This window comes from Nocardia sp. NPDC051030 (assembly GCF_040683015.1).
Lineage (GTDB): Bacteria > Actinomycetota > Actinomycetes > Mycobacteriales > Mycobacteriaceae > Nocardia.
The window spans coordinates 569,875-627,545 of record NZ_JBFBCD010000005.1 but is presented as its reverse complement, the minus strand read 5'-3'; the positions used below and the strand labels follow the sequence as shown (position 1 = coordinate 627,545).

The following is a 57,671-nucleotide window of genomic DNA, read 5'->3' as shown; positions in this document are numbered from 1 at the left end:
GCGGACCGAACATGGCATTCGAGTCGTAGCCGCCCGCGTCGTGCATGGCGAAATTGACCATCTGCGGCATGCCGAGCGAGGTGAGGGTCAGGAAGCCGGAGTAGGAGGCGGCGTGCCGCACCCAGCCGGGGTTGCGGGCGGCCAGCATCATGGCGGCCGTGCCGCCCATCGAAAGTCCGGCCACGCCACGCACATTGGTGGCGCGCCACTGGCTTTCCAGCAGCGGCGGCAGTTCCTTGGTGAGGAAGGTTTCCCACTTGTAGTTGTGGCCGTTGAACGGTTGCTGCCAGTCGGTGTAGAAGCTGGACTGGCCGCCGATCGGCAGCACCACGGTGATGTTCTTGTCGGCGAAGAACCCGGCCGCGCCGGCATCCTTGGTCCAGCCGTTCTCCTCGTCGGTGGCGCGCAGACCGTCCAGCATGAACATGACCGGGAACTTGGCGTCGGTGCGGTTGTGCCAGTCGCGCGCGAGCAGCAACTGGACTTCGACGGGGCTGCCGGACGCGGGCGAGTTCACCCACAGCGACACCCGGCGATCGCTCAGCCACTGCACCTTTTGGACGGTCGCCGGGACGGGCGCGGCATCGGGTTCGGCCACCGCCGGGGCAATGCCCACGACAGTGCCCGCGACCAGTGGAAACACCACGGCCGCGGCGCACGCCGTCCAGCGCCGGCGAGCCCGCTTCGTCCCACTGACAACTCCAACCACACAAGTGTTGTACCCCCGAAAGGGTTCGTCGCCCGGTAGGACGCGCGGAAACCGGACCTACTTCAGCAAACGACCAGTTTCTCTACCGGCTACCGATTTCCTGCTACTGAACGCCCAGCGCAGCCAGGATGTCGGGCCGGGCGTTTTCCAGCTGGTCCTGCCAGTAGCCCCACGAATGCGTGCCCTTGGTCTGCAGGTTGTAGTGCGCGCCGATATCGAGGGAATTCAGGCGGGCCATGAAGGAGATGGTGTTCACCATCGACAGCGCCTCCAGGGCAACGGCATTGACGGTATTGAAGACATTGACCGCGGAGTCCACCTGGTCGTGCACGCCGAGCACGCCCCATGAGGACGAGACGTACATGGGCAGGCCGCGCAGCTGCGGCGCGAAGACGAACGGATCCATGCGTAGCCAGGCCGGGCTCCACGGCCAGGCCATGGAATCCACATTGAAGCGCCCGGCGTCGAGCATCGCGATGCGAATGGCCTCCCGCATGCCCGGCGCGGAGATGTTCAGATAGCCGGAGAAGGAGGAGGCGTGCTGGAACTGATCGCGGTGATAGGCGGCCAGGGCCAGTGCGGCGCTGCCGCCCATGGAGAGTCCGGCCACCGCGTTATTGGTGCGCGAGACGCCGTAGCCCTCGAGGAAGGCGGGCAGCTCCTCGGTCAGGAAGGTCTCCCAGCGATAGGTGAACTTCTGGCCATTGGTGCTCGATGGCGATCGCCAGTCGCTGTAGAAACTGGACTGGCCGCCGACCGGCATCACCAGGGTGACATTGTCCTGCGCGAACATTTGCAGCGCATTGGTTTCGAAGGTCCAGGCATTGAAGTCCTCGCGCGCCCGCAGGCCGTCGAGGAGATACAGCGCCGCGTCACCGCCGTGCGCGGCCCACTGCACCTGCACCTTGATCGGTCCCATGCTGGAGGGGACCATCAGCTCCTCGAACCCGCCCTCCGGGGTGGCTCGGTGCGCTATGCCGTGCCCGGGGACCGCCATGGCGGGAGCGGCCAATCCGGGCAAAGCGATCACGGCGGCCGTGGCCGCCAATAACTTTCGCCAGCGCAATGCGACTGGAAAGCGCGATTTCGATACCGAATTCGGGCATGACTCACCCTGTGCTGTCATGAGATTGAGCTCCTGAACCGCAAGGGAACGCTGTTAAACGTGACGGGCGTCACGGACCCGGAGCACTTTACCGCCGGTTGCGCCGCAACTGGCGGGTATCTCTTTCAGCTGGCGTGTATCTCGGCTTTTCCGTCGGCGAAAGTGATGTAGCCGTGCTGGAAATTCTGACGCGCTCCGCCCGGAATGGGTGTTTCGTCGCCTATCGGAAATCCCAGTCTCCCAGTCGGTCCCGACGCGCCCTCGTACGCGCCGCCGATCATGCCGCCCACCGCATGCGCGCCGCCCTCGGCCGACCACAGCACCCGGCCGCCCCGGAAATCCTGCGCCGCACCGCCCGCCACCGCGAATTCCCCGGTCAGACAGTCGCCCAGCCAGGATTTACCCAGTGCCACAGGCAGAATCGCCCCCGCCGCGGCACAATCCGGTTTGGCCGCCTCCACACCGAGCGCGGCCGCCGCCTGCGGCCAGGACTGCCGCATCTCGAAATCCCAGTACGGCCACGAATGCGTCCCGGACGGACGGTAATTCACCTGCACCGGAATGCTCAGCTTGTTCAGCTTGGCCACGAACTGCAAGGACGACAGCCGCGCCAGCACTTCCAAGGCCATGCCCGCCCAATTGGTGCTCACGCCCGGAATGCCGGACGGAATGTCATTGGCCCCGGCCAAACCGCTGCCGCTGGACACGTACAGGCTGATCCCCTTGAGCTTCTCGGCCAGCGCGTGCGGATCGTGCGACGCCCATTCCGCGTCGGTGGCCGAGCCCCACATGGCATCGGAGTCGTAGCCGCCCGCATCCTTCATGGCGTACTGAATCGCCTGCGGCATACCGAGAGTGGTGAGGGTCAGATTCCCGGAGAAGGAGGCCGCGTAGCGCACGAATCCGGGATTGCGGCCCGCCAGGCTCATGGCCGCGGTGCCGCCCATGGACAGGCCCGCCAGGCCGCGCACATTGGTGGTGCGCCAGTCACGATCCAGGAGCGGCGGTAATTCCTTGGTGAGGAATGTTTCCCACTTGTAGGTCTTGCCATTGTCCGGGCGCTTCCAGTCGGTATAGAAGCTCGCGGCCCCGCCGACCGGCAATACGACAGTGATGTTCTTGTCCGCGTAGAACGCCTCCGCCCCGGCGTCCTTGGTCCAGCCGCTCTGATCGTCGGTGGCGCGCAGGCCATCGAGCATGAACAGGGCTGGGAATTTGCTGTCCGGCTTGCCGTTCCAGTCCCTGGCCAGCAGCAGCTGCACCTGAATCTGGGTGCCCATCGAGGGTGAATCCACCCACAGGGCCACCCGTCTATCGGTCAGCCACACCACATTCCGGATCGCGGGCGTCGACTTCGGTGGCACGGCTACGGGATCGGCCTGCGCCGTCACCCCCGTCGCCAGCACCGTCGTACCCATCACAAGTACCGAAGTGGCCGCCGCGAACGCCGCGAATCCGCGGCGTCCCCGTCTCCCCCATCTACCAATCGCCACACGTGTCACAGTAGTTTTCTACCCCGCCGGGGCGAATCATGGGGAGCCACAAGAAAACCGGCCACCCCGTAGGGTGGCCGGTTCCTGGTTTTTCGATCGGGCGCGAGCCCGGTGTATCAGCCGTTCAGCGCGGCCAGGATGTACGGGCGAGCCTTGAAAAGCTCCTGCTCCCAGTTCTTCCAGTTGTGCACACCGGCACCCGGGTAGTCGTAGACCGCATTGATGCCCAGCGAGTTCAGGCGAGCCTGGAACAGGCGGGTGGTGACCATCGAGATCGCCTCGATGCCCATGGCATTCGCGGTATTGAAGACGCCGACCGCCGAGTTCGGGGCATCCGTGGGCAGACCGTTGGCCGCCGAGATGTACATCGGCAGGTTCTTCAGCTGCGGCGCGAAGACCGCGGGGTCCATGCGCAGCCAGGCCGGGCTCCACGGCGCGGCCATCGAGTCCACATTGAAGCGACCGGAGTCCAGCATCATGACCCGGATCGCCTCACGCATGCCGGGGGCATTCCAGTTCAGCGGGCCGGAGAAGGAAGAGGCGTGCTTGAACTGGTCGCGGTGGAAAGCAGCCAGGCGAAGCGCGGCCGGGCCGCTCATCGACAGGCCCACCACGGCGTTATTGGTGCGCGAAACACCGTAACCCGCAAGGAAATCGGGGAGTTCCTTGGTCAGGAAGGTTTCCCACTTGTAGGTGTACTTCTGACCATTGGTATTGCTGGCCGAGGTCCAGTCCGCATACCAGCTGGACTGACCGCCGACCGGCATCACCAGGGTGACATCGTCGTTCTCGAACTGCTGCTGTGCGTTCGTCTCGAACGACCAGGCGTTCTGATCATCGCGGGCCCGGAGGCCGTCGAGTAGGTAGATGGCCTTGTTGCTGCCGTTGCTGGCCCACTTCACCTGGACCTTGACCGGCCCCATTTCCGAGGGGACCATCAGCTCGTCATAGCCACCGGCGGGCGTGCGATGCACGGGCCCGGCCACGGGAACGGCCATTGCGATAGTAGGAGCCGCCACAGCCGCTGCGGTCGGGATGGCCAGTGCCGCGGCGCTCGCAGCCAGAAGTCGTGCGCCCCAGCCGCGGTGAGCCTGACGGCTCGCCTCCGGCACGACGGACCTGCCGAAACGCATGGATACTGCTCCTTCTCTACACCTAAAAGTTTTCAGTTGTCTCGCGTATGAGCGCATGGCGAAGCCACCGCACACATACCCGATCAGCACTCACAGCGAATCCCGACGCTTCGATGTGAGTACAGCGCCACCACGTTTGGTCACACTTGCTCGCTGGAGGGTATTCGACCGTCCGAGCGGTTGGCAAGGTCACGCTAATGAGTGACCGATTCCGACTATCAAGTTCCGGCCGTAATCGTGCGGTGACCTTATCGCGAATCGCTGGTGATGTCGCGACAACGGCGGGAAAATCCTTACGTTCAACCGATGTTGGCGCTCATGTCCGGCAGCATCTTGTAGACCTGATCCGCCCAGTAGCCCCAGCTGTGCACGCCTTCCGGGGTGTAGTCGAAGACCACATTGCTCGGGCCGAGCGAGTCCATCCGCGCTTGGAAGGCGCGAGTATTGGCTAACGCGATGGTCTCCAGCCCCGCCGCATTGGTGAGGTTGTAGGCATCGAGCGGAGTGCGCACCACATCCCGCTGTCCGGGAAGGCCGTTACCGCTGGACACCCACAGCCGGGTTCCGTTGGCGCGCAGTATCGGCGCGAATACGAAAGGATCGTTGCGCAGCCACAATTCGCTCCACGGCGGACCCCACATGCAGTCGATGTTGTAGCCGCCCGCATCCAGCAGCGCCGCACGCAACGCCTCCCGCATGCCCGGCGCGGAGATATTCAGATAACCGGAATATGATGCGGCATAACGGAACTGATCCGGGTGATACGCTGCCAGCACGAGTGCGGCGCTACCGCCCATCGACAAGCCGAACACGCCGTTCCCGCGCGGATTGAAACCCAGCCGGGCCGAGAGCGCATTGCGGAGGTCCCGGGTCAGAAAGGTCTCCCAGGCATAAGGCACGGTCTGCCCATTCGTATTGCTCGGCGTCATCCAGTCCGAATAGAAGCTGGACTGACCTCCCACCGGCATAACGACATTGATGTTCCAGGCCGTCAGCACCCGCTCGATATCGGTGTCGATCTCCCAGCCGGACAGATCATCGCGGGCGCGCAATCCATCGAGCGCGTACACCACGCGCTGCGTATTGCCGTCCTGCGCGCGGAAGATGCGCGACTTGATCGGGCCCATGCTCGAATCGACCCAGAAGTCGTGCCCGCCCGGATCGAAGGAAGCCGCCGCGGGTGGCGCTCCCCCGCCCATCGCCACTGCCCACGGCAGTGCCAGCGCGAGGGCCAGCCCCGCCGCCGAGCGGCGCAACACCGTGCGCCCATGCCGAACCGCCACCGACCCGACCAACCGCACAGACCGCATCGACTCGCCTTTCGTGATCACCGTTGACCACATACGAAACGCAGGAACTGCTGCCGCTCTGAACTTCTCTATAGGCCCGTATTCGGAGCCGACGACCGGTGAAACACCTCGGGATGCGCAATCGTAACTATCCGTAGCGCGGGAAGGCCCCCACCATAATCGGTGGAGGCCTTCCTTATCAGCGTATTTACCCGATATTGGCCGACATGTCCGGAATCATCCGATATGCCTCGTCTTGCCAGTTCGTCCAGGCGTGCAGGCCCGTCGGCGGGAAGTCGTAGACGACATTTCTCGCACCGAGCGAGTCCATTCGGAGTTGGAAGGCACGGGTATTCGCCAGTGCCAGGCCTTCGAGTGGCGCGCCTCGGATCAAGCGGTCCGCGGCCATGCCGAGCGGGATGTCGAGGTCCTGTTGCATCGGCGTACCGCTACCCGCCGCGATCCACAGCCGGGTGTTGTTCCCGATCAGGGTGGGGGCGAAGACGAACGGGTCCATGTGGAACCACTGCGGGCTCCAGGGTGGGGCCATCGAGTCCACGTTGTAGCCGCCCGCGTCGAGCATGGCGGTGCGGATGGCCTCCCGCATGGAGGGCGCGGAGATGTTCAGATAGCCCGAGAACGAGCCCGCGTAGCTGAACTGGTCCGGATGGTAGGCCGCCAGCACCAGCGCGGCGCTGCCGCCCATGGACAGGCCGAACACGCCATTGCGATTCGGGTTGAACCCCAACCGGTCTCGCAGCGCCCAGCGCAGCTGATTGGTCAGGAACGACTCCCAGTCGTACCGGTAGCTCTTGCCGGGGCCCGCACCGAACATCTCGGTCGCGCCCGAACCGGTCTGCGCCGACGATCCGCCACCCGGTATGCCGAAGAACGAACTGGGCGCGGCCCAGTCGGCGTAGAAGCTGGACTCGCCGCCGACCGGCATGACCACATTGATGTTCCAGCTGCTCAGGACGTTCCCGACATTGGTGTCGTTCTCCCAGCCATTGAGGAGCTCGGTGGCGCGCTGGCCATCCAGGGCATACACGACACGACTCGTGTTCCCATCGGCCGCGCGGAAGATCCGCGTCTTGATCGGACCCATGACCGGAGAGTCCACCCAGAAATCGAAGGCGCCCGGGTCGAAAGCCGCCGTGGCCGAGGGAGTTCCGGCCATGGTGACTCCGAGTGGTAGCAGCAATGCTGCCGCTATTCCCAGTACCGCCCGTTTGAAACCGCTACCCCGCATCGACCTAGCCCTCTCGTTGGAGCTGAAATCCCGATCCCGCAGTAATATTCTTCGATCCTGAAGGAGTATCGAACCACCTATTCGGCATCTTTGGGCGGATCCCGATAGCGAGTCTCGAATGCGGCCTCCCCGAAACGCACTGCGCCCCGTTCCGAATGGAACGGGGCGCAGGGTTCTTGCGAGTGCGGGTTAGCGCAACAAAGCAGCTATCCGATGTTGTTGGACAGGTCCGGGATCATCCGGTAGACCTCGGCCGCCCAGTTGTTCCAGTTGTGGACACCGGTGCCGGGGAAGTCATAGGTGACATTGCCCGCGCCGATGGCCGCCATGCGGACCTGGAAGGCGCGAGTGTTGGCCAGGGCCAGGGCCTCCAGCGGCATGCCCTGGATCACCGACATCACCGAGGTGACATCGCTCGCGGCGGGGATGGCGCTCGCGGCGGAGATCCACAGGCGAGTGTTGTTGTCCTTCAGGCGCGGCGCGAAGACGAAGGGGTCCATGCGCAGCCACTGCGGGCCCCACGGCGGAGCCATCGAGTCCACGTTGTAGCCGCCGGCGTCGATCATGGCGAGGCGGATGGCCTCACGCATGCCGGGCGCGGAGATGTTCAGATAGCCCGAGAACGCACCCGCGTAGCTGAACTGGTCCGGGTGGTAGGCGGCCAGCGTCAGTGCGGCAGAGCCGCCCATGGACAGGCCGAACACGCCATTGCGGTTCGGGTTGAAGCCGAGTCGCGCGCTGAGCGCATTGCGCAGGTCCTGGGTCAGGAAGGTCTCCCAGGTGTAGCGGTAGCTCTTGCCGGGGCCGCCGGAGAGCATCTGGAGGCCGCCCGAACCCGAGGAGGAGCCCGACGCCGAGCCCGAGGAGGACAGCGTGCCCGAGCCGGAGGCCGAACCGGAGCCGTCACCCGAGCCGAGAATGCTGCTCGCGGCGTTCCAGTCGGCGTAGAAGCTGGACTGGCCGCCGACCGGCATGACGACATTGATGTTCGCGGCGGTCAGCGCCCGCGCCACATCGGTGTCGTTCTCCCAGCCATTGAGGTCCTGGCGGGCACGCATGCCGTCCAGGGCGTACACGACGCGGGAGGTATTGCCGTCGGCCGCACGGAAGATGCGGGACTTGACCGGACCCATGGAGGCCGAGTCGACCCAGAAGTCGAAGGCGGACGGATCGAATGCCGCATTGGCGGAGCCTGCTCCCGCCACCGACACCAATGGCATCAGCATCGCCAGAGCGACACCCACCACGGATTTCTTGAGCCAACCGCCGCGGGAACTCTGACGTCTCTCGCCTCGCATATGCCTGTCCGGCCTTTCGTGTCATCGGCTTGTTCTGTCCACCGCAAGTTCGTGACCACGGCAGAGGTCTCGGGGAGCCTATCGTGCTGGCACCAACAGGGCGTTATCAGTTCGTGACAAAAGTGACGCGGGCCACGGTTTACCCGGAATGTGGCGCAGGACTGTGCCTCGTAAGGGCTCGAGAGACACAATCCGTCACGTCAGACTCATGCTTACGCGCTATAACTCCTGGACTTACATTGTTGTGATTCTCGGGGGCGCACTTTTCTCACCCGATATTCGCGGAGAGATCGGGCAGCATCTTGGTCAATTCGGCATTCCAATTGATCCAGTTGTGCACGCCCAGCGCCGGGAAGTCATAAGTGACATTACCGCCGCCCAGGCTGGCGTACCGGGACTGGAAGGACTTGGTGCCGACCAGCGCGACCGCCTCGATGCCCATAGCATTGACGGTGGAGGCATTGATGCCGTCGATCGAGGAGGGCAGGCCGCTACCCGCCGAGATGTACAGGCGGGTGTTGTTGGCCTTCAGCTTGGGCGCGAACTGGAAGGGGTCCAGGTGCGCCCACTTCGTATCCTTCGACGAGGCCATCGCCTCGATGTTGTAGCCGCCGCAGTCGATCATGGCGACCCGGATGGCATCGCGCATGCCGGGCACGGACAGGCTCAGCGCGCCGGAGAAGGAACCCGCGTAGATGAACTGGTCCGGATGGAAGGCCGCCAGCATGAGCGCGGAACCGCCACTCATGGACAGGCCGAACACGCCATTGCGAGTCACGCTGAAGCCCAGGCGATCTCGCAAGGCATTGCGCAGGTCCGTGGTCAGGAAGGTTTCCCATTTGTAGGTGGAGGACTTGCCGGGGCCGCCGGAAAGCACCTGTGTGCCACCGGAACCGGAGGTGCCCGCATTCGCGCCCGCGGAACTGCCGAGGAAGGTGCTGGGTGAGTTCCAGTCCGCGTACCAGCTGGATTGGCCGCCGACCGGCATGACCACATTGATGTTCGCGGCGGTCAGGGCGCGAGAGGCTTCGGTCTCGATCTCCCAGCCATTGAGGTCGTCGCGGGCGCGCTGGCCGTCCAGTGCATAGACCACTCGGTTTGTATTGCCGTCTGCCGCACGGAAAATGCGTGACTTGATCGGGCCCATAGCGGAGTCCACCCAGAAGTCGAACCCATCCGTATTGAGCGCCGCATTCGCCGGACCGGCGGCGATCGCCGACGCCCCGAACGGCAACATGGTCGCCAGCGCCAACCCCAGCACCGACTTCTTCAGCCAGCTCCGGGACCTCGAAAATCCCTGTCCCCGTGCATGTCCCGACCGAGCCCCACCGTTCACAGCCATGCCCCGCATATTCGTTCCGGCCTTTCGTCCGAGCGCCCGGGTCCCCTACCAGCCCCGTTCGTATTGCGACAACCGTTGCGGCACATGAATTGTGGGCCGCCACGAGCGTCCTCATGGAGCCTATCGCGGAACCGGCCCCTCGGCGTTACCTAATCGAGACGGAACTCGAGAAACGTTGCCCCAAAACGTGATAAAAGGTTCAAACCAAACTCTCGGGACTCTCAGGGGCTTCGCCCCCGAACCCCCTCGGGACTGTGGGGGCTTCGCCCCCACGCCCCCCATCAGGCAGAAGACCGCTGACGCGGAGTCTCAGGGGCTTCGCCCCCGAACCCCCATCAAAAACGAGACCCCGCGCCTGTCCGGGCGCGGGGTCTCGTTTTCGTCTCAGTTCACTTGGGTGGGGCTGTGGGGTCTGGCAGGCCGCAGCGCTCGAGCTCGTACTTGGGTACGCGGTCGATGCGGTATTTGGCGAAGTCCAGGGACTGCTGGACGTTGTGGCGCCAGCGGTCGAAGGTGAGGGGGGCTCGGGTGGAGGCCAGGAGGGATTGGGTCTCCGGGCACTTCAGGGCCGCGCGGGCCTGGGTCAGCCAGCGCTCGTCCATGAACCAGGGCACCCACGGGTGCTGGTCCACCATGCCCGCGTCCACGACGACCCAGTCGGGGTAGAGGTTCTTGTCGTGGCCGATGCGGCCGTCGGAGAGGCGTTCGGTATGCGCGGCAAGCGGATACGCGAGGCCCATCTGATCGACGACGCGGACGTCCAAGGACACGTTCATGCTGGTCATACCGAGGTTCAGGAAGAACACGGTGTGGCCCGCGCCGCCGTCGGGGATGGGTTCCGGCGGGGGTGCGATGTACCAGTTCATGTAGGACGGCGAGTTGATCAGCAGGCCGCCGTCGGGAGTGTTGGTGATATCGCGGACCATGGCGCGCATGCGCGGGTAGTCCAGGTAATCCTCGGCGCGGATCGGGTGATCGTGACCGGTATTGAGGACGTAGTAGATCCGCTCGTCCACGATGCCGGTCGAGCTGATCTTGGTGCCCGCCTTGATCGCGGTCGTATTGGCAGCGAACAGGGCCCAGCCCGCCGTACCGACGAACGCCGCCAGCACGACCACGAAAGCCCAGTCCCGGCCGTGCATTCCGGACGATTCACCCCGGAGGAGCCCCGCGGGAATCCGCACCGGCAGCACCGCCACCGGCAGCAGCAGGCAGAACAGCTGCGGCAGCAGCATGCGGCCGTGCATGAAGTCGCCGCCCACGCGAATCTCGTAGACGGTCAGCAGCAGGCCGCTGCCGACCATCAGCGCCACCACGGCGGACGGCGAGTGCAGCCAGACGCTGAAACGGTGAATCCGGCTGCGCAGACTGGTATCCGGAGCCTCGTCGGCCTCGCCGTCGAAGTCCACGCCATGGCGACCGTCGAGATCGGCGGTGCGGCGCGACCACATGGCGATCCCCGCCGCGAGCGCGAGCACCAGCAGCGGCAGCCACAACCAGTACGGCCCGACCAGATCCCACAGGTAGACGAACCCCTGCTTCCACTTGGCCCCACCGGCGTCCTTGGCGACCGCCGTATTCGGATAGGGCAGACCGTAGTAGCCCATCCGCCACACCTGATAGACGATCGGCACCAGGCCCGCCACCGCCACGATGGCGATGCGGAACTGCCATGCCCGGAAGCGGGTTTCGGGCACCGGCGCGAGGAAGAGCATGAGCAGCGCGAGCGCGCCGACGAGGGTCATCTCGGGCCGGACCAGCGGTGCCATTCCGGCGAAGAAGACCAGCCCGAAAAAGCCTGGCAGGCGCACCTTCTCGGTCTGCGACCAGCGAATCAGCCACCACCACAGCACCGCGAGCCAGAAGATGACCAGGCTGGATTCCAGGCCCGAGGTGGCGTAGTCGCGGGCCGGGGGCACCGCGATATAGACCAGCACACCGGCCGGCACCAGGAATCCGGAAGCCGTTCCGCCCCACAGTCGTGCCGTGCCGAGCATGGCGAACACGACGGCCAGCACGGACAGCGTGAGCGCGATGCCGAGCACCACGTATTCGAGCCGCGCCTGGGTCAGCCAGCTGAAGAACCAGACCAGGTAGGTCCATACGGTGCTCGTATTGGCTTCGACGCGTTCGCCCGCATTGAACACGGGACCATTGCCCGCCATCAGGTTTCGCACCGTGCGCAGGACGATGAGGCCGTCGTCGGCGATCCAGCGCCGCTGCCAGCCGCCGGCCGCGAACAGGGTCGCGGTCAGCAATATCCCACCGACGAAGATGATGCGAGATAGTCGCGAGCTGCGGGCGACCGAGTCGTCCGCACTCCGTCGAGCGCGACCGACCGGCAACTGTGCCGTCGGCGCGCCCTCCTCGCGCTCTTCTCCCACTTCCACGTCAGGTGAGATAGACAGCGACACCTACCGCTCCGATCCAGGCTATTGCGAGGAACTGCAGGACACGATCCCCGAGTGCGATCTCCTCGGGTTCACCGGCTTCACCGCCATCGACGTCCACGGCGTAGCGGAGGATGGCGACGGTGAACGGGATCATCGAGATGGCGAACCAGACGTTTTCGTTGTGCTTGACCGTCGGATCGAAGGCCCACAGCCCGTAGCAGAGCACCAGCGAGGTCGCCGACAAAGTCCAGACGAAGCGCAGGTAGGTCGGGGTGTAGTACTCCAGCGACTTACGAATCTTGGCGCCGGTGTCGAGCGCGATCTTCAACTCGGCGTAGCGCTTTCCGGCCGCCATGAACAGCGAGCCGAAGGCCATCACGAGCAGGAACCACTGCGACAGCTTGATATCGGCGGCCGCGCCACCGGCCACCGCGCGCAGCAGGAACCCGGAGGACACGATGCAGATGTCCAGCACCGCTTGATGCTTCAGGCCGAAGCAGTAGGCCAGCTGAATGCCGATGTAGATGGCCATGACCACGGCCAGCTGCCAGTTGGCGAGGAACGAGCCCAGGATCGAGGCCGCCAGCAACACCACCGACAACCCGTAGGCCAGGTTGACCGGAACGACTCCGGCCGCGATCGGCCGGAAGCGCTTGGTCGGGTGCGCGCGGTCCGCCTCGACATCGAGCGCGTCATTGACCAGGTAGATGCCCGAAGCCGCCAGGCAGAACACCACGAACGCGATGGCGACATGCCCGACCACGTGCATATCGGTGATCACGATATCGCCGGCCGCGGTCTTGCCCGCGGCCATCGGTGCGGCCAGCACCAGGACGTTCTTCACCCATTGCCGCGGCCGCATGGCCTTGATGAGGCCGCTCGCGAGGGTCTTCGGCGGGCCCTTCACGACCCCCTCGGCTAGGTCGGTGCCGGTCGGCTCTTCGCTCATGTCTACAAGCGCTCTTTCTCCCTGGGCGGTCACTTGGCGAATCTCTTTTCGGCGGCGAGCACTGCGGCGGCGGATGCCGCGCCCAGCGCGGAGCCTGCGAGCACGTCGGAGGGGTAGTGCACACCGAGGACGACCCGGGAGAGCAGCATCGGAGGGACGAGCACCGCGGGCAAGGGTAACCCGGTGAGCCTGCCGAGCAACACAGCCGCCGCCGTGGTGGATGTCGCGTGCGAGGACGGGAAGCTCATCTTGCCCGGCGTCGACACGTTGACCTGCACCGATGGATCATTCGGGCGCGGACGGCGAACAATGCGCTTGATCACGACCGAAGCGGCGTGTGCGCCGAACGCGCCGACGGCCACCCCGGCCCACTGGCGGCGGCGCGGCTTGTCGGCGAGTGCGCCGACCGCCGCGATACCGACCCAGCCGAGCGAGTGGTCACCGAAATACGACATGCCCTTGGCGGCCTTGACCACGGCCGGGCTGCGGCCGATCGTGCCCTGCACCAGGTTGAGGATCTTGACCTCGGCAGACGAGGCGACCGGAGCCGCCGCCTGCGGGGCTTCGGGAACGCTGTGTCCCCCCCGAACTACATGCAAACCACGGTCCGGATCGGGCGTCGGCACGGATGCGGTCATTTGGGCTCGTTTCCTGAGTGCGCGTCGGAGTCGATTCCGAAGATGTCCTCCCACGCCGCCTTGCTCGTGAGATGCGAATGCGCGCGACGATACTGCTCGCGCACCTCCGGGAAGCGCTCGGCCAGCTCCTTGCGCAGGCGCATGGCCTCCTTGAAGAGCTCCATGGCCTTACGCGGATCCCGCTTGCGGTAGACGACGCCGCGCCCGTCCGCGGTGGTGACGGTGACGCCGTCCACCTGCGAGAGCAGGAACCAGCGCGCGTCCAGGGTGGGGACGTTCAGCTGCGGGGTCTCGTGATGCTTCGGATCCGCCTTGCGGAAGTTGTGCAGCACGCCCTTGCCGAGCCGGGCGACCTTGGCGAGCGGGTTACCCGGTTCGCCGACCGCGCCGACGCCCGCATGACTGGCGAAGGGCAGCTCGGTGGAGGAAGGCACCACGACCGCGTCCGGGAACTCCTTGCGCATGGCGTGGATCTTGCCGAGCGCGGTGGGGAGCAGGTCGAACAGCTTGTCCGGACCGGCCAGGTAGTCGCGGATGGCCTCGTTCTGGATGGCGACCGTCGAATACTCCAGGCAGAGCAGGTGTTTCAGCGTCGCCTTGATGGTGTTGACCACCATCGGGCGGCCGTCGTTCGGCAGATGCAGCGAGGCGACCACCAGGCGATTGCGCAGGTGGAAGTACGCCTGCCAGTCGATGGCGTCGTCCTTGTCGCTCCACGCCATATGCCATACGGCCGCACCCGGCAGGGTGACGGTCGGATAGCCGTGATCGCGTGCGCGCAAACCGTATTCGACGTCATCCCACTTGAGGAACAGCGGCAGCGGCTGCCCGATCTCCTCGGCCACACTGCGCGGGATGACGCAGGTCCACCAGCCGTTGAAGTCCACATCGATGCGGCGATGCAGCAGCTTGGAGTTGTCGCGGTCGCGCAGCGGGTACTTGGCGAAGTCGTGGTCGTACTCGACGGTCGGGGGCGCGGTCCACATGAAGATGGAGCGGTCCACGATCTCGCCCATGGTGTGCAGGTGCGAACGCTCCTGCAAATTGAGCATCTGGCCGCCGGTCAGGATGGGCGACTTGGCGAAGCGCGAGAAGGCCAGTGCCCGCAGGATGCAGTCCGGCTCGATCTCGATATCGTCGTCCATGTAGACGATGTACTCGGCGTCGGTGGTCTTGAGCGCCTCGTACATGACCCGGCTGTATCCGCCGGAACCGCCCAGATTGGGCTGGTTGTGGAAGGCCAGGCGGTCGCCCAGGGGCGCGGCGGCCTCGGCGAAACCGGGCTCGTCCACCACCTTGCGGGTGCCCTGGTCGGGGATGATGACGGCCTTGATCTTCTCCAGCACCAGCGGGTCGGAACCCAGGGCCGCAATGGTTTTCACGGCGTCGGTGGGGCGGTTGAAGGTCGGCATGCCGACCGCGATGGAGCCCTCGCCCGGCGCATCGATCGGCGCGTACCAGCCGCCGCTGTGCAGTTCGACCCGACTGTCGGTGGTGATGTCGAACCAGATCCAGCCGCCGTCCTCGAACGGGCCCAGATCCACCTCGAACTCGACGATGTCGGCGGCCGCGATGGAATCGCCGGGCGTGCTGAATTCACTGCCCTGCACGTGGATTCGCGAACCGTCGGCCTTGGAGCGGTAGACGTCGACGCGGCCGTGGCCGTTCAGCTCCAGCTGCAGCACGACCGACTTCAGCACGCTCCAGCGCCGCCAGTAGCTGGCGGGGACGGCGTTGAAGTAGGTGCAGAACGACACCTCGGACTCCGCGCCGATGGACAGCGAGGTGCGCGAGGTGGCGTGCGCGCGCCGGGCATTGGTGTCGGATTCCTCGAGGTACAGCGTGCGCACGTCGAGCGGCTCGCCCGGCCGCGGCAGGATGATGCGCTGCAGCAGCGACTTGGCGCGGGTCTCGGTGGTCATTTCTTCCAGCATCGCTTGTGCGGTCATTCGCTCTCGTCCACCAGGGGCTCGCCGGATTCCAGATGCGGGCGCAGCACATTGTCGAACATGCTGAGTGCCGCGCCGATCGCCATATGCATGTCCAGGTACTGATAGGTGCCCAGGCGGCCACCGAAGAGCACCTTCTCCGCGGCGGTTTCCTTCTTGGCGAGTTCGCGGTAGGCGAGCACCTTGGCGCGGTCGTCGGGGGTGTTGATCGGGTAGTACGGTTCGTCGCCGGTCTCGGCGAAGCGCGCGAACTCGCGCATGATGACCGTCTTGTCGGTCGGGTAGTCGCGCTCGGGATGGAAGTGGCGCGGCTCGATGATGCGGGTGTAAGGGACGTCCGCATCGTTGTAGTTCATCACCGAGGTGCCCTGGAAGTCACCGGTTTCCAGCACTTCGGTCTCGAAATCGATGGTGCGCCAGCCGAGCTCGCCCTCGCGGTAGTCGAAGTAGTGGTCCAGCGGACCGGTGTAGACGACGGGGGCGTCCGGGTTCTGAGCGCGAATCTCGTCGCGCACGTCGAACCAGTCGGTGTCGAGGCGGACCTCGATGTTGTCGTTCTCGGCCATCTTCGACAGCCAGGCGGTGTAGCCGTTCTTCGGCAGGCCCTCGTAGGCGTCGTTGAAGTACCGGTTGTCGAAGGTGTAGCGCACCGGCAGGCGGGTGATATTGCCGGCGGGCAGGTTCTTGGGGTCGGTCTGCCACTGCTTGGCGGTGTAGTCGCGCATGAACGCCTCGTAGAGCGGGCGGCCGATCAGGGAGATGGCCTTCTCTTCGAAATTGGCGGCGTCCTTGGAGTCGAACTCGGAGGCCTGCTCGGCGATCAGCTTGCGCGCTTCTTCCGGGGTGAAGTAGCGGCCGAAGAATTGGGAGATCAGCCCCAGGCCCATGGGGAATTGGTATGACTGGCCATTGTGCAGCGCGAAGACGCGGTGCTGGTACTTGGTGAACTCCGTGAACTGATTCACGTAATCCCACACCCGCTTGTTGGAGGTGTGGAAGAGGTGAGCACCGTACTTGTGGATTTCGATACCGGTTTCGGGGTCCGCCTCCGAGTACGCGTTGCCGCCCAGGTGATAGCGGCGTTCCACGACCAATACCCGCTTGCCCAGCAGGTTGGCGGTGCGTTCTGCGACGGTCAGCCCGAAGAAACCGGAGCCGACAACAATGAGATCGAAGGGGGATGCGACGGTCACGGGTGCCCAGCGTACCGGCAGAACCTGCGGGCGTGCGTCGGCTCCATCAGGTGGAGTTGACGGACGCTCTACGAGCGGGGTTGATGGGCTCCCGGAGGCCGGTTTCGCGGGTGGTGAGGGTACCGGCCGGTCGGCGGGCTGTCATCCCACTGAATGAGAGGTCTTGTCGAGGTATTAGCCCAATGTTCACGAAACCGCGGACAAGCAGGTAATGGGGGCTGTATTACATAGCAACCCGAACTGAGCATTCGACCAGTTCGGTTGCCGTGAGCAGTTTGCGGCCGGTGCCCACGATCGACCCGGAAGACCTGATACATGCGGTTCCCCCGTTTTGCCCCGCTCGCGGGCGCTTTGACCCTCGCTGCCGTGCTCAGCACCGTCGCACTCCTCCCCACCGCCGCCCCGGCCCGCGCCGATGGGGAAACCCTCGCCGCAGTGCCCGTCGCCGAGGCAGACGGCCTCTGCGGCAAAGGTGCGGCAACGTTCGACGACATTGTCACCAATGCCGCCACCGCCCTCCGGACCGTCGTGCCGGTCGGGCAGCAGTCCGCCTACGACCAGCAGGTGAACGACTTCCGGATGTCCATCGCGCAGGTCCGCGTGCATCGCGCCGGACTGCCGACGGGCCCGATCAACGATCGCACCCAGTTCCTCGACGATCCGATCGTCAGCAATCTGGTGAACACCCTCGACGCCATTCGCACCGGCCGCATCGACAAGACCGTCTCGGTCTCATCGCTCAGCGTCAATGACGTGATCGAGGTGTTCATCCTCGCCACCCGCATTGTGAAGATCCCGGCCCAGCTCGCCTCCAGCCTGGTGCCGACCGTCGGCTTCGTGCTCAAGCCGATCGTGGGCGCGCTCTTCAATGGCGTGAAGTCCCTGGCCCGCGCCGTGCAGAACCAGTTGTCGCTGGGCTGCAACACCTCCGGGGCCTATCAGAAGCTGCAACTGGACCTGCCCGACGAGCATGTGGCCCTGCCGCAGCCGCTGGTCGATCTGGCCAACCAGCTCACCCTCGCCGACGGCAGCTGCACTCCGCTCGCGGAACTGAAGACCGCCGATCTGGTCGAGCGCACCCGCAACTTCCTGACCAGCACCGCGGGCCTGCCCGTGGATCCGAACGCGGTGAACTCCGGAGCCGATGCGCTGCAAGGCTTCCTGCGCGACAACCGGGTCGCCGACATCATGATGCTGCGCCGCACCGAAGAGCTCGGCCCGATCGTGGACGCACTGGACTACGGCCCGATGACCTTCCTGGCCAACCTCGGCTTCGACATCTTCGAGGGCCGCGGCCTGAACACGGTGCCGCTGTCGGATGTGAAGGTGGAGAACGTCTTCGCGCTCATCACCTTCACCCTCGATACCGCCAGCCTGCTCATGACGCTCGGCACCACGATCGCGGGCTTCACCGGAGTCGCCTCCACCGTCACCACCCCGCTGTCCATGGCGCAGACCCTGGCCTTCGCGCCCACCACCTACGGTGCGCCGATCCTGCGCGGCGTCATGCAATCCATGTGCGCCGCATAGGTTTCCGTCAGTACGGGTACGGCGTGTATCCACCGGCGGGCGGGTAAGGGGATCGCGACTGCGGCTTTCCGGCCGCGATCCACTTGCCCGTGGCGGGGACGGCGGCGAGCACCAGCACGGCGAGGCCGAGCAGTCCGCCGAACGCGCCGGAGCCCGGGCTCGAGCTGTTCGCGACGCTGATCACATTGCCGATCAGGCCGAGCGAGGACAGCACGACCAGCATCCAGCGGCCCGCTGCCTTACGGGCGAACAGCAGCATGGCTCCGGCGAACCAGAGCACGCCCATCACGATGACCACGACGCCCAGCCCGAGCATGAGCGACGACAGGCCATCGGACGCACTCGAGCTGTGACTGCCGTAGCTGTCGTGCTTCGACTTCGTGGTAGCGCCGACGCCGATCATGACGACGCCGGCCAACCCGGCCAGCAGACCGAGGAGGGTGGCTAGCACCGCCGCGGTGATGGCGGTGCCGCCGCTCGGAGCGGGCGGCGGGTAGGCGGGCGGATATCCCGGCGCGGGGTATCCGGGTTGCGAATAGCCTTGCTGCGGAAAGCCCTGCTGTGGTGGATAACCCGACTGCTGCGGGTAGGCGGGCTGCTGCTGATACTGCGGACCGGGGTTCCCGGGCTGCTGGCCGTACGGGTAGTTCATGGGACCTCCCCCTCTCGTTTCGGCGCGAACTCTACCGGGCCGAAACGAGAGCGGGCGTCCCCAATTCAGGGTGTCACGCGGTGAACCGGGCACCCTTTATTCGGATGACAGGTTCGCGGCGGCGAAGACCTTCATCGCGTCGCGGACGTAGACGGCGGTGCCTTCACCGTGCTTGTCGTAGTTGATCGCGAATCGTGGGTCGGCGACGTACATTTCACCGAGGCCATTGAAATATTCCGCGTTGCCACGCTTGCCCTGCCAGCCGATGGTGACCCAGTCGTAGTGCCGGCGCACGATGGCCTGCACTTCGTCGCTGTCGACCGGGAGACCGGCGGTGTGGGCGCGGCCGTAGTCGGCGGCGATATCCAGGTGGGTCTGGAAATGCTGCTTCTTCTCGGCTTCGGACATGGACTTCCACCATTGCTGGCCGCTGTCCCAGGCATCCTTGCCCCAGCGGTCGATGACCTCGTCCTTGTACTGGGTGTTGTCGAATCCGTCGAATACTTCCTGTGCCATGAGTGGCTCACCTGCTTCCGTTTTGCGCAATGTGGTGTGCACCGAGGCGATTTGGCGGGCCAGCCGGTCCTGCTCCTGTTTCAGCAATTCCAGATGGGTGCGTAGTGCGGCGGCCGTATCGGTCTGTCCCGCGAGCACTTCGGCGATGGCCGGTAGGCCGAGGCCGAGTTCGCGCAGCAGCAGAATCCGCTGCAACCGCACCAGGGATTCCTGGTCGTAATAGCGGTAGCCGTTGGTTCCGATCCGGCTCGGCGGCAGCAGATCGAGTTCACCGTAATGCCGTAATGTGCGGCTGGTGGTCCCGGCGGCCTTGGCCAGATCCTGGATGGACCATTCGCTTGCTCCCACGTTCCGTCCTTTCCTCCTTTGTTCACCTCGATGAATTCCAGGATGCAAGTTGACGTAGCGTCAAGGTCAAGCGTAAGAGTATGCACGGAAGATCTTTTTTCTGGGGATGAGGGAATCAATGTTCGCAACGGGCCGCGCCCGAGTTCTGCGCTGGGCGGCCGTGGTCACGGCTGTCCTGGGCTCCACCGTGCTGTTCACCGGGGGGACCGCCGACGCGATCGCCCCGGTGGTACTGGGTGGAGGCTCCGGCATCTACATCGAGCAAATCGATGGCTCGGACTCCAGCGCCGAATGCACACTCACCGCGATCGGCTATGACCGCGAGAACCGCCTCGTCGGCCTGACCGCCGGGCACTGCGGACAGGTCGGCTCGCGGATCGCCGCCGAGTACACCCGCAGCGGTGGCATCGGCAAGATCGCCGAGAAGTCCGAGGGAAATGACTGGGCCATCATCGAATTCGATGCGTCCCGGGTGAACCCGACCCGTCAGGTGGCGCAGTCGGTCATCAATGGCGTCGGGTCCGCACCGAAGATCGGCGATGTTCCGTGCAAGAACGGCCGCACCACGGGCTACACCTGCGGTCCGGTCTGGGAGGTCAAGCCCGCCTACTTCCGCAGCCAGGTCTGCGCGGACCACGGCGACTCGGGCGCACCGGTCATCCTGGGTGACCGGCTGATCGGCATGATCGTCGCCGGCACCGATATCGAACTCGGCCCGGTCTCCATCGACCTGCCGTCCTGCAAGGGTGCGGGCGATCTGATCCACGAGCCGGATCTGTCCACCAATATCGGCATGGTCCTGGCCGATATCGACCGCAACAATGGCGTCGGCGCGGGATTCCGCCTCGTCTGAGCCTTGCTCACCAGTGAGCCGCCGCCCGAAAACCCTTAGCTCAGGCAAGGTTTCGGGCGGCGGCTTTCTCATGCGCCGTCCCTCCGGGTGTGATAAACGGACACCGTGCCGTATTCCGCCGAACTGCCGCTACGCCCGGTAGGTGTCGCGGAAGGCTTCGCGGACCGTTGCGGCGTCCGCCGCGTCTTGGTCTTCGATACGGGAGACCACCTCGGACACACGCCAGTAGTTCGATGGCACAAGTCGCCGGGACTCCACCGCTGCCAGCGCCACGTGCGCCGCTTCGTCCGGCTTGTCGGCCGCGACCAGGGCAAGCCCCAGATCCAGATTGGCCGAGGCGATCCGGCGCGGGCGGGCGGACGCGGTATCCGAGAGATCGACGAGAACGTGCCGGGCGTAGGACTCCGCCGCCGGATCACCGAGCCATGCCAATGTCGTGGCCACGTAGGCATTCGATTTAGCCGGGTCGTATCGGAAATGGTGCTCGGGACGGTCGGGGATACTCAGACCGGACACCAGCCTGGCGACGCGGCGTAGCGCTTTGTACGTCCCTTGGCCGTCCCCGAGCCGTGCCAGTGCACGGCCCTCCTGAGCGGTGGCTTGGATATATGCCGAACCGTCCTCAGGAGCGAGAGCCTGTGCCGCACAGGCCAACTCGGCCGCCACCGTGAACTCGCCACCCGTCAGTTTCTGCCATGCCCGTGTCTCCAGGCACCACGCCGCGATCTCCCGGTGTCCCGCCTCGTCCGCAAGCTTCCACGCCAGGTGTCCGCGCGCCGCAGCAGCGGAGTTTTCGCCCAGGTCGACATGACACGTGCTCGCCAGCAACGACAGCCAGCCGACTATGACCAGCAACCGGCGATGCTGGGTCAGTGTCTTGCGGCTGTCCATCAAGCGTCCGGCGTACCCGAGATGCTGCCGAATGCGCAGCAGAAGTTCGCCGGGCGGTGTGGTCGGATACGCAGAAGCCAGGTCGTCCACGGCCAGCTCCAGGCGCTCGAGGGTGTCCCCGCCGATGTCTGATGCCGACGCCCGTTGAATCCACTCCGCCGCCGCCCGTTCACCATCGGCCGGTTCCACGAATAGCATCGAGCCGACCCCCAGCGCATCGACGTAGGCGCACACATGCTCCGGCCTGACCTGGCGCTGCCCGGTCTCGAGAAGTCCGAGCAGAGCCTTGCTGTAATGCGTCCGCGCGGACAGCGCCGACAGGCTGAGCCCCGCCGCCTCCCGCGCGGCGCGCAGCCGCTCACCTGTGACGCCATCCCCGCTGGGATCCATGCGTCCACGGTAGCCGTGCATTGTCCCCCGTTGTAGACGGTTGTGGACGGCTAGACGGTTACGCCGCGAAATACCCGCGCATAGCGTTGTTTCCAGCTCTACAGCACCTTTCCTGCCTTGCCGTTGTGGCCGTCATCGTGCTTGGTGACCAGCTCCTGATCTGAGTCCACTTGGGCTGCACGTCTATTCACCCTCTTCCGTCTCTCACCTGGAGTCGACGATGACCAATCCATACATCGCTTCCGCTGACTACCCGATACCCGAATGATGAAAGCCCTAGTAGCCGACGGTGAAGCGGGTGCGGTGGTGTTTGGGGTGTTCGGCCTCGTCCAGGAGGGCTACGGCGAGGTCGGCCATGGTGATGGCGGAGTTGCCGTGCTCGTCGATGAGGAGTTCGTCGGTGCCGAGGCGGAAGGTGCCGGTGCGGTCTCCGGGTTCGAGGAGGGCGGGCGGGCTGAGGTAGGCCCAGTCGACCGGGCCGCCGTCGGGTTGCTGTGCGGCGGTGCGGAAGACGTCGAGTTGGTGGTTGCAGGCGGCGGCGATGGGGATCCAGTCGGCGGGGAAGTCGGGTTGTTCGATCACGGTTTTGCCGGTGCCGGGCACGGTGAGGCTGCCTGCGCCGCCGACCACGAGCAGGCGGGTTCCCTTGTTCGCCAGGCCTTTCAATAGTGCTTCGGCGGCGGCGACGAGGTCATCTTCGCGGCCGAGGTCGGGGCGGGTGGTGCTGATCACCACGTCGCTGCCCTCGCTCAGGCTGGTGACCTGGTGGGGATCGGAGACGTCGCCGGTGCGGACTTCCACGGCGGCGGGCAGTCCGCGCAGGCGGTCGGCGTGGCGGGAGACCGCCACCACCTGGTGGCCCCGGCTCAGCGCTTCCTCGACGACCCGGCTGCCGACTCCGCCTGATGCTCCGAACACGGTGATACGCATGACTTCTCACTCCTGATGCTGGTTGGTGTCCCGGCGGCGGAGCGCCGGAGGGTGACTTGCTGTGGATAAACGACTGCCGCAGCGATTCCCGCGCGAGGTGGGGTGCTGCGGCAGGTGGGATCAAGCGGCGGTGCGGACGGGTTCGGGGGTGGGCTGGGCGGCGGGGCGCGGGGCCGTGGCCAGCTGGCCGAGCAGGGTGCCGCCGAGCGCGATTCCCATGCCGAGCACCTGGAGCGGGGCCAGCGACTGGCCGAGCGCTGCCCAGCCGATGATGGCGGCCGACACCGGGCTCAACAGTCCGAGGAAGGCGACCGAGGTGGCATTGGCGACGGCCAGGCCGCGGAACCAGAGGGCGTAGGCCAGGGCGGTGCCGATCACGCCGAGGTACAGGTAGCCGCCGATGGCGGAGGCGTCCAGTGCGGGCGGCATGCCCTCGACCAGCAGGGCCAGCGGGAGCAGTAGCAGGCCACCGGCGGTGAGCTGCCAGCCCGTCATGGCAAGCGGCGTAACACCTTCCGGGCGTCCCCAGCGCTTGGTCATGATGGTGCCGGAGGCCATCGAGGTGGCTCCGAGGAGTCCCGCGATCACGCCGAGGGTGTCGAGTGCGGCGGAGGCCCGCAGCACCACCAGTGCGACACCGAACAATCCGATCACTCCCGCGAGCACCTTCCGGGTGGTGAGCTTGTCGTTCAGAGCGATCGAAGCCAGTCCGAGCGAGATCAGCGGGGCGGCGGCGCCGAGTACGGCGGCGACACCGCCAGGCAGCCGGTAGGCGGCCAGGAACAGCAGCGGGAAGAACGCGCCGATATTCAGCACGCCGAGCACACCCGCCTTCCAAATCCACTGTGCTTGAGGCAGTTTCCGCGTGACGGCCAGCAGCAGCAGCCCGGCGGGCAGCGCCCGCATGAGGGCGGTGAACAACGGCCGGTCCGGCGGCAGGAACTCGGTGGTGATGGCGTAGGTCGAGCCCCACACGAGCGGTGCGAGTCCGGTAATGGCCAGGACGCCCGCGTAAGAGGCGGTACCGGCGCGGCGGGTGTTCATCATTAGCTCCTCATTGATAATCTCAACGTTGAGATAACACCATCTACGATGCCTTAGTGTCAAGTATCTTGATGTTGAGATTGTTTCCCTCGAGAGGAACCACCATGCCGGACGCCGTAGACCTGATCACCGCCGCCTGGCGTCAGCAACGCCCTGACGTCGACGTCTCCCCCATGGAGATCATGGCCCGCCTGACCCGCCTCTCCCGCATCCTCGACCACGAGTTCCGCACCTTCTTCGCCGCGCACAAACTCGAGTTCTGGGAGTTCGACGTCCTGGCCACCCTCCGCCGCTCCAATGACGAAAACGGCCTGACCGCAGGCGCATTGAACAAGGCGGCCATGGTCACCTCCGGCGCGATCACCAACCGCCTGGACCGCCTGGCCGCCAAGGACCTCGTAAAACGCATCCCCGACCCCACGGACCGCCGCGCGGTCCGAGTCCACCTGACTCCCAAGGGCCGCGCCCTCGTGGACGAACTCCTCCCCCTGCACGTGGCCAACGAGCAGCGGTTGCTGAAGGACCTCGACGCCTCCGACCGCGATCAACTCGCGGGTCTGCTCCGCGCGCTGTCCGAATCCTTCGGCGACACCACCATCAGCTGACCGCCCGAACGCGAAAGAGGCGACACCCCGCGTCCGGGATGCCGCCTCTTCGAAATCGTCAGAACGTCAGGGCAGAACCTGCGGGACGACGTCCGGGCGCAGCACGCCGACGAGAGCGCCGATCACGGTGCCCCACAGCGCGCCATTGAGGGCCCCGCCGAGCGCGCCCGGAATGCTGAGGATGCCCAGCCCGGCGATAGCGCCCATGACCGCACCGGCGGCAGCGCCGATACCGGCACCGGCGGCAATGCCGTTGTGCACCGGATCGTGGTCCTGTGCATCAGGATTGGTGGCAATGTCCTGCAACTCGACCGCAGCCGCGACCGGTGCGACCTCGACCACGGGCGCGACCTCGACGACAGCCGGAGCGGTCTCGATCGGCGCCGCGGCGGTCTGCACGATGGCGGCCGGTGCGGCCACCGGAGCGCCCTGGGCCTGCGCGCCACCGGCGAACGTGATGGCGACGGCGACCGGCAATGCCGCCGCGATCACCTTGGCGGTTACGTTCCGAAACTTGACCATGATTCCCGAATCCTCCCCGACCCCGATCCCCCGAAGACCGAATGCCGTTGACATAAAACAAAAGCTGACTGAGACGATGACGTCGATTCAGTCGGTATCGCGCGCGTTCGACACCGGCTGTGAATTCCTATCACGCAAACTGGACAAGGGCCCAATAGGAGCGATGCGAATCACAGAGTGGCAATTCGGCAATAACACACCTGACGGTCCACTCTGAGCAATTCCGAAATGCCTACGGCTGGATGCCCTTCGGATGGTCGATTGCCCACGCGCAGATGGCGGCCAAAGGTTCCTCCAGGGATTTTCCGAGGACAGTCAGGGCGTATTCAATGTGCTGCGGAGCGGATTCTTTGTAGACGTGACGAGTCACCAACCCGTCGGCTTCCATGTGGCGGAGCGTTTCGGTGAGAACCTTCTGGGTGATGCCGGGAAGCCGTCGGCGCAGCTGGGCGTGCCGGTGCGGCCCGTCGAGAAGGGCATAGACCAACAGGATCCGCCACTTCGCGGACAGCCTCTCCAAGGCCTGGCGGGTAGCGCAGCTTTCCTCGAGAACGTCGGGGATGGTCAGGGTCATCTCGGCTCCGGAGGTGAAGGGCACTTCAAAGTGCCTTCTTTCGGCGGCAGGCGCAGCCTTCTAACGTCCCCTCTACCGTAATGGAGAGGGAAAAACCGCAATGACCAACGAGTTCCACATCCACACCTACACGGCCGCCGAGGCCGGAATCTTCGTCAACAGCTACCTGATCGAGACGGCGCAGGGCGTCATCCTGATCGACGCCAACCTCCTCGTCTCCGACGCGAAGGCACTCGCCGCCCGAGCGGCGGCTCTACACAAGCCACTACTGGCCGCATTCGTGACCCATCCGCATCCGGACCACTTCAATGGCCTGCCCTACGTAATGCCCGAGGACGCACCGGTCTACGCGACCGCCTCGGTAGCGAAGGTGATCGCCGAAAGCGCCATCGCCAAGCGCGAACAGTGGGGCCCCACCTACGGCGCAGAATGGCCCGACCGCTACCGAGTCCCCGACCACCTGATCGAGAGCGGCTCCCCCATCGAAATCGACGGCGTCCGCTTCACCCCCCACGAGGTCGGCCCCGCCGAAAGCCACTCCGACACCTGGATTCTCGTCGAGTCCGAAACCCAACGCGTCGCCTTCATAGGCGACCTGGCCTTCGGCGGCGTCCACTCCTACATGACCGACGGCCATTCCACCGACTGGCTGGCCGCCCTCGACCACCTCACCGAAGAACTGTCCGGACTCACGTTGTACCCGGGCCACGGATCGTCCGGATCCGTCGAAATGCTGGCGGCCCAACGCAAATACCTGCTGATGTACCGAGAGGCCGTCGACCGCCTCCGCGGCGACAATGCCACCCTGACCGACGACCAGAAAGCCGAATTGTCAGTGCGCATGGCGGAATTCGCACCGACAGCCGCATTGAATTGGCTGATTCCCCTCGGCGCGGATCCCGTTGCCACGGAACTGGCCGCACCCCGCTAGGGGCGGTCCGGATAAAGCGGATTCGACGCGATCGTCAACTGCGGGGTTCGGATCGGAAACGGAATCGAGGGTGGTGTGGGGGTGGAGGCGGTGCTGGGCGCGGCCGTGTTCGGCGGGAGGACCGGTTTGATGGCGACCTCAGGAGTCGCGGGCTGCGTGGACCAGAGTTGGTCGGACAGCACTCGGAAGGTGTTGGGCGGCAGCGGGGCTGGAGCGCCTACCCGGGTTCGGGGGTTCGGGGACGAGTATTCGGTGTCTGTTGCGGTGGTGGGGGTCGAGAGTTCGGGGGCGGACGGATCGACCGGCGTCGAGTCGGGGTAGGCCGGGTCCGTCGGAGCCGTCTCGGTGGGCGCGGCCGGATCGGTCAGGAACGGGAGACCGGGGGTGGATGGTGCTGCTGCCGCGGGGAATTGGTCGATCGAGGGGCCTACTTCGAGAGTCTCGACCGGGGTGGGGGTGCCGCCGTCCGGGGCCGCGGAGTACTCGGAGCGCAGGATGTGGTTCTGGCGCAATAGGACTCGGCCGGAGGTGGCTTGGACGGCGGCGCTGGTGCGGGCGTCCTCCTTGTCCGTGCCGGGGTACATCTGGCAGTCGGTGGTGTCGCAGGTTTGGGCGTAGGAGTAGCGCTGTTCGGCGAGGGCGTAGGAGCGGGCCGCGATGGCTTGGGCGCGTAGGGCTTCCGCGCCGCCCTGGTCGGCCCAGTTGGGGACCATTTCGGCGGGGACCACGCCTTGTAGGTAGTCGTCCACGTCGACGTCGTTGATGGTGCGGTAGGAACCGTTGTCGAGGGCTACGCCCAGGACGCCGCGGTAGGCGTTGCCGCCGCAGATCTCGAGTTGCTCATTGGCGGGGCGGTTGGTGCCGTCGGCGGCGGGGTAGGCGTAGGGGTCGTCGGTCGTGCCCTCCCACAGGGTTTCGCCGGTGCAGCCCTGGGTGATGGTGATGTCCGCGCCGGTGGCGGTGGGGGTGAGGTGCGCGGCCTGGCCGGGGATGACGCGGCGGCCCGCGACGAAGAAGGCCGAGTCGGAGGCCACGACGAGCGGCTTGTCGTCGCTGGAGGTGATGCGGACCCGGACCGTGGTCGGGCCGATCGCGCCCAGATCCGCACCCGGATAGTAGTGGGCCAGGATGGTATCCGCGGTCCAGCCCTGCTGGGAGTGGTCGAAGGCGCCGGTCTGGCTGAGGCCGCGGCCGTGGCCCGGACCCGCGGCGGTGGTGGGGAGATAGTCGCCGTCGGGCCAGGCCCAGAGCAGGACGGCGGTGCCTCCGGTAAGGGTGGCGGCGGCGAGGGACAGGGTGATCAGTCGTTGTCGTTTCCGACGCTGGTGTAGATACCCGTTCGGCATGTCATACCCATTCTTTCGAGAGCCGAAGCTACATTCGAGTTATCGAAGGCTAATCCTCAACCAAAGATTCAGGGATTGTGACAGTTGGGACTAGTGTGATCCGAGACGCGCCGGTAAGCAACCTTGCCGTTCCGGCGAAGTTCAACGGATTTACCTGGAATGGGAGCTGTACATGCCATACCGCAGAAGCAAGACCTCGTACCTTCTCCCGGTAGCGACCATCTTGGCCATCACCGCGCCCATGGGGATCCTGGCGTTGAGTGACTCCCCGGAAATCCGGTCCACCGACGAGAGCAATCTGGCAGCTATACCGGCCAATCTGGCCGAGGTGGCACTGTCCACCGCACCCGACATCACGCTGCCGCTACGCGAACTGACCGGGCTGAACCTGCCCGATCTCCACCTGTCCGATCTGCGCATGCTGTCGCTACCCAAGTCGATCAAGGTGCCGCCGGGACTACCGCTCCCCGCCGGGATCCGACTACCCAGCGAAATACCCCTTCCGCGACTAGGTCAGAACGACAAGACCGGTGCGCCCAGCAAGTCCCCCGGACCCTTCCCCTCCAGTCCCCGATTGATCGCCGAACCGGGACCGGACACCCAGCACGAACCCGCCGAATCCGGCGATCCCGGTAGCGCTCCCGCACCGGAAATGCCCGCCGAGCCGCCGATCGTGGCCGCCGATGCCCCCGCCGCCGCGGGTGACAATCCTTCGGCCCCAACAGATCCCGGTGTCGCTCCCGCCGCGGCCCCCGCTCCCGAAGGCCCCGCCGCGGTGTCTCCCGCCGCACCGATCGTCCAGGGCGATCCGAAGACGCCCGCCCTCGCTCCCGGCGCGGTCCCGCGCGATCTGGTCGACAAGGTCGGGGCGCAGGTCAAGGAACTCTCCCGCGACACTCCGTTCAGCATGGTCGCCCTGACCGCGAAGCAAATGGCCGGAACCGCCGCCATGATCCGCGCGCAACGACCCGACGGAACCTGGGGACCCTGGCAGCCGACCGAAGAGGTCGACACCCGCGCCAAGGGCGCCCAACGCACCGGCACCGAACCGCTCTATGTCGGCCAGACCAAGCGGGTGCAGGTGCTGGTGACGCAGGCGGCCAAACCGGTGCCCGCGGTTCAGCCCGTGCCTGCGGCCCAGCCCGTGCCGGAGGACTCGATCACGCCGGGACCGCTCGCGCATGATTCCACCGATCCCGCCCAGATCAATCTGGAGAAACTGGCCGCGGTGCTGATCGATCCGGGCCGCGGCGCGATCGACGAGAACCTCTCCCAGGTGGCGGCCGCGCTGCCCGGCGGCGGACCCAAGGTGATCACCCGCGCGCAGTGGGGCGCGGACGAATCGATGCGCTGCGAGGAACCCACCTACGACGACGGTGTCTCCGCGATCACCGTGCACCACACCGCCGGTCGCAATGACTACTCCAAGGCCGAGTCCCCGGGCATCGTGCGCGCCATCTACGCGTATCACGCGAAAACGCTGGGCTGGTGCGATATCGGCTACAACGCGCTGGTCGACAAGTTCGGGCAGATCTTCGAGGGCCGCTACGGCGGGCTCGACCGCGCGGTCGAGGGCGCGCACGCGGGCGGATTCAATATCAATACCGCCGGTGTGGCCTTCATGGGCAATCACACGGAGGAGGCGCCGACCGAGGTGGCCTTGCAGTCGATGGGCAAGTTCATCGGCTGGCGCGCCAAGGTCGCCGGGCTCGACCCGGAGGGCAATACCACCATGACCTCCGAGGGCAGCGACTACACCAAGTACGCGCTCGGCCAGGCCGTGAAACTGCCGAATGTGTTCGCGCACCGCGATGTCGGCAACACCACCTGCCCCGGCGACGCCGCCTACGACCTCATGGACCGCATTCGCGAGATCGCCGAACAAGCGGCCGGGGGCACCAATGCCGTCGCCCCCAGCACCACGCCGCCGACGAAGCCGCAGCAGCGCAATGCCGGTAACCCGCAGCAGCAGGGGCCGACCACCAACGACTCCACCGACACCGACATCGCCACCCTGGCCGCCCTCACCCAGCGCCTGCTCGGCCTCATCGACCGCAGCCCCGTCGCGAAGTACTGGAGCGAACAAGGCGGCCCGAACAGCACACTCGGACAACCGAAGTCGGTCCCCATGGTCACGGCGGACGGTGGCCAATCCGCCCAGTTCGTCAACGGCTACGTCTACTCGACCCCGAATGGCCAGATCTTCGCCGTGGTCGGCAAAATCCTGGAGCGCTTCCTCCAATTGGGCTCGGGCACAGGCGTTCTCGGCCTCCCCCTGAGCAATGAATACCCGGTCGAAGACGGCGTCCGCACCGACTTCCAGAACGGCTCACTGATCTTCAGCAAGCTGACCGGAATCGTCACCACCGTCCTGAAGAACTACAGCGCGGGCGCACCCCCGGTCGCCCCCATCCCCGACGTCCCCAGCGAACCAGTCCAAGCGTCCCCCATCCCCTCGGAAATCCCCGAATCCCCCGAGGGCCCTTAACAAACCGGTGAGGGAACTCTGGTGGTGGAAATCAGCTCGATTTCCCGCCACCAGAGCTCCCTCACCTTTTCCAGCTAGGGGTTTATGTCCACCAGCGTTCGAGGACTTGGGCTACGCCGTCCTCGTGGTTGGCCGCGGCTACCTCGTCGGCGGCCGCTTTGGCTTCGGGGTGGGCGTTGGCCATGGCTACGCCGTGGCCTGCCATGCGGAGCATGGGGACGTCATTGGGCATGTCGCCGAAGGCGATCAGGGTGGCGTGCTGGACGCCCAGGCGCTGGGCCACCGAGGCCAGTCCGGTGGCCTTGGTGACTCCGGGGGCCGATAGTTCGATGAGGCCGTTGTCCGTGGAGTAGGTGAGGTCGGCGCGGCCCGCGAGGGCGGGTTCCAGGACGGCTCGCATATCGGCGCTGGAGGCCCCGGATAGGCGGATGAGCATTTTGATGGCGGGGGCGGAGATGACCTCGGCGCGGGAGACCTCGGTGTCGTCCGGATTCAGCCAGGCGTGCTCATATTCCGGGGAGCTCACGAACTGCGGGGTAGCGGCGTCGTGGGCGCTCGAACCGACACGCTCGGCGGCCAGGCCGCAGCCTGGGAGCAGGCGCTCGGCGATATCGGCGGCCCAGGCCAAGGTGTCCACATCGAGGGTGTAGGTGGCGAGAATGCGGTCATTGGCGCTGTCGTAGATGACCGCGCCATTGGCGCATACGCACAGCGGCGCGTAACCGAGTCCCTCCACGACCGGATCGATCCAGCGCGGCGGCCTGCCGGTGGCGAGCACGAACGGCACACCGTCCGCGATGAGGTTGTCCACCGCGGCTTTGGTGCGCGCGCTCACCTGCTCACGGTGGTCGATGAGCGTGCCATCCACATCGGTGGCGACCATCTTGGGTTTGGGCAGGTGAAAGAGTGTCACCTAGTCCATCCTGCCTCGAGCGCCGGGCGCGAGTGTCCACTCAGGGCGGTTCGTGGCCGTCTCGATTCCGGGGAGACACCCCGGATTGCCCGCCATTGGCTACGCGTACCACGCGATCGACCTCTCCTGTCCCTATGATCTGGGGCTAAGACTCGACCCGAGAGGGACTGATGGCCGGTTTTCTGCTGCGACGTGCGCTCAACTACGTCGTGCTGCTTGTGCTGGCGTCGTTCATGGTGTTCACGGTGGCCTCACTGACGTTCACCCCGCTCGACTATCTAGAACAGCGCAATCCGCGACCACCGCAATCGGTGATCGACCAGAAACGCGCCGAACTGCATCTGGATGATCCGATCCCGCAGCGCTATCTGGCGTGGGCGGGCGGCGTCGTCACGGGTGATTTCGGGAAAACGCTGCCGGGGCAGCCGATCACCGAGGAGCTGCCGCGCCGGATCGGCGTCAGCCTGCGCCTGCTGCTGATCGGGTCGCTGGTCGGCACCGTGCTGGGCGTATTGATCGGTGCGGCCAATGCGATACGGCAATACAAGTTCAGCGACTATTTCAGTACCGTCCTATCGCTACTGCTGCTGTCCACCCCGGTATTCCTGCTCGCGACCATTCTGAAATTCGGTGCGCTGCATATCAATCAGGCCACCGGCACGCAGATCTTCCTCTATACCGGTGAAACCTCGGCCACCCAGATCAGCGGGCTGTGGAATCAGATCGTGGACCGGGCGCAGCATCTCGTGATCCCGACTCTGGGCCTGGCGCTGGGCACCATGGCCGCGTACAGCCGATATCAGCGCAATGCCATGCTGGATGTGCTGAGCCAGGATTTCATTCGCACCGCGCGCGCCAAGGGATTGACCCGCAGCCGTGCCCTCTACAAGCACGGACTGCGCACCGCGCTCATTCCGATGGCCACACTGTTCGCCTACAGCCTGGGCGGTCTTATCACCGGCGCGACCTTCACCGAGAAGATCTTCGGCTGGCACGGCATCGGTGAATGGATCGTCAATGGAATCGGCGCGCAGGACATCAATATCGTGCTGGCGTCCACCGTGTTCGCCGGTGTGGTGATCCTGGTATCGGGCCTGCTGTCCGATATCGCGTACGCCCTTCTCGACCCCAGGGTGCGTGTGTCGTGACCGAAGTAGAAATGATCGTCCAGGGCGCGCCGCGGGCAACCGGGCGCCGCAAGCTCGTGGTGCGGCGCTTCCTGCGCAATAAGGTCGCCGTGGTCGCGCTGGTGGTGTTGATCCTGGTGTGGCTGGCCGCATTCGTGCTGCCGCACTTCATCACCTACTCCTACACGGATCTGGATCCGGTGCGCTCGCACTGGCTGAAACCGCCGAGCAGCAAGCACTGGTTCGGCACCACCCTCTCGGGTGAGGATGTGCTGGCGCAGACCCTGCACGGTTTGCAGAAGTCGCTGATGATCGGGTTCGGCGCGGCCTTCATCTCCGCGATCATCGCCACCATTGCCGGGACGACCGCCGGACTGCTGGGCGGCTGGACCGACCGGGCCATCATGTGGCTGGTGGATCTGCTGCTGGTGATCCCCAGCTTCATCATGATCGCGTTGTTCGCACCGAAGACCAAGGGCAATAATTCGCTGATCCTGATCACCCTGCTGATCGCCTTCTTCGGCTGGATGATCAGCGCCCGCATCATTCGCGGGTTGTCCATGAGCCTGAAGGAACGCGAATTCGTGCGCGCCGCACGCTATATGGGCGCATCCACCTGGACGGTGATCACCACCCACATCGTCCCGAATATCGCGTCCATCCTGATCATCGACACCACGCTCGCCATCGGCGGCGCGGTCATGGCCGAAACCGGTTTGAGCTTCCTCGGATTCGGTGTGCAGCAGCCCGACGTGTCGCTGGGCTCGCTGATCGGGCGGTACAGCGCGTCGGCGCTGACCTATCCGTGGACCTTCATGTTCTCCGGCGCGTTCCTGATCACCATCGTGCTGTGCGCGAACCTGATCGGTGACGGGCTGCGGGACGCGTTCGATCCCAGCGCCAAGCGGGCGCGATCCAAGAAGGCTCGAAAGGTCGAGGCATGAGCGACGATTCGGCGGAGCGCGTGCGCGCCACCACCACGCCGCTGCTGGAGGTGTCCGAGCTGCGCGTGTCCTTTCCCACCGAGGAAGGGCGGGTCGAGGCCGTACGCGGGGTGAACTTCACGGTCAATGATGGTGAAGTGCTCGCCATCGTGGGCGAATCCGGGTCGGGCAAGTCGGTGTCCTCCATGGCGGTCATGGGGCTGCTGCCGGAGCAGGCGCGAATCAACGGCTCGGTCCGATTGCGCGGCAAGGAATTGCTGGGCCTCGGCGACAAGCAGATGTCCACGCTGCGCGGCAGCAAGATCTCGATGGTGTTCCAGGACCCGCTGTCGGCGCTGACCCCGGTGTACCGGATCGGCGATCAGATCGCGGAAGCGCTGCTCGCGCACAAGAAGCTGAGCAAGGCCGAGGCCGCCGCCAAGGCGATCGAACTGCTGGATCTGGTGGGCATCCCGGAACCGGCGGTGCGCGCCAAGGCGTTCCCGCACGAGTTCTCGGGCGGCATGCGCCAGCGCGTGGTCATCGCCATGGCGATCGCCAATGATCCGGAGCTCATCATCTGCGACGAGCCGACCACCGCACTCGATGTGACGGTGCAGGCGCAGATCCTGAATCTGCTGCGCAAGGCCCGTGATATCACCGGCGCGGGCGTCATCATGATCACCCACGACATGGGGATCGCGGCCACCCTCGCGGATCGAGTGGCGGTCATGTACGCCGGGCGGATCGTTGAAACCGCTCCGGCGGAAGAGATTTTCCGAGCGCCTCGGATGCCGTACACCGTCGGACTGCTGGGCTCGATTCCGCGCATCGACGGCCCCGCCCGCTCCCCGCTCATCCCCATTGTCGGGGCCCCGCCCGCCATGCACGCGCTGCCTCCCGGCTGCTCGTTCGCGCCGCGCTGCCCGATCGCGATCGAGGATTGCAAGGCGGCCGAACCGCCCTTGCAGGACACCGGTCCCGGGCATCGCGCCGCCTGCATCCGGACCGCCGAGGTCGGGACGGACGCGCTGTTCACGGCCTATCGCAAGGAGATCGAATCGCCCGCGGTCGGCCTCACCAAGGTCGACGAATCGCAGGTGGTGCTGAGCGTTCAGGACCTGCGCAAGACCTTCGCCATCACCCAGGGCGTGGTGTTCCGTCGCCGCACCGGTGAGGTGAAAGCGGTGGACGGCATCAGCTTCGAGGTGCGCTCGGGTCGCACCCTGGCGCTGGTCGGTGAATCCGGATCCGGCAAATCGACCACGCTCACCCAGATCCTGGACCTGGTGAAACCCGAGTCCGGCCGCATCGAGATCCTCGGCCACGATGTCACCACGCTGACCAAACTCCAGCGCCGCGAGATTCGGCGCAAGATGCAGATCGTCTTCCAGGACCCGTCGTCCTCCCTCGATCCGCGCCTGCCCATCTCCGACGTGCTGGCCGAACCACTGCGCATCGACGGCCGTTCCCGCGCCGAGATCGACAAGCGGGTACCGCAATTGCTGGAGCAGGTGGGACTGCGGCCCGAACATGCCGACCGGTACCCGGCGGACTTCTCCGGTGGGCAGAAGCAGCGCATCAATATCGCGCGCGCCCTGGCCCTGGACCCGGAACTGCTGGTGCTGGACGAACCGGTGTCCTCACTGGACGTCTCGATCCAAGCCGGTGTGCTGAATCTCTTGCGGGACCTGCAAACCGAACGTGGGCTGTCGTATCTGTTCGTATCCCACGACCTGTCCGTGGTGCGTAATCTGGCGCACGACATCGCGGTCATGTACCGCGGACAGATCATCGAATACGGTCCAGCGGAACGCATTTTCGCCAGTCCCGAACACGAGTACACCCGCGCGCTCATCGACGCGGTGCCAGTTCCGGTGACTACACGGTAGGAGTGGCGAAATGCGGATCCGTCGACACAGTGGGCCGGTGCGCACCGGAGTATGGTGCGCCGCACTGGCATTGACCGCGGGGATGACTCTCACCGGGTGTGGCAGCGGCACCGAGGACGCCACCGGCTCCGCGACGATCGGCGTCACCGCTGATATCAATCCGCACCCGCGCGAGGATCTGCGCGACGGCGGCAATCTGCGCCTGGCCTCCACCTCGTTCCCGGCCAACTGGAACACCCTGCAGATCGACGGCAATGACGCCGAGATCGCGGATATCGTGCGGCCCATGATGCCGCGCGCGTTCGACACCGACGCGTCCGGAAATCTCACCGTCAATCACGACTACTTCACCGATGTGCAGCTGACCAGCACCGATCCGCAGGTCGTCACCTACACCATCAACCCGAAGGCGGTCTGGTCCGACGGCAGCCCGATCACCTGGGAGGACATCGCCTCCGAGGCGAATGCGCTGAGCGGCAAGAACAAGGACTACCTGATCGCCATCAGCAATGGCTTCGACCGAATGGCGAAGGTCGAACGCGGCGTCGACGACCGGCAGGCCGTCATCACCTTCGACAAGCACTTCGCCGAGTGGCGCGGCCAATTCGCGGGCAATGCCACGCTGTACCCGAAATCGGCCACCAAGGACCCGGATACCTTCAACAAGGCGCAGGCCGACGCCATCGGCCTGACGGCCGGGCCGTTCGTGATCCAGTCCACCGACAAGACTCAGGGCCGAATCGTCATGGCCCGCAACCCGAAATGGTGGGGCAATACCCCCAAGCTCGACACCATCACGGTCAGCGTGCTGGACCGCGCCTCCTGGACCGCCGCCGTGCAGAACAAGGAACTCGACGCCGCACTGCTGTCCACCATCGTCGATGTGCAGAACATTCGCAGCACCCCCGGCGCGACGATCCGGCAGGCCCCCGGCAATCGGTGGCGGCACCTCACCTTCAATGGCGCACCCGGCTCGATCCTCGCCGATCCCGCACTGCGCGTGGCGATCTCGAAGGCCATCGACCGCACGCGTATCGCCCAGACCATTCAGAACGGACTCGTCGCCGACCCGCAGCCGCTGAACAATCACGTCTACCTGCGCGGACAGACCGGCTACCAGGACAATAGCCTCGGCTTCGACCGTGACGCCGCCGCCCGCGAACTGGACGCCATCGGCTGGAAGCTCGAGGGCGACGTGCGGGTCAAGGACGGCAAGCAGCTGATCATTCGCGATGTCATGTACAACGACCCCACCTGGGTGGACATCGCCAAGCTGATCCAGGACGACCTGGCCAGAATCGGCGTCAAACTGACCATCGACACCAAGCCCAGCGCGGGGTATTTCCCCAATGTCATCCAGCCCGGCGACTTCGACGTCTGCCAGTTCACCTTCCAGGGCGACGCCTTCCCGCTGGCCAGCCTCCCGCAGATCTGGGGCTACTACCCCGACAATCTGCAAGCCAACTACGGGCGCATCGGATCGACGGAACTCAATGACCTGATCGACCGGACACTCTCCGAACTCGACCCGGCCAAGACCATCGAACTGGCGAATCAGGTGGACCGGAAGATCTTCGAAGAGGGCCACTCGCTGCCGTTGACCCAGTCCGAGGGCAACTACGGGGTACGGTCCGATCTGGCCAATTACGGCGCGCCCGGGCTGGCCTCCTACGACTACACCTTGATCGGGTTCCTCAAGTAACGAATGAAAGGAGCGGTCCATGCGGACACGTTCGACACTGACACGCCTCGCGATACCCATGGTCGCTCTCGGTCTGATCGTGTCCGGATGCAGCTCGAGTGACGGTGAGGGCGGCACCGCCGACATCGGCACCACCAATGACATCAACCCGCATCCGGTTTCGGACCTGAAGGATGGCGGCAATCTTCGGCTGTCCCTGACCTCGTTCCCGGAATCGTTCAATGCGCTGCACGTGGACGGCAACACCACCGACACCAACGATGTCATCACTCCGCTACTGCCGCAGAACTTCACCAGCAATGCCGCCGGTGAGCTCAGCGTCGATAACGACTACTACACAGACATCAAACTGACGGGTACCAATCCGCAGGTCGTCACCTACACCATCAACCCGAAGGCGGTCTGGTCCGACGGATCCCCCATCACGTGGGAGGACTTCCAGTCGAATTGGCAGGCCCTGAACGGCCGCAATCCCGACTACCAGGTGGCCACCTCCACCGGTTACGACCATGTCGGCAAGGTTGAGCGCGGCGTCGATGACCGGCAGGCCGTCGTCACCTTCGACCAGCCCTACGGCGAATGGCAGGGCCTGTTCGGGCCGCTGTATCCGAAGGCCGCCACCGAATCCGTTCAGGCATTCAATGATTGGGCGCGCACCTCGCTGCCGGTCAGCTCGGGACCGTTCATCATCACCAATCTCGACCGGACGCAGAACCGGATCACGCTGGGCCGCAACCCGAAGTGGTGGGGTGACACTCCGGTGCTCGCCAACATCACCTTCAGCGTGCTGGACAGCAGCTCCTGGCTTCCGGCCATCCAGAACAATGAACTGGATGAGGCGTACATGGCCGGGCTGGAGAACGTCTCCGCGGCCCGCGCCGCCGCGGGCGTGGAGATTCGCCGCGCCTCAGAGCCGTCGAAGAACATCGTGACGTTCAATGGCGCGCCCGGTTCGCTGCTCGAGGACATGAAGCTGCGCCAGGCCATTGCCAAGGCCATCGACCGGCAGACCATCGTCGATTCCAGCCAGCACGGCATCGTCGACAACCCGAAGGTGCTGAACAACCACATCTTCATCGCAGGCCAGAAGGGCTACCAGGACAATGCGTCCGTGGTTGGCTTCGATCCGGACGCCGCCGCCAAGGAACTCGATGCGCTCGGCTGGGTGCTGAAGGGTGACGTGCGGGAAAAGGACGGGCGCAAGCTGGAACTGCGCGATGTCATGTACGACCAGACCGGCTGGGTGGACACGGCCAAGATCATCCAGGCCAACCTGGCCAAGGTCGGCGTCAAACTGACCATCCAGACCGTCCCCGGCACCGGCCTCTTCACCAATGTGGTCAACCCGGGCAACTTCGAACTGGCTCAGTTCGGTCTGTCCGGCGGTGTCCTGCCGCTCGGCGTGCTCCGGCAGACCTACTACTACGACCCGGCCAACTGGCAGGGCAACAAGGCCCGTGTCGGCTCGCCGGAGCTCAATAAGCTGATCGATCAGACACTGGCCGAGCTCGATCCCGACAAGGCCCGTGAACTCGCCAACCAGTGCGACGCGAAGATCTTCGAACAGGTCAATTCACTGCCGCTCAACCAGGCCTCCGGCACCCACGCGGTCCGCAAGGACCTCGCTAACTGGGGCGCGTTCGGCCTGGCCAGCCCCGACTACACGAAGGTCGGCTTCCTCAAGTGACCCTCCGGACGGGCCACCCCCTGGCCTATCCGGTGATCGTGACGATCGGCGCCCTGGCGATTTGCTTCGCCTGGGCGCCGTTCGGCGATTCGGAGCAGGTGGGTTTGATCGGCGCGGTCGCGCTGGTCATCCTGGGGTACAGCGCATTTCGCCTGGCCATCGCCTTGGGGTATCTGCCTTCCGGGATTCCGGGGCAGACCCGCAAGGGTGAGCACGGGCGCGAGGTGGCCGTGCGCCGAGTACGCCAGCAGCATCGACTGGTCAGCCGGTCCTGGCTGGAATTCACCATTGGCGGCCGGACCCGTTGGCTGCCGGTCTATTTCGATCCGGCCTTCGTCGCGCTCACCCAGTCGTCGGCCGAATTGTCCGGTCGTGCAGCGTATATCGATGGGCGGCGCGTCTACCCTTCCGGACGACTCCGGGATAGCGAACCGGTCGGCCGCCTCATCGACAATCCCGCCCGGCCGGACCCGCAGGCCACGGCCATCGCCACCCAGGCCGCATCGCTCGGCCGGAGACTGCTCCTGGACGCGCAATCCGCCATCGTCGCACCCTTCGCCGGTCTGCTCTGGGTGTACGTAGCAGGCGGCGGCCCAACCGCTTTCGGCGGCGCGACGGTCATTGCCGCCGCCGCGGCCACCTGGCTCGCCGCCATTCGCGGCTCCGACCCGAGCTGACGGCCGCACAGCTCCTCGAAAGTTGCAGGGGTTGTCGACAGCTGCATGCGCTGTCGACAGCTGCAGGGCTTATAAAGCCTGCAGCTGTCGAGAAAGCCTGCAAATAGCGGCGTTCGGGGGTGGTGCGCTGCGGCTATTTCGCGCGGCGTGCGGCCTTTTCCGCCGCTTCGGCGGCGTCCATGGCGTTCGCCTCTTCGAGAGTCGGTGCGCTGCCGCCCAATCGGGCCGGGACCCAGTACGCGCCGGGCTCGTGGTGGTAGTCCTTCTGGACGTTCAGCAGCATGCCCTCCATGGTGGAGTGCAGCTGGTCGGTGAGAGCCTGGGCGGGTTCGTAGGGCGCAATGGGGGCACCGACTTCGATGGAGATCGGGGTGTTGGTGCGGCCCAAGCGCTTCGGGAAACCCTTGGTCCAGACACGTTGCGCGCCCCAGATAACAATCGGGATGATCGGGACATTCGCCTCGATTGCCATGCGCGCCGCGCCCGACTTGAATTCCTTCAACTCGAAGCTGCGGCTGATGGTGGCCTCGGGGTAGACGCCCACCAATTCGCCTTGGCGCAGCCGGTTCACGGCCTCGACGTAGGAATCGCCGCCCGCCGACCGGTCCACCGGAATATGCTTGAGCGCCCGCATGACCGGACCGCCGATCGGATTGTCGAACACCTCTTTCTTCGCCATGAAACGGATGTACCGCTTCGGCGTACGCACGGGCAGGCCGGCGTACGTGAAATCCATATAGCCGGTGTGATTGACGGCAATGACCGCCCCACCGGTCGCCGGAATATTGTCGTCGCCAGTGACGGTGAACTTCAGGCCCTGCGCAGCGAACACGGTGCGAGCCAGCCCGATGATCGGGAAGTAGACGGGTTCCACAAGTCCGCTAGCCTAGTCGCTACCCACGCGGCAACCAGTGATCCAGGTAACACCCGATCGGCGGCGGCCGCGTTACGAGCGGCCGCGTGAAGACGAAAGAGGTTCGCAGGAGTGGAAAGCGCCCGAACAGCACTGCGTGAACATCTCCGCAGGGGACTGCTCGGAAGTCTCATAGTGGCCATGGCGTGTCTCGGCGGCGCCTGCGACTCCGCGGTCGGAATCCCGCGCGATGACACCGGCTCGGATGATTCGCCCGGCTCCTCCACCGCGAGCGCGACGACCGCACCCGGCCCGGCGGATGCCGCGACCGTGGCGGTCGGCCGCTGGGCCGCCGACCTGCGCGAGCACGGACTGTCCGGGATGGAGAACCGGTGCTGGACCATCGCACCGAAGCATGTGCGCGCCACCTACGCCGACCCGCAGCCGATCTTCGACGCCCTCGCGCAACCGGGCGTGCACACCGGGGACCTCACCGTGTGGAAGAACGGCCCGGTCGCGGTGGTCGCCCAGGATCGGGACGTGGCCAGCGGATACGCCTGCCCGCAGGTGTATAGCGGCTGGCCCGAGCTCTCCTTCGACGACGCCGACGCGCGCCACACCGTGCGGCGCTACCTGTCCCGGCTGATCGGGAAACCCCTCGACGCGCGCGATACCGAGGCCGAATATCCGCTGGTCTGCTCCGCGGCCGCGGGGAATTGGGATCCGGACGGGACCGGCAAATCGGTGGTGCCGCCGCTGGCGACCAATCCGGGCAGGCAGGTCGCGGTGACCGCGTTCGTGGACCAATCCATCAATTCCGAATGGCCGCGTGGGAGCTACATCACAGTCTCGGTACCGGTCACGACCGGCTCCGGAAAGCAGGTGAAACAGACATTTACCCTGAAGTCGGGCGGCGAGGGTTACTGCATCGGCGACGTCTCGGGCTAGCCAGTACGCTGGGTGGCTGGTAACGGTCAGGGAGGAAGATAGCTCGTGCAGATCACCAGCGTCGGACACGCCGGATTCCACATCCGCACCGCAGCGGGGACGATCCTGTGCGATCCATGGGTCAACCCGGCCTACTTCGGATCGTGGTTCCCGTTCCCCGACAACACCCAGCTGGATTGGGACGAACTCGGCAACTGCGACTTCCTCTACGTTTCGCATCTGCACCGCGATCACTTCGACGCGAAGCACCTCGCCGACAAGGTCAATAAGGACACCACCGTCCTGCTGCCCGACTATCCGGTGCCGGACCTCAAGCGCGAACTCGAGGCGCTGGGCTTCCACAAGTTCGTGGAGACCGAGGATTCGGTCAAGCACACCGTGACCGGTCCGGGCGGCGACCTCGACATCATGATCATCGCGCTGCGCGCACCCGCCGACGGACCCATCGGCGACTCCGGCCTCGTCGTCTCCGACGGGGAAACCGTGTGTTTCAACATGAACGACGCCCGGCCCGTCGACATGGACGTGCTGCACGACGCCTTCGGGCACGTGGACATCCACCTGCTCCAGTACTCCGGAGCCATCTGGTACCCGGCCGTCTACGACATCCCCGCGCGCACCAAGGCCAACTTCGGCAAGCAGAAGCGCCAGCGCGGCATGGACCGGGCCCGCGCCTACATCGAACAGGTCGGCGCCACCTGGGTCGTGCCGTCCGCCGGGCCGCCCGTCTTCCTCGACGACGAACTGCGCTACCTCAATGACGATCGCGGTGAGGAAGGCAATATCTTCCCCGACCAGATCACCTTCCTGGACCAGATGGAGATCCACGGCAATGCCGGTGGACTGCTGATGATTCCGGGATCCACCGCCGAACTGCGCGGCAAGGAACTCTCCTCCATCACGCACCCCGTGGTGCCGGACAGCATCTACGGCGACAAGGCCGCCTACATCGAGGACATGGCCCAGCGCATGGCCCCGGTGCTGGCCGCCGAAAAGGCTTCCTGGGCAAACGAAGACACCGGTCCGCTGCTGCCGCAGTTGAAGGAACTCTTCGAACCGATCATGGCGCAGAGCGACCTCATCTGCGACGGCATCGGCTACCCGGTCAGCCTGGTCATGGGCGACGAGACCGTGGTGCTCGACTTCCCCAAACGCGCCGTCCGCGCGCCCATCGAGGGAGAAGGCAAGCACCGCTACGGCTTCCGCATCGACCCGGTGCTGGTCCGCACCGTGCTGCGCGATAACGAACCCGACTGGGTGAACACCATCTTCCTGTCCACCCGATTCACCACCTGGCGGGTCGGCGGCTACAACGAATTCCTCTACACCTTCTTCAAATGCCTCACCGACGAGCGCATCGCCTACGCCGACGGCTGGTTCAACGAAGCGCATGACGATTCCGCCTCCACCGAACTCGACGGCTGGGAAATCCAGCGCCGCTGCCCGCACCTCAAGGCGGATCTGTCGAAATTCGGCGTGGTGGAAGGCAATACCCTCACCTGTAACCTGCACGGGTGGCAGTGGGATCTGGAATCTGGGCGCTGCAAGACGTCCAAGGGACACGAGCTGCGGTCTGCCAAGCTCTGACACACGACTCCGGTCGGTGCCGTCGCACCGACCGGAGAATGCCGCCGCTATCCGCTATTTGATTTCCCGGGTCATGCGCGACGACCACGGACACCAGAAGCAGCCGGGCAGGAAAGCGCCGCATGCCTCGTCGAGGTGATCCTCGGTGTATTCGATGCTCGCGTCGCACACCTCGATGGCGTAGGTGAAGAAGCTGATGGTGTCGGGGTCGAGGTGGAAGTTCCATCCCGGGTTGTAGTCGGTCTGGACCTTCCTGATCCGGCCCATGACATGCGTCGACATTGTTTCCTCGCCGGATAGGATCCGGCGCGCCTCCGCGACGCGCTGCTCGTTGGTCAGCCGAATAACGAATTCCTTGCCGGAGTAATCGGTGAATGCGAAGTCCGCCATGATAATCCTCGCTCGATGCGTTCGGATGGATGGAGTCCTGCCACTCGATGGTAAGGCTCACAAACCAGGCAAATTGTCGAATTCGCTTGTGTGACAATGTATTTAGAGAACCGACCCGTTTCCTCCGACGCAAACGGCGGACGCAAGATCCACTATCGGCGATCCGGAACCTGTTGCCCGTTTTGCCGCGAATCCGCCCGTAATCCAGCCTGTTTTGCCTGGACGACCAGATCCCGGACCGCCATCGCGCCCCGCGCCACCGGAGCGGCCACCCGCCCCTGCGCATCGATCAACACCCCAGACGGCGTACCCCGCACCCGGAACCGCAGCGCCGCCTCGTTCCCCTGCTGCACCAGCACCGGAATATCACCCACCCCTTGCTCCAGACCCCATTCGGCGTGCTCGGCCACCTCGCCGTTCCCCACGAACGCAATGCTCAGCACCTCCGCCGTGCGGGCATGCCAGCGCGGCAACTCGCGGGCGAGCGCCGCGCACATCTCACAATGCGTGTGCACGAACACCAGCAGCAGCTGACGGCCCGCGGCCAGCTCCTCCCGATTCGTCTTTCCCCCAGCCACATTCAGCAATTCGAACTCCGGCGCGACCGCCCCCACCGGCAGTCCCTCACCACCCAGCGTCGACAGGACCTGCTCATCCAAGCGGCGGCGCAATACCAGCACCACCCCGCCCAGCCAGGCCAGCACCGCCACCAGAGCAGCGACCACCGTCATACCCACCGCATGATCGACCGGCAGCCCACCCGGAACCTCCGGCCGGACAAGCACTCCCGCAATGGTCACCAACCCCACCGCCAGCAGCACCCCGTTGCGCACCACCGTCCGCGTACCGATCGGCGCGGCACTCGCCGCCCCGAAACACGAACACACCGGCCGCTTACCCAACCTCAACAGCCGCACCACCGCCGCCGTGAAACCCGCCAGCAGCAGCACCGCCAGCACCGACGCCGCGAGCGCCGTCCACGGCGGCAGCATTCCGATCGCCGCACCCGCCTCCACCACCGGTAGGCCCCAGGCCACGGCGGGCACCCATCGCAGGGGAACCCCGAACTCCCCCACCGCCTTCCGCGTCCCCGGCAGGTCAGCGAACTTCCCCCACGCCGACAGCCCGAACACGACCGCCAACCCCAACCGCGCCACCCACACCCCGTAGTCGATAGCCATGATTCGCACCATGACACATCTCGGTGTGCCTCGAATCATGAATCCCTGGACCAGTTTTCAAACCATCAGGGCGATTCGGTCACCAGCGTGCGCGGCGATCGAGCCGCCAATGCCACCGCCACGAACGTCAGCACACAACCGGCCACCGCCGCCATCGACAACACGGCCCCGGTCGGAGCCACCACATCCAGCACCAGCGACGCCAGCAGCTGCCCCGCCACCGAACTCAGCCCGAGCAGCAGCACCCCGATCCACCGCACCACCAGCACCGCCAGCGCAATGAACACCACCCCGATCGCACCACCGAGGTAAAGCCAAGGCTCCGAAGGAAACTCGGTCGGCAACCCGGTCCGCGCCCGCAAGAGCGCCTCCACCACCAGCAGCCCGGCCAGCCCGGTCACGAAATTCCCCAACGTCGCCGACAAGGGCCCGCCGACCGCTCCGACCCGGCCATTCACCGCCTGCTGCCAGGCGACCCCCACCCCCGCCAGCACCGGCAGCACGATCAAGACTCCCACCGGTGCCGACCGGAAAACCTCCGGCGCGGACAGTGATTCACTCACCCCGCTATGCCGCCCCACCGCCGCCAGCAGCACCGCCACCAATGCCACCCCCGCACCCCCGATCCGCCACCGGGTCACCGGCGTCCGCCCACCCGGCCCCAGCCCCAGCCGATCCACCACCAGACTGCTCACCAACTGCCCCGCCACCACCGACACCGTGAACGCCGTAACCCCGATGGCCGCCACCGTCAGCCCCTGACAGGCGACGAACACCGCCCCGCACAACCCGCCCAGCAGCTGCCACCACCGCAAGGTCCCCTCGGCCACCGCCGCCCGAATCCGCCGCACCCCCGCACGCAATCGCCCACTCCCCAAGAACACCAGCCCGACCAGCACCAACCCGGTCCCGAAACTCACCACCGCGGCCCCCACCCCATCATGCAGCCGCTCCCCCAACGCCCCATTCACCCGCGCCTGCACCGCCACCCCCGCGCCGATACAACCCCCCAACACCAACCCCACCTGCCGCCGCACCATCACCCCCCGATTCTCCCCACCCATCACTCTCACTTGCGCACGGGTTCGGAGAGCACGCGGGACGGCAGCCACGCGGGGATCAGGACCGCGGTGGCGAGCAGCGGGACGCCGAGCAGCGCCACCACGGTCGGGATGGGGAGCCAGAGCGAAACCACGGCCACGAAGGCGAAGACCGCCAGGGCGATCACCTCCGAGACGAAGCCGGAGACCGAGGTGACCGTGGCTCGTGCCGGACCGGCAATGGCGTCCTGGAGACGGGCGGAGGCGATCACATCCGCGTTGTAGTCGATGCCGTAGGCGATACCGATGGCCGAGAAGCCCACGGCCGTCAGCAGATACATGGATTGCGGATGAGTGGCGGACATTCCGGCCAGCAGGGCACCGCCGATGAAGAGCAGACCGCCCACACCCAGTGCGAGGGCCATGGTGCGGGCGCGAATGGACTCGGTGCGCCCGGCCAGGGTCGCACCCGCCAGCGCGCCCGCCACCGTCACGCCCACCAGCACGGCCGTGACCGGCGGGGAGACACCGGCATCGTCCGCCAGCAGGGCGAAGTACTCGTCGAAGGCGGTAATGCCGTTCAACAGCGCGACCAGCACCACGCCACGACGGATCACCCTTACGCGCAATGCTTCCCGTAATCCCACCCGCAGCATGTCGCCATAGCGCGCGAGCAGCCGAGCGGATTCGCCTGTGGGCGTGAAGATTTCCGGATCACCGGATCCGGTCTCCTGGGCATCGGCCTCGAGATCCTCCGCATCCTCGAGCTCCTCGACATCGCTCGAGGACACCCGCTTCGGAGCGCTGGGCAAGGCCATCGCCGCCAAGGTGTGAACCACGGCAATGGCGACACTCGACCAGCCGATCAGCGAGTAGCCGCCCCAGGCATACAGCGGGGCTGCCGCCAAAATGCCGAGCAAGGCAGCGGATTCGGCCGCGGCACGGGTGTATCCCATGACACGCGAATAGGCGGCGGTGGCATTGCGCTCGGCGAGATCGTCATAGAGCAAAGCCTCGAAGGTGCCCGAGCGCAATGAGCTCGAGGTGCCCCACAGCACGAAACCCACGGCGAAGCCGAGGAAGGTAGGGAACACCGTCCAGACGGCGAAGCCCGCGGCAAGCAGGATCGCGGAGAGGATCAGCAGGCCGCGCCGAGAGACCGTGTCGGCCCACGCGCCGCTGGGGATCTCCAGCACGAATGCGGTGGCGGACCAGATCCCGAGAAGTACGGAGATCTGACTGGTGTTCAGGCCGTGCGCGGCGAAGAGCAGCGCGTACAGGGCGTAGAACGGGATCAGATCAGCTGTCAGGGCGAACAGAACAGCGCGCGCGGTGAGACCACGCAGGGCGGTGAATCAACAGGCGTAGACGACCAAGCGCATGAGGTCAGCTTGGCGCGCTGCCGGAGCCTCCGTCAAGGGGGTTATCGATGGGGATCCAGCCATTGGTGTTGAGCTCGCCGTCACCGTGCTGATGGTCCGGGCCGAGCGCCGCACCGACCAGGCCGTGACGCTCATTGAGGTCATTGATCAGCTCGGACACCGGGTGCGAATCGCTGTAGTGGTAGCCCTGCGCGAGCGCGAAACCGAGCTCGGTGAGGACCGCGGCCTGGTATTCGGTCTCCACGCCCTCGGCGATCACCTGAAGATCCAGGGACTTGCTCAGCGCCGCAATGACTCCCAGCAGCGGGGGCGCCGGGGAATCGGAGCGGATGGCCGCCACGAAGGACTGATCCACCTTCAGAATGTCGCTGGGCAGGGTGGCCAAGCGGCTCAGCGAGGAGTAGCCGGTGCCGAAATCGTCGATGGCAATGCGGACGCCGCGCTCGCGCAGCTTGTGCAGGTTCGCGATGGCGGTATCGGATTCGGCGGCCAGTTCGCTCTCGGTGACTTCCAGGACCAGCTGCTCGGCGGGCCAGCCGGTATCGGCGAGGATGCCGGAAACCCGGTCGGCATACTCGGTTTCGGCCAGTTCCAGACCGCTCACATTCACGTTCAACGTCAAGTCGAGCTGCGCGAAGGTCTCCTGCAGGCGGGCCGCGTCGGCGCAGGCGCGGCGCAATACCAGCTCGTCCAGATCGGAGATGAGGTCGTATTCCTCGGCGACCCGGATCAGGCCCTCGGTGGTCACATCCGGTTGCGCGTGCGAGGACCAGCGCAGCAGCGCCTCCACCCCGACCGCGCGGGTCGCGCCGTCGGCGAGGCTCACGATCGGCTGATACTGGACATCCAGGGTGCCGCGGTCGATGGCCTCGCGCAGCTCCACCGCCAAGGGCAGCTGCCGCGAGGACTCGAGCACCGTGCGATTGCGGCCCGCCTGCTTGGCGCGGTACAGGCCCACATCGGCGCGCGACACCAGCAACGAACCGGATTCGCCCGGCTGCCAAGACGTCACGCCCGCCGAACAGCCGGTGGTCACCGCCGCGCGCAATTGCTCGGTCAGCAGGATCGCGGCCTGCTCGGTGGTGCCGGGCAGCAGCAGCGCGAACGCGTCACCGCCGTAGCGGGCCAGACGCTGATCCGGCGCAAGCAGTTTCGCCCAGGTATCGCCGACACGTTGCAGCACGGCATCACCGGCACGATGCCCGAGATGGTCATTGATCTTCTGGAAGCGGTCCAGGTCCACCAGCACCAGCGCCAGGCCCTGACCCGAACGCGCCGCCTGCGAGATGGCCGAATTCAAGGCGCGATCGAAACCACGCCGATTCAACAATCCGGTCAGCACATCGATATCGGCATCCGAGGCCATCCGCGTCAAAATGCCGACCACAATGCCGATTCCGACCGTGATACCCGCCGGAATCAGACCCGACCACCACGGCAGACCACGCGAAGGCACCACCCACAAACAGCACACCACCGCGAAAGTCAGATGCGCGGCCAGCCATCGCCAGGAGAAGAAGATCGCCGCATCGGTCGCGACGAACACATAGAACGCCGCCAGACTGATCGCACCGACCGTATTCGGAAACCAGTGCACCGCAATGGTCACCAGCACCGTCGCCGCCGCCACATATCCGTGATGCACCGAATGCGGCACCCGCGGACCCCAGATCAGCAGGCTCACACCAAGTAGCAGCGCCACGAACGCCGCGGCACCCACAAGCGGCCGATTGCCCTCATCACCCGGAGCGACAGCCGTGATCACCAGACCCAGTACGCCACCCATGACGTAGAACGCCCCGGTGGTCCTGGCCATGACCATTGCCGTCGCCAGCGCCGAAGCCGCCCGCACCCGCGTTCGGGTATCGCCGCGAGACCCGATTCCTCGCACGCCTGCCAGCCTAAACGCTGTATTGATTTTTGCCTCCGCTTCGCTCCGGCGGATTCAGACTTCGCACCGAGGCACGAAATTGAGGTCAGCGCGGCTTAAGGACTTCGGTTCCGACGAATGGCACCAGTGCGGCCGGAACTCGCACCGAACCGTCCGCCTGCTGATGGTTCTCCAGCAGCGCGACAATCCAGCGCGTGGTTGCCAGGGTGCCATTCAGCGTGGCCGCGGTTTGCGGCTTGTTGTTCTCGTCCCGGTAGCGCACGTTCAGGCGACGGCCTTGGAAGGTGGTGCAGTTCGAGGTCGAGGTGAGTTCGCGGTAGGTCTGCTGGGTCGGAACCCAGGCCTCGCAGTCGAACTTGCGCGCGGCCGAGGAACCCAGGTCACCGGCGGCCACATCGATCACGCGGTACGGCACCTCGATCGCGGCGAGCATTTCCTGCTCCCAGGCCAGCAGGCGCTGATGCTCGGCATCGGCGTCCTCCGGCTTGGCGTAGACGAACATCTCGACCTTGTCGAACTGGTGCACGCGAATAATGCCGCGGGTGTCCTTGCCGTAGCTGCCCGCCTCGCGGCGGAAGCACGACGACCAGCCCGCATAGCGCTTCGGGCCTTCGCTCAGGTCCAGGATCTCGCCCGAGTGATAACCGGCGAGCGGGACCTCCGAGGTGCCGACCAGGTACAGGTCGTCCTCTTCCAGGTGGTAGACCTCGGCCGAATGCTGACCCAGGAAACCGGTGCCCTGCATGATCTCCGGGCGCACCAGCACCGGCGGGATCATCATGGTGAAGCCATTGGCGGTGGCCTTCTGCGCGGCCAGCTGCAACAGGCCCAGCTGCAGGAGCGCGCCGTAACCGGTGAGGAAGTAGAAGCGCGCGCCCGACACCTTCGCGCCGCGTTCCATATCGATGATGCCCAGCGACTCACCCAGCTCGAGATGATCCTTGGGCTCGAAGTCGAACTCGCGCGGGGTGCCGACGGTGTCGAGCACGATGAAATCGTCCTCGCCGCCCGCGGGCGCACCCTCCTGCACCACATTCGAGATGGCGCGCTGCGCGGCATCCAGGTCCGCGTCCGCGGCATTCTCGGCCGCTTCGGCCTCGGACACCTTCGCCGAGAGTTCCTTGCCCTGCGCCAGCAGGACCGGGCGCTCCTCGGGGGATGCCTTGCCGACCTTCTTGCCGATGGCCTTGTGCTCGGCGCGCAGGCCGTCGGCGTTCGCGACGGCGGCGCGGCGGGCCGCATCCGCCGCGAGCAGGGCGTCCACCAGGGCCGGGTCCTCGCCGCGAGCCCGCTGCGACGCACGGACCACGTCGGGATTCTCCCGCAGGAATCGAAGGTCGATCATGGGTAAACAGCCTAGTCGGCGGGTGCCAATGCTTTTCCCGTAGGTCCGAGCCTGCCCGCACGCTGCGGCAGCGCCGGATCAGACCGCGCGGCCTCACAGTTCCGACTGATTCCCCCGTATCCCTGGTGTCACCGCGCGCCGCCGCCCATAGTGATGGCATGGGCTCGGCCGGTGACGCAACAGCACCTCTCGCCGTGCCCACTCCCGGGCCGCCGATGAGAACGTCTCGGCGCCAAGCATCTTCCGAAACGACAGCCGGCCGCGACGGTTCGCGTGTTCCCGCACCGCCCCGGTCCGCAACTCGCCGTTAGCTCTTACCGAGGAGTCCCCATGCCCCAATACACACCCAGCACAGTCGATTTCATCGTCGTCGGGGCCGGATCATCCGGGGCGGTACTGGCCTCCAGACTCAGCGATCGGGTCGGCACCAGCGTCGCCGTGCTGGAGGCGGGCAGCGAGGACAAAGACAAATTCGTGCACATTCCGGCCGGATTCGCCCAGCTCTTCGAGGGCGTCAATGACTGGAACTACCGCACCGCACCGCAACCGCAGCTGTCCAACCGGCAGGTCTACTGGCCTCGCGGCAAAATGCTCGGCGGCTCCTCCTCCATGAACGCCATGATGTGGGTCCGCGGCTTCGCCTCCGACTACGACGAATGGGGCGTCCACGCCGGACCCGCCTGGTCCTTCGAACAGGTGCTGCCCTACTTCCAGCGCATGGAGACCGTCGAAGGCGCCACCGAACCCGAAGAGGGCACCGACGGCCCGCTGCACATCTCCCACCAGCGCAGCCCGCGACCGCTCACCCGCGACTTCCTCACCGCCGCGCTCGACGCCGGATATCAGGTGGAACGCGCCAATAAGCCGGAGCCGCAAGGGTTCACGCAAACCATGGTCAACCAGAAGCGCGGCGCGCGCTGGAGCACCGCGGACGCCTACCTGCGGCCCGCGCTGCAACGGCGACGCGATCTCACCGTCATCACCGACGCGCACGTGACCCGCGTACTGTTCGACGGCACCCGCGCCGTCGGCGTCGAATACCGGGTCGGCGACGAAATCAAACAGCTGCACGCCAAGCGCGAGGTGATCCTGTCCGGCGGCGCCATCAATACCCCGCAGCTGCTCATGCTGTCCGGCATCGGGCACGGCGACGACCTGCGCGAACTGGGAATCCCGGTGCTGCACCACAATCCGGCCGTGGGCCGCCGCCTGCGCGACCACCTGGCCGCGCCCATCGTCTACCGGACCGGCGGCGGCAGCCTCTACGGCGCGGACAAGAGCATTCCCGAACTCGCCAACTATCTGCTGCGGCGGCGGGGACAGCTCACCTCCAATGTCGGCGAGGCGTACGGATTCGTCCGCAGCCGTGAGGAACTCGCGCTACCGGACCTGGAACTGATCTTCGGACCCGCGCCCTATATCGGCGAGGGCCTCGGCGATCCCGACGGTCACGCCATCACCCTGGCCGCGATCCTGCTGAAGCCGGAATCCACCGGCACCATCACCCTCACCTCCCCCGACCCGTTCACGCCGCCGAAGATCGACCCGCGCTACTGCAGCGAGCCCGCCGACCGCGCCGCCCTGCTGTCCGGGCTGCGGACCTGCGTCAACCTGGCGACTCAGCCCTCATTGAAGGGGCATATCGGCGAGCTCATGCAGCCCGCCATTCCCTCGGACACCCCCATGGAGGAGATCCTGCGGCGCTGCCTCGAGGATCACTCGCACACGCTGTACCACCCGGTCGGCACCTGCCGCATGACCGCCGACGACTCCGGCGTCGTGGATCCGGAACTGCGGGTGCGCGGCGTGGTCGGCCTGCGCATCGCGGACACCTCCGTCATGCCGGTCATCACCCGCGGCCACACCCACGCCCCGGCCGTCCTGATCGGCGAGAAGGCGGCGGATCTGATCCAGCAATAAGGAACACGTCGTGGCGGGGGCGGGTCTGCGCTGCAATGATGGAGCGCGATGAGCGATCAGAGGCGTCCCCGAAAGCAGACCGAGCCGTCGTCCGGCCGTCCCCGGCCCGCGGCCGCCGCGGGTGGCGGTCCGCTGTCCGCGCTGCGCTCCAAGCTCGACAAGGACGGCCCGCTCTCCGCACCGACCCTGCGCTGGGGACTGCTCGCGGTCGCCATCGGCGCGGTGGTCGCCGCGCTCATCACCATGTTCGTTTCCGGATTCGACTCGGGGCGGGTAGAAGCGCACAACCCCGGCGTACAGCCGACCGGCGCGGTGGCGGGCACGGCTTTTGGCACGGCCAAACCGGGCAGCTGCCTGAACTGGACCAAACCCGACGCCTCCGATCTGACGAAGGTCGACTGCTCGGAAAAACACCTGTTCGAGGTGACCGCCGATGTTGACCTCAGTAAGTACCCGGGCAAGGAATTCGGTCCCGGTTCACGACATCCCGACTCGCTGCGATTCATGGAACTGCGCGACGACGTGTGTGTCAGCGCGAGCGAGAACTATCTCACCGGCAGACTCGATCCTCGCGGCAAGTTCGTAGTCGGAGTGATCAACCCCGGCAAGGATGGCTGGAAGTCCGGCGAACGAACGCTGCGCTGCGGCCTCCAGGTCAAGACCAGCACAGGTGATGCCAGCATTCCGTCCACTGGCAGTGTGCGTGATGTCGACCAGTCCAAGGTGTATGAAACAGGCAGCTGCGTCGGTATCAACCGCAGCCTGCCGAGCGATCCGGTGGACTGCACCAAGCCGCACACCTACGAAATGATCTCGACCGTTGATCTCTCCACTCACTTCAACGGCGGCCCGCCGAACAAGGACGATCAAGACCAGTTCATGGCACAGCAGTGCGCCAACGACTCCACTTCCTACCTCGGCTCCCCGGACGCAATCCGCAATAAGACACTCACGGTGTTCTTCGACTATGTCGACGCCCGAAGCTGGCTGACCGGCAGTCGCAGCCTGAACTGCATGATCGGCAAGGGCGCGGACCAGGGCTTTTCTGCCATCACCGGATCCGCACGCGGTGAGATCCTGATCGACGGACAAGCACCCGTGCCGCCGCCCAATAATGGCCGCTCCACCCCGCAGCCGCTGCCGGGTGCCGCACCGGTCGTCCCGCGCTGACAATGTCGGTCCGCATGTCGGACGACCGCTTCGAGGAACTGGTCGGCGATGCCCTCGACCTGGTTCCGCCCGAGCTGGCCAAGGCGATCGACAATGTGGTGGTTCTCATCGAGCCGCGCAGCGAGGAAGACCCGCATCTGCTCGGCCTGTACCACGGCATAGCACTCACCGACCGGGACTTCTCCCACTACGGCGGCGCCCTACCCGACACCATCACCATCTACCGCGAAGCCATCCTCGAGATGTGCCGCAGCGAAGAAGAGGTGGTGGAAGAGGTGGCAATCACAGTGATTCACGAGATTGCCCACTATTTCGGGATTGACGACGACCGCCTTCATCAGCTGGGATGGGGCTAATCCGGATCGCGGGAACCTTTCAGCAACCCGTCGCGTCCAATCTTCATAACGGCGTGATTCTCAGCGACCGGTAACCGGTCGCCACGCGGGGGAATTCTTGGAAGGGAGTTCGATCATGGTTGGCCACGTCCTCGTGCAGCCCGAGGTAGTCCTTGCCGCTGCCCTCGAGCTCGACCTCCTGGCCGAACGCCTCGCGTTCGCCTCCACCTCCACCGCGCCCGCCACCCACGTGCTCCCCTCCGGAGCCGAGGAAGTGTCCTTCCTGGCCGCCGCGCACTTCAATCACGCGGCCCTCAGCCACGATCGAGCAATCGCCCAGGGCGTGCTCGAACTGCATCACGCGGCCGCCACACTGCGCAGCCAGCTCGCCCAGTACCTGATCCAGGACACCGTGCGCGCGGCCGGTATCGCCGCCATTCAGGTGTAGAGGGGAAACACCACATGACGCTGGGAATCACCGGGGTGTTCTGGCTGCCCCGCATGGCCGAAGTCAATTCCGTGACCCTCAATGCGGGCACCCATGCCATCCCGATCTCGGCGGCGGGCACCGCCTGGGGCGCGCTCACCGGCGTCTGGGTCGAGGCCACCGCCACCGTGGCGCGAGTCATGGCCGAGGTCGGCGTCGGCCTCCAGGGTTTGAACGGGCTCAATGTGCTGGCCCGGCTCGGTGGTTTCACCGTCTGGGCCGAACAGCAGGGCGTGCAGTCCGCGATCATGGCCGGTAAGGCCGCCGGGAACGCCATCGCCTACACCGTCGCCTCCATCGCCATGCCGAGCCTGCCCGAGATCGCCGCCGTCGAGGCCGCCCGCGTGGCCGCGCACTCCACCGGCGGTGCGTTGAACGGCACCGCCGAAGCGGCCGAAGCGGCCAAGCTGGCCTTGGACATTCGGGCCGCGCTCGTCATGGAGACCTACGAGGCCGCTACCAGCCTCATGTTCACCGCACCCGGCGAATTCCTGATGCCGCCGCCCATCGCCATGGGCGCGGGCTCCGCCAATGCCGCCGGGGACGCCTTCAGCAATGGCAGCGATCCGGTGCAGGCCGCACTGGCCACCGCGGCATCGCTCGCCAGTAATCCCGCCGTGCTCAGCGCCCTGTCGCAGGCCGCGCAGGTGGCCGGAACCGTGGCCACCACCGGGGCCAGCAGCGTGACCAATGTGGCGGGCAGCGCGATCACCGCGGTCGCCAATGGTTTGACGCAGGCCCCCGCCGCCGGAAACCATGTGCCGGTCATGGCCGAAGCGAGTGTCGCCGCGGTGGGTGCGGGCGGCGCGGGCGTGAGCACGCGGGCCGTCTCGTTCGGCGGGGCGAGCACCGTCAGCATCGGAAACGGCGGCGGCACACTGAAACTCCCGGACGGCTGGGGAGCGGGAGCCGGAATGGGCGGCGGCACAACGACGGTCGCACCGGTCGCCGAACCCGTGAACATCGCACCCAATACCTCGACCGTCGCGCCGACCCGCGCGGCGAGCACAAGCAATCCGCTGCTCGGCGGTCGCGGCGACGGCGATGAGGACGACACCCACAATGGCCACGACTACGGCCGCTCGGTGGAGCATTTCGCCGACGGCCGGGCGATCGCACCCGCCGTGATCGGCAGCGATCCGTCGGACGATCGGTGACCGTACTCGGTGCGGGCCGCGGGCCGTCCCTCTTGCGGGCGGTCACGCTCTCACTCGACGAAATGCAGTATCTCCAAGAGACATTGGAGATCGACGAACTGCCCACGGTGCTGAACGCCATGGGCCGCTACGACAATGCCGACGACCACGACACGGCCATGACCGCGGCCGCCGCGAGCCTCACCGACCGCGACCTGCTCGACGGCGAGACCGTGCACCCCGAACTCGCCGAACGGCTGCGCGTGCTCTACCGCCCGCACTGGGTCCTGGCGCTGCGCTGGTACGTGGCCGGTCAGGTCAACCGCCTCTGCCTCGCCAAGGGTGACGACTTCGAGGTGATCGCGCTGCGCGGCAATGACTCCTACGTCCTCGACGAAGCCGGGCACGATCTCCCCGGCACCGTCATGGCCGCCCTCGGCCCCGCCGATCCCCTCGACATCGACGGAATGAACGCGCCCACCGAGGAATTGGCTCCCATCTTCGACGACGCCGGTGATACGACCACCACGGCCGCCCGCCTGGCCCGCGTCGGCAAACCGCCTCGCGATGCGAAAACCCTTGCCGCGGCGCTGGTTCAGGTGGACTCACACGCCGAGATCGCGGGCGTCGTCTACGGCGACGGCATCCGGGAGACCACCGACAATCACATTGCCGTCTTCAACACCCGCCACGGCCGCCTGCTGGCGACCGCGAGCCGCGCCGAGGACGGCACCCGATGGACCTCGCTCAGCAGCGGCACACCGGCCCGCCTGCGCACGGCCCTACAAGATCTCATCGCCACACTCCCGCTGCGCCGGGAGTTTCCGACCGGCAAGGGCTGAGCCTGAGCCCTGCGGCGGCGGCATCGCTCGTCATCCCGGCATGTTCGTGGCCGGGGTCCACAACGCTCGGGTCGGATTCCGGCCGAAAGCACACCGGAATGATGGGGAGGACCCGACGCGGAATGGCCAGAAGTTCCAGCCAGCCAGCCGGTCGCTCAGCCCATCGGGTCGTCGCCGGTGGGGTCGATATCGCTGGTGAAGGGCGCGGGGTAGCGGCCCCAGCGGGTGCATTCCCAGCCGCCGCCGGCGGTCGGCAGCAACTCGATGGTCTCGGTGTTGTCGAGGTGGTTATTGGCGGCGAAAGCCCTTGGCACATCGGTGAGTTCACGGGAGACCAGGCGCATGGCCGCGCCGTGGCTGACGAGAATGATGTCCGGGACGTCCGGGGTGGTGAGGTACTCGGCGCGTAGGCGCTCCAGGGTGGGGACGTAGCGATCCAGCACCTCGAAACCGGTTTCGCCGCCGGGCACCCGGGCGCTCAGATCGCCGAAATGCCAGGAGTGGTAGATGTCCTGGAAGGCGTGGTGCGCATCGGTGGTGTTGAGGCCCTCCAGATCGCCGAGCTGCACTTCTTGCAGATCCTCGAGGACCTCGAGCGGGACCCCGGTGGCGGCCTCGATGTAGCCGCCGGTCTGTTTGGCGCGCAGGGCCTCGGAGGAGAACAGGCGCTGCGGCGGCGCGACAAGGTTCGCGCCGAACGTCTTCGCCTGTGCCGCACCGCGTTCGGTGAGGGGCAGGCCGGGGAGGCGGGTGTCGAGGATCTTGGCTACATTGCCCTCGGTTTCGCCGTGCCGCACCAGGATGAGTTTGCCTGTCACAGGTCGGCGACCCCCTTCTTCAGATCTTCCAGCCAGGCCGTCGCCGGTGCGTCGTCCGGCGGCGGGGTGCCGGTGGTGGCCGAGACCGCGGGCCAGGAGCCGAGATAGCGGATCCGCCCGGCGGTGCGGTGCAACGCCTTGAGCGTCTCGGCGACCGCGACATCGTCGATATGACCGACACAGTCCAGGTAGAAGCGGTAGGTGCCCATGCCGGTCCGGGTCGGCCGCGATTCGATGCGAGTGAGATCGATACCGCGGGTGGCGAATTCGGCGAACGCCCGCATGAGCGAACCGGGCTCGTTGGCCAGCTCCAGCACGATGGAGGTGCGATCGGTGCCGGTGCGCGGCGGCGCGGGCTGCGGCGGCGCGACCAGTACGAACCGGGTGATCGCCCGATCATGGTCGGCGACACCGGAGGCCAGCACCGAGAGTCCGAGCCGCTCCCCCGCCAGGGCGGTGGAGACCGCGGCATCCGCATGCCCGGCCGCGACATCCTCGGCGGCGGCGGCATTCGAGGCCGAGGTGTACATCTGCGCCTGCGGCAGCCGATTCGCCAGCCACATCCGCACCTGCGCGGCCGCCACCGGATAGGCGGCGATCCGCCGCACCTCGGCGAGCTCGATACCGGGCCGCCCCAGAATCGTGAACGCCACATCCAGATCGGTCTCGGCGATGATCTGCAAGCGCGGCCCGACCGCCAGCGCGTCCAGGGTCGGCGCGATCGATCCCTCCACCGAGCTCTCGATGGGCACCACCGCCCCCTCGACCTCGCCCGCCCGCACCAGCTCGATGGCCGCGCCTTGACTAGGTGCGGGCACACGCTCGACCGGCCCACCGAATATTGCGGTGGACTCCAGTTTGGCGAGGGCCATCTCGGTAAAGGTTCCCGACGGCCCGAAGTAGGCGATACGCGGCACGGCTACGACATTACTTGCGTCGCCCCCGGCACTCCGCGCTTTATCCGACTCCTCAGTAAGTCCCTAACCGGAGTTGCAGGGTTTCTCGACAGTTGCAGGGGTTGTAAGGCCGGCCACAGTGGTGAAACCCAGCAACAGACAGGTGAGC

The 57,671-nt window shown here is 66.0% G+C and carries 49 protein-coding genes and 1 pseudogene (1 of these 50 running past the window's edge); 19 read left to right on the top strand and 31 right to left on the bottom strand.

Annotated elements, in window-relative coordinates; all coding sequences use genetic code 11:
• The 13 genes and pseudogenes from AB0N05_RS20515 to glf form a co-directional block, all read right to left on the bottom strand.
• Positions 1–709 carry the 5' end (the start) of an alpha/beta hydrolase-fold protein gene (locus AB0N05_RS20515; RefSeq protein ID WP_364696195.1) on the bottom strand. 1,304 nt of this gene lie to the left of the window's left edge, so only the first 709 of its 2,013 coding nucleotides appear in the window; its start codon is at positions 707–709; its stop codon lies off the left edge, out of view.
• 103 nt (positions 710–812) lie between these two features.
• The gene (locus AB0N05_RS20510; RefSeq protein WP_364696192.1) at positions 813–1,835 is read right to left on the bottom strand and encodes an alpha/beta hydrolase family protein; all 1,023 of its coding nucleotides are present in this window, start codon (positions 1,833–1,835) and stop codon (positions 813–815) included.
• 143 nt (positions 1,836–1,978) lie between these two features.
• Positions 1,979–3,232 (bottom strand): annotated as a pseudogene (locus AB0N05_RS20505) (alpha/beta hydrolase-fold protein); the annotation flags it as partial.
• Between the two features lie 191 nt (positions 3,233–3,423).
• Entirely contained in the window at positions 3,424–4,440 is a 1,017-nt protein-coding gene (locus AB0N05_RS20500; RefSeq protein WP_364696189.1) for an alpha/beta hydrolase family protein, read from the bottom strand.
• Between the two features lie 299 nt (positions 4,441–4,739).
• Entirely contained in the window at positions 4,740–5,750 is a 1,011-nt protein-coding gene (locus tag AB0N05_RS20495) for an alpha/beta hydrolase family protein (RefSeq protein WP_364696186.1), read from the bottom strand.
• Between the two features lie 187 nt (positions 5,751–5,937).
• The gene (locus tag AB0N05_RS20490) at positions 5,938–6,978 is read right to left on the bottom strand and encodes an alpha/beta hydrolase family protein (protein ID WP_364696183.1); all 1,041 of its coding nucleotides are present in this window, start codon (positions 6,976–6,978) and stop codon (positions 5,938–5,940) included.
• Between the two features lie 206 nt (positions 6,979–7,184).
• Positions 7,185–8,276 carry an alpha/beta hydrolase family protein gene (locus AB0N05_RS20485; protein WP_364696180.1) on the bottom strand — a complete coding sequence of 364 codons (1,092 nt, stop codon included), beginning with the start codon at positions 8,274–8,276 and terminating at the stop codon, positions 7,185–7,187.
• A 268-nt stretch (positions 8,277–8,544) separates the two neighbouring features.
• The gene (locus tag AB0N05_RS20480) at positions 8,545–9,618 is read right to left on the bottom strand and encodes an alpha/beta hydrolase family protein (RefSeq protein ID WP_364696177.1); all 1,074 of its coding nucleotides are present in this window, start codon (positions 9,616–9,618) and stop codon (positions 8,545–8,547) included.
• Positions 9,619–10,007: 389 nt separating this feature from the next.
• Positions 10,008–11,963, bottom strand: a complete 1,956-nt coding sequence (gene zomB / locus AB0N05_RS20475) for a flagellar motor control protein ZomB (RefSeq protein WP_364696550.1) — start codon at positions 11,961–11,963, stop codon at positions 10,008–10,010.
• A gap of 46 nt (positions 11,964–12,009) precedes the next feature.
• Positions 12,010–12,960 (bottom strand): decaprenyl-phosphate phosphoribosyltransferase, encoded by a 951-nt coding sequence (locus tag AB0N05_RS20470; protein ID WP_364696174.1) that lies wholly within the window; start codon positions 12,958–12,960, stop codon positions 12,010–12,012.
• 29 nt (positions 12,961–12,989) lie between these two features.
• Positions 12,990–13,598, bottom strand: a complete 609-nt coding sequence (locus tag AB0N05_RS20465) for a phosphatase PAP2 family protein (protein WP_364696171.1) — start codon at positions 13,596–13,598, stop codon at positions 12,990–12,992.
• Positions 13,595–15,547: a glycosyltransferase gene (locus AB0N05_RS20460; RefSeq protein WP_364696168.1), complete on the bottom strand. Its 1,953-nt coding sequence runs from the start codon at positions 15,545–15,547 to the stop codon at positions 13,595–13,597. Before AB0N05_RS20460 ends, AB0N05_RS20465 begins: the two co-directional genes overlap by 4 nt.
• Positions 15,544–16,740, bottom strand: coding sequence for a UDP-galactopyranose mutase (gene glf, locus AB0N05_RS20455; protein ID WP_364696165.1), 1,197 nt, complete (start codon positions 16,738–16,740; stop codon positions 15,544–15,546). The genes AB0N05_RS20460 and glf overlap by 4 nt, the downstream gene beginning before the upstream one ends.
• A gap of 366 nt (positions 16,741–17,106) precedes the next feature.
• Here glf and AB0N05_RS20450 point away from each other — a divergent pair, with 366 nt between their 5' ends.
• Positions 17,107–18,270: a hypothetical protein gene (locus tag AB0N05_RS20450; protein WP_364696163.1), complete on the top strand. Its 1,164-nt coding sequence runs from the start codon at positions 17,107–17,109 to the stop codon at positions 18,268–18,270.
• A 7-nt stretch (positions 18,271–18,277) separates the two neighbouring features.
• Here the strand turns inward: AB0N05_RS20450 and AB0N05_RS20445 are convergent, their stop codons facing one another.
• Together AB0N05_RS20445 and AB0N05_RS20440 are read right to left on the bottom strand one after the other, a co-directional pair.
• Complete coding sequence (locus tag AB0N05_RS20445) at positions 18,278–18,922, bottom strand: hypothetical protein (RefSeq protein WP_364696160.1); 645 nt, start codon at positions 18,920–18,922, stop codon at positions 18,278–18,280.
• A gap of 96 nt (positions 18,923–19,018) precedes the next feature.
• A complete protein-coding gene (locus AB0N05_RS20440; protein WP_364696157.1) occupies positions 19,019–19,786 on the bottom strand; it encodes a MerR family transcriptional regulator in 768 nt (255 codons plus the stop codon).
• Between the two features lie 118 nt (positions 19,787–19,904).
• Here AB0N05_RS20440 and AB0N05_RS20435 point away from each other — a divergent pair, with 118 nt between their 5' ends.
• Entirely contained in the window at positions 19,905–20,639 is a 735-nt protein-coding gene (locus tag AB0N05_RS20435) for a S1 family peptidase (protein ID WP_364696155.1), read from the top strand.
• 129 nt (positions 20,640–20,768) lie between these two features.
• Here the strand turns inward: AB0N05_RS20435 and AB0N05_RS20430 are convergent, their stop codons facing one another.
• The 3 genes from AB0N05_RS20430 to AB0N05_RS20420 all read right to left on the bottom strand — a co-directional run bounded on the left by AB0N05_RS20430 (position 20,769) and on the right by AB0N05_RS20420 (position 23,897).
• Positions 20,769–21,920, bottom strand: a complete 1,152-nt coding sequence (locus AB0N05_RS20430; RefSeq protein ID WP_364696153.1) for a helix-turn-helix transcriptional regulator — start codon at positions 21,918–21,920, stop codon at positions 20,769–20,771.
• Positions 21,921–22,196: 276 nt separating this feature from the next.
• Entirely contained in the window at positions 22,197–22,850 is a 654-nt protein-coding gene (locus tag AB0N05_RS20425; protein ID WP_364696151.1) for an NAD(P)H-binding protein, read from the bottom strand.
• A 120-nt stretch (positions 22,851–22,970) separates the two neighbouring features.
• Complete coding sequence (locus tag AB0N05_RS20420) at positions 22,971–23,897, bottom strand: EamA family transporter (protein ID WP_364696149.1); 927 nt, start codon at positions 23,895–23,897, stop codon at positions 22,971–22,973.
• 101 nt (positions 23,898–23,998) lie between these two features.
• Between AB0N05_RS20420 and AB0N05_RS20415 the strand changes: the two genes are divergently transcribed.
• Entirely contained in the window at positions 23,999–24,499 is a 501-nt protein-coding gene (locus tag AB0N05_RS20415) for a MarR family transcriptional regulator (protein WP_364696147.1), read from the top strand.
• Between the two features lie 66 nt (positions 24,500–24,565).
• On the opposite strand, the gene AB0N05_RS20410 is transcribed toward AB0N05_RS20415, so the two are convergent.
• Both AB0N05_RS20410 and AB0N05_RS20405 read right to left on the bottom strand, forming a co-directional pair.
• Positions 24,566–25,021, bottom strand: coding sequence for a hypothetical protein (locus AB0N05_RS20410; protein ID WP_364696145.1), 456 nt, complete (start codon positions 25,019–25,021; stop codon positions 24,566–24,568).
• A 232-nt stretch (positions 25,022–25,253) separates the two neighbouring features.
• Positions 25,254–25,595, bottom strand: coding sequence for a helix-turn-helix domain-containing protein (locus AB0N05_RS20405; protein WP_364696143.1), 342 nt, complete (start codon positions 25,593–25,595; stop codon positions 25,254–25,256).
• Positions 25,596–25,695: 100 nt separating this feature from the next.
• Between AB0N05_RS20405 and AB0N05_RS20400 the strand changes: the two genes are divergently transcribed.
• A complete protein-coding gene (locus AB0N05_RS20400; protein ID WP_364696141.1) occupies positions 25,696–26,526 on the top strand; it encodes an MBL fold metallo-hydrolase in 831 nt (276 codons plus the stop codon).
• Here the strand turns inward: AB0N05_RS20400 and AB0N05_RS20395 are convergent.
• Complete coding sequence (locus tag AB0N05_RS20395) at positions 26,523–27,872, bottom strand: SpoIID/LytB domain-containing protein (protein WP_364696139.1); 1,350 nt, start codon at positions 27,870–27,872, stop codon at positions 26,523–26,525. The genes AB0N05_RS20400 and AB0N05_RS20395 overlap by 4 nt on opposite strands.
• Positions 27,873–28,044: 172 nt before the next feature.
• Between AB0N05_RS20395 and AB0N05_RS20390 the strand changes: the two genes are divergently transcribed.
• Complete coding sequence (locus AB0N05_RS20390; RefSeq protein ID WP_364696137.1) at positions 28,045–30,360, top strand: N-acetylmuramoyl-L-alanine amidase; 2,316 nt, start codon at positions 28,045–28,047, stop codon at positions 30,358–30,360.
• Between the two features lie 82 nt (positions 30,361–30,442).
• On the opposite strand, the gene AB0N05_RS20385 is transcribed toward AB0N05_RS20390, so the two are convergent.
• On the bottom strand, positions 30,443–31,243 hold the full coding sequence (locus tag AB0N05_RS20385) for an HAD family hydrolase (protein WP_364696547.1): 801 nt from the start codon (positions 31,241–31,243) through the stop codon (positions 30,443–30,445).
• A 200-nt stretch (positions 31,244–31,443) separates the two neighbouring features.
• Between AB0N05_RS20385 and AB0N05_RS20380 the strand changes: the two genes are divergently transcribed.
• From AB0N05_RS20380 to AB0N05_RS20355, 6 genes are all read left to right on the top strand, one after another.
• Positions 31,444–32,421: an ABC transporter permease gene (locus AB0N05_RS20380; RefSeq protein WP_364696135.1), complete on the top strand. Its 978-nt coding sequence runs from the start codon at positions 31,444–31,446 to the stop codon at positions 32,419–32,421.
• Positions 32,418–33,344, top strand: a complete 927-nt coding sequence (locus AB0N05_RS20375; RefSeq protein WP_364696133.1) for an ABC transporter permease — start codon at positions 32,418–32,420, stop codon at positions 33,342–33,344. Before AB0N05_RS20380 ends, AB0N05_RS20375 begins: the two co-directional genes overlap by 4 nt.
• Entirely contained in the window at positions 33,341–35,215 is a 1,875-nt protein-coding gene (locus tag AB0N05_RS20370) for an ABC transporter ATP-binding protein (RefSeq protein ID WP_364696131.1), read from the top strand. Before AB0N05_RS20375 ends, AB0N05_RS20370 begins: the two co-directional genes overlap by 4 nt.
• 82 nt (positions 35,216–35,297) lie before the next feature.
• Positions 35,298–36,917 carry an ABC transporter family substrate-binding protein gene (locus tag AB0N05_RS20365; protein ID WP_364696544.1) on the top strand — a complete coding sequence of 540 codons (1,620 nt, stop codon included), beginning with the start codon at positions 35,298–35,300 and terminating at the stop codon, positions 36,915–36,917.
• Positions 36,918–36,936: 19 nt separating this feature from the next.
• On the top strand, positions 36,937–38,604 hold the full coding sequence (locus AB0N05_RS20360) for an ABC transporter family substrate-binding protein (protein ID WP_364696129.1): 1,668 nt from the start codon (positions 36,937–36,939) through the stop codon (positions 38,602–38,604).
• Positions 38,601–39,281 carry a hypothetical protein gene (locus AB0N05_RS20355; protein WP_364696126.1) on the top strand — a complete coding sequence of 227 codons (681 nt, stop codon included), beginning with the start codon at positions 38,601–38,603 and terminating at the stop codon, positions 39,279–39,281. Before AB0N05_RS20360 ends, AB0N05_RS20355 begins: the two co-directional genes overlap by 4 nt.
• A 133-nt stretch (positions 39,282–39,414) precedes the next feature.
• Here the strand turns inward: AB0N05_RS20355 and AB0N05_RS20350 are convergent, their stop codons facing one another.
• Entirely contained in the window at positions 39,415–40,155 is a 741-nt protein-coding gene (locus tag AB0N05_RS20350; RefSeq protein ID WP_364696124.1) for a lysophospholipid acyltransferase family protein, read from the bottom strand.
• Between the two features lie 111 nt (positions 40,156–40,266).
• Here AB0N05_RS20350 and AB0N05_RS20345 point away from each other — a divergent pair, with 111 nt between their 5' ends.
• On the top strand, positions 40,267–41,082 hold the full coding sequence (locus tag AB0N05_RS20345) for a hypothetical protein (RefSeq protein WP_364696122.1): 816 nt from the start codon (positions 40,267–40,269) through the stop codon (positions 41,080–41,082).
• Positions 41,083–41,127: 45 nt separating this feature from the next.
• Entirely contained in the window at positions 41,128–42,669 is a 1,542-nt protein-coding gene (locus tag AB0N05_RS20340) for a Rieske 2Fe-2S domain-containing protein (protein ID WP_364696120.1), read from the top strand.
• 54 nt (positions 42,670–42,723) lie between these two features.
• Here AB0N05_RS20340 and AB0N05_RS20335 read toward each other — a convergent pair whose 3' ends face one another.
• From AB0N05_RS20335 to serS, 6 genes are all read right to left on the bottom strand, one after another.
• Positions 42,724–43,059 (bottom strand): calmodulin, encoded by a 336-nt coding sequence (locus AB0N05_RS20335; protein ID WP_364696118.1) that lies wholly within the window; start codon positions 43,057–43,059, stop codon positions 42,724–42,726.
• A gap of 152 nt (positions 43,060–43,211) precedes the next feature.
• A complete protein-coding gene (locus tag AB0N05_RS20330) occupies positions 43,212–44,240 on the bottom strand; it encodes a MauE/DoxX family redox-associated membrane protein (protein WP_364696116.1) in 1,029 nt (342 codons plus the stop codon).
• A 65-nt stretch (positions 44,241–44,305) separates the two neighbouring features.
• Positions 44,306–45,280: a DMT family transporter gene (locus AB0N05_RS20325; RefSeq protein WP_364696541.1), complete on the bottom strand. Its 975-nt coding sequence runs from the start codon at positions 45,278–45,280 to the stop codon at positions 44,306–44,308.
• Positions 45,281–45,309: 29 nt separating this feature from the next.
• Complete coding sequence (locus tag AB0N05_RS20320) at positions 45,310–46,575, bottom strand: MFS transporter (RefSeq protein WP_364696538.1); 1,266 nt, start codon at positions 46,573–46,575, stop codon at positions 45,310–45,312.
• 91 nt (positions 46,576–46,666) lie between these two features.
• Complete coding sequence (locus AB0N05_RS20315; RefSeq protein ID WP_364696113.1) at positions 46,667–48,553, bottom strand: bifunctional diguanylate cyclase/phosphodiesterase; 1,887 nt, start codon at positions 48,551–48,553, stop codon at positions 46,667–46,669.
• Positions 48,554–48,638: 85 nt separating this feature from the next.
• A complete protein-coding gene (gene serS, locus AB0N05_RS20310; protein ID WP_364696110.1) occupies positions 48,639–49,898 on the bottom strand; it encodes a serine--tRNA ligase in 1,260 nt (419 codons plus the stop codon).
• A 330-nt stretch (positions 49,899–50,228) separates the two neighbouring features.
• On the opposite strand from serS, the gene AB0N05_RS20305 reads away from it, so the two are divergent.
• The 6 genes from AB0N05_RS20305 to AB0N05_RS20280 all read left to right on the top strand — a co-directional run bounded on the left by AB0N05_RS20305 (position 50,229) and on the right by AB0N05_RS20280 (position 55,788).
• On the top strand, positions 50,229–51,818 hold the full coding sequence (locus tag AB0N05_RS20305; RefSeq protein ID WP_364696107.1) for a GMC family oxidoreductase N-terminal domain-containing protein: 1,590 nt from the start codon (positions 50,229–50,231) through the stop codon (positions 51,816–51,818).
• A 48-nt stretch (positions 51,819–51,866) separates the two neighbouring features.
• Positions 51,867–52,988, top strand: a complete 1,122-nt coding sequence (locus AB0N05_RS20300; protein ID WP_364696104.1) for a septum formation family protein — start codon at positions 51,867–51,869, stop codon at positions 52,986–52,988.
• 2 nt (positions 52,989–52,990) lie between these two features.
• Complete coding sequence (locus AB0N05_RS20295) at positions 52,991–53,344, top strand: metallopeptidase family protein (protein WP_364696101.1); 354 nt, start codon at positions 52,991–52,993, stop codon at positions 53,342–53,344.
• 115 nt (positions 53,345–53,459) lie between these two features.
• Positions 53,460–53,771, top strand: coding sequence for a PE family protein (locus tag AB0N05_RS20290; RefSeq protein ID WP_364696097.1), 312 nt, complete (start codon positions 53,460–53,462; stop codon positions 53,769–53,771).
• Between the two features lie 14 nt (positions 53,772–53,785).
• Complete coding sequence (locus AB0N05_RS20285; RefSeq protein ID WP_364696094.1) at positions 53,786–54,967, top strand: PPE domain-containing protein; 1,182 nt, start codon at positions 53,786–53,788, stop codon at positions 54,965–54,967.
• The gene (locus tag AB0N05_RS20280) at positions 54,964–55,788 is read left to right on the top strand and encodes an ESX secretion-associated protein EspG (RefSeq protein ID WP_364696091.1); all 825 of its coding nucleotides are present in this window, start codon (positions 54,964–54,966) and stop codon (positions 55,786–55,788) included. The genes AB0N05_RS20285 and AB0N05_RS20280 overlap by 4 nt, the downstream gene beginning before the upstream one ends.
• Before the next feature lie 155 nt (positions 55,789–55,943).
• Here the strand turns inward: AB0N05_RS20280 and AB0N05_RS20275 are convergent, their stop codons facing one another.
• Together AB0N05_RS20275 and pheA are read right to left on the bottom strand one after the other, a co-directional pair.
• Positions 55,944–56,606, bottom strand: coding sequence for a histidine phosphatase family protein (locus AB0N05_RS20275; protein ID WP_364696088.1), 663 nt, complete (start codon positions 56,604–56,606; stop codon positions 55,944–55,946).
• Positions 56,603–57,523 (bottom strand): prephenate dehydratase, encoded by a 921-nt coding sequence (pheA, locus tag AB0N05_RS20270; protein WP_364696085.1) that lies wholly within the window; start codon positions 57,521–57,523, stop codon positions 56,603–56,605. Before pheA ends, AB0N05_RS20275 begins: the two co-directional genes overlap by 4 nt.
• Between the last annotated feature and the right edge of the window lie 148 nt (positions 57,524–57,671).

What these genes read in the sequence shown, in the direction of transcription:
- AB0N05_RS20510 (WP_364696192.1), bottom strand. Translation starts at nt 1,835, where the DNA reads ATGACAGCACAGGGTGAGTCATGCCCGAATTCGGTATCGAAATCGCGC.
- AB0N05_RS20500 (WP_364696189.1), bottom strand. Translation starts at nt 4,440, where the DNA reads ATGCGTTTCGGCAGGTCCGTCGTGCCGGAGGCGAGCCGTCAGGCTCAC.
- AB0N05_RS20495 (WP_364696186.1), bottom strand. Translation starts at nt 5,750, where the DNA reads ATGCGGTCTGTGCGGTTGGTCGGGTCGGTGGCGGTTCGGCATGGGCGC.
- AB0N05_RS20490 (WP_364696183.1), bottom strand. Translation starts at nt 6,978, where the DNA reads ATGCGGGGTAGCGGTTTCAAACGGGCGGTACTGGGAATAGCGGCAGCA.
- AB0N05_RS20485 (WP_364696180.1), bottom strand. Translation starts at nt 8,276, where the DNA reads ATGCGAGGCGAGAGACGTCAGAGTTCCCGCGGCGGTTGGCTCAAGAAA.
- AB0N05_RS20480 (WP_364696177.1), bottom strand. Translation starts at nt 9,618, where the DNA reads ATGGCTGTGAACGGTGGGGCTCGGTCGGGACATGCACGGGGACAGGGA.
- AB0N05_RS20470 (WP_364696174.1), bottom strand. Translation starts at nt 12,960, where the DNA reads ATGAGCGAAGAGCCGACCGGCACCGACCTAGCCGAGGGGGTCGTGAAG.
- AB0N05_RS20465 (WP_364696171.1), bottom strand. Translation starts at nt 13,598, where the DNA reads ATGACCGCATCCGTGCCGACGCCCGATCCGGACCGTGGTTTGCATGTA.
- AB0N05_RS20460 (WP_364696168.1), bottom strand. Translation starts at nt 15,547, where the DNA reads ATGACCGCACAAGCGATGCTGGAAGAAATGACCACCGAGACCCGCGCC.
- AB0N05_RS20445 (WP_364696160.1), bottom strand. Translation starts at nt 18,922, where the DNA reads ATGAACTACCCGTACGGCCAGCAGCCCGGGAACCCCGGTCCGCAGTAT.
- AB0N05_RS20435 (WP_364696155.1), top strand. Translation starts at nt 19,905, where the DNA reads ATGTTCGCAACGGGCCGCGCCCGAGTTCTGCGCTGGGCGGCCGTGGTC.
- AB0N05_RS20430 (WP_364696153.1), bottom strand. Translation starts at nt 21,920, where the DNA reads ATGGATCCCAGCGGGGATGGCGTCACAGGTGAGCGGCTGCGCGCCGCG.
- AB0N05_RS20425 (WP_364696151.1), bottom strand. Translation starts at nt 22,850, where the DNA reads ATGCGTATCACCGTGTTCGGAGCATCAGGCGGAGTCGGCAGCCGGGTC.
- AB0N05_RS20420 (WP_364696149.1), bottom strand. Translation starts at nt 23,897, where the DNA reads ATGATGAACACCCGCCGCGCCGGTACCGCCTCTTACGCGGGCGTCCTG.
- AB0N05_RS20415 (WP_364696147.1), top strand. Translation starts at nt 23,999, where the DNA reads ATGCCGGACGCCGTAGACCTGATCACCGCCGCCTGGCGTCAGCAACGC.
- AB0N05_RS20410 (WP_364696145.1), bottom strand. Translation starts at nt 25,021, where the DNA reads ATGGTCAAGTTTCGGAACGTAACCGCCAAGGTGATCGCGGCGGCATTG.
- AB0N05_RS20405 (WP_364696143.1), bottom strand. Translation starts at nt 25,595, where the DNA reads ATGACCCTGACCATCCCCGACGTTCTCGAGGAAAGCTGCGCTACCCGC.
- AB0N05_RS20400 (WP_364696141.1), top strand. Translation starts at nt 25,696, where the DNA reads ATGACCAACGAGTTCCACATCCACACCTACACGGCCGCCGAGGCCGGA.
- AB0N05_RS20395 (WP_364696139.1), bottom strand. Translation starts at nt 27,872, where the DNA reads ATGCCGAACGGGTATCTACACCAGCGTCGGAAACGACAACGACTGATC.
- AB0N05_RS20390 (WP_364696137.1), top strand. Translation starts at nt 28,045, where the DNA reads ATGCCATACCGCAGAAGCAAGACCTCGTACCTTCTCCCGGTAGCGACC.
- AB0N05_RS20385 (WP_364696547.1), bottom strand. Translation starts at nt 31,243, where the DNA reads ATGGTCGCCACCGATGTGGATGGCACGCTCATCGACCACCGTGAGCAG.
- AB0N05_RS20380 (WP_364696135.1), top strand. Translation starts at nt 31,444, where the DNA reads ATGGCCGGTTTTCTGCTGCGACGTGCGCTCAACTACGTCGTGCTGCTT.
- AB0N05_RS20370 (WP_364696131.1), top strand. Translation starts at nt 33,341, where the DNA reads ATGAGCGACGATTCGGCGGAGCGCGTGCGCGCCACCACCACGCCGCTG.
- AB0N05_RS20365 (WP_364696544.1), top strand. Translation starts at nt 35,298, where the DNA reads ATGACTCTCACCGGGTGTGGCAGCGGCACCGAGGACGCCACCGGCTCC.
- AB0N05_RS20360 (WP_364696129.1), top strand. Translation starts at nt 36,937, where the DNA reads ATGCGGACACGTTCGACACTGACACGCCTCGCGATACCCATGGTCGCT.
- AB0N05_RS20335 (WP_364696118.1), bottom strand. Translation starts at nt 43,059, where the DNA reads ATGGCGGACTTCGCATTCACCGATTACTCCGGCAAGGAATTCGTTATT.
- AB0N05_RS20330 (WP_364696116.1), bottom strand. Translation starts at nt 44,240, where the DNA reads ATGGCTATCGACTACGGGGTGTGGGTGGCGCGGTTGGGGTTGGCGGTC.
- AB0N05_RS20325 (WP_364696541.1), bottom strand. Translation starts at nt 45,280, where the DNA reads ATGGTGCGGCGGCAGGTGGGGTTGGTGTTGGGGGGTTGTATCGGCGCG.
- serS (WP_364696110.1), bottom strand. Translation starts at nt 49,898, where the DNA reads ATGATCGACCTTCGATTCCTGCGGGAGAATCCCGACGTGGTCCGTGCG.
- AB0N05_RS20305 (WP_364696107.1), top strand. Translation starts at nt 50,229, where the DNA reads ATGCCCCAATACACACCCAGCACAGTCGATTTCATCGTCGTCGGGGCC.
- AB0N05_RS20300 (WP_364696104.1), top strand. Translation starts at nt 51,867, where the DNA reads ATGAGCGATCAGAGGCGTCCCCGAAAGCAGACCGAGCCGTCGTCCGGC.
- AB0N05_RS20295 (WP_364696101.1), top strand. Translation starts at nt 52,991, where the DNA reads ATGTCGGTCCGCATGTCGGACGACCGCTTCGAGGAACTGGTCGGCGAT.
- AB0N05_RS20290 (WP_364696097.1), top strand. Translation starts at nt 53,460, where the DNA reads ATGGTTGGCCACGTCCTCGTGCAGCCCGAGGTAGTCCTTGCCGCTGCC.
- AB0N05_RS20285 (WP_364696094.1), top strand. Translation starts at nt 53,786, where the DNA reads ATGACGCTGGGAATCACCGGGGTGTTCTGGCTGCCCCGCATGGCCGAA.